A 47,247-nucleotide genomic window follows, 5' to 3' on the forward strand; every position below is an offset into this window, starting at 1 on the left:
TATGTTGACCATACATCATGAAGTACGGCTTTGTGCCGGAATTCTCTGCCGTCACCTTCTTTATATATTTTTATCGGGTTATGCTTGCTTGATCAGTTATGAATTAATGTTATTGCAGCTTATTGGTAGGTGATTTTTATATGGAACCGATTGTACGATGGCTCATGGTCACCGGGATCGTCTTGCTTGTTATCGGAGCAGTGTTACATCTGGCACCTTGGTTATTTAATTGGTTCGGAAAGCTGCCAGGAGATATCCATATTGAAACCCGGCACAGTAAAGTATTCATACCCATTACTTCCATGCTGATTGTCAGCATCGTTCTGAGTGTAATTATCAATCTGTTCAAGAAATGAGTATTTCTGTAAATCTGCCATCTGCCAGGGTTTGGCTGATCTTATCGGTGCTGTATATTTAGATAAATCAGGGTTATTCATGAATATTACCTTTATTGGTGGGGGAAATATGGCTGGCGCCATGATCGGTGGCCTGATCCGGCATGGACATGCACCTTCACAGATCAGTGTTGTAGAGATTGATGCGCAGCAGCAACAACGACTTGCCGAGAAATATGGCATTACAGTAACTACATTGATAACTGATGGAATTCGGGACAGCGAGATCGTTGTTCTGGCTGTAAAGCCACAACAATTACATGCCGCAGTAAGCGAAGCAGCACAATTTTTTCAAGGTAAGCTTGTTATTTCAATTGCAGCAGGTGTCCGTGCAGATGATCTGAGCCAATGGCTGAACTGGCATGAGTTTATTATTCGTGCCATGCCTAACACACCCGCTTTAATCGGAAAGGGGGTAACAGGCTTATACGCTCTGCCTCGTGTTGATGTCCGGCAGAAGGAGCAGGCAACGAGGATTCTGGAGGGAATCGGAACTATTGTCTGGGTAGATGAAGAAGCTCAGTTGGATGCTGTGACAGCTTTGTCAGGATGTGGCCCGGCATATGTCTTCTATTTTCTGGAGGCGATGCAGCAGGCTGGGGCAGAGCTGGGCTTGACAGCTGATACCGCGAAACAGCTGGCAATGCAAACATTCCTGGGGGCGGCATACCTTGCTGTACAAAGTGATGACACGCTTGCAACCCTGAGAACACGTGTAACTTCGAAGGGGGGGGCGACTGAACAAGCGTTACTCAGTATGGAACAGTCCGATATCAGGGGTGCGTTTATTCGCGCCATGCATATTGCCAATGATCGTTCCCGGGAAATGGGTGAAATATTTAGACGCACGTAATACTCGAGGTGCTCTTCAGTCTGTATCCGGATAACGGGGCAGAAACAATCATAACTTTCAACGGAAAAACTATGCCCAATCAAATAATAATATTTTTGCTGGACACTGTTCTTGGTTTGTTTTCTCTGGCGTTATTACTGCGGTTTTATGTGCAGTGGTCACGTATTCCTTATTATCATCCGGTTTCAAGATTTCTGGTCACCGTGACAGATTTTATTGTACGACCGGCACGCCGAGTGATTCCCAGCTGGCGGGGGCTTGATCTCTCCACCTTTGTATTGGCCTGGTTAGCCCAATTTATTATTTTGATCAGTATCAATCTGTTGGCAGGCTCTGGCGCGAGTATCAGCATATTTGTATTTATCTTACTGGCATTCGTCAAGCTGGCCAGCATGACGCTTAATATTCTGTTTGTTATGATCATTGTGCAGGCTCTATTGTCCTGGATTAATCCGCACAGCCCACTGGCACCTGTGCTGGAAAGTTTTACCGGGCCTATTCTGGAACCGTTGCGCCGGTTTATTCCTCCCATAGCCAATTTTGATCTTTCTCCATTATTTGCCTTGATTCTGCTGCAGGTGCTGATGATGGTTGTGGAGAACTTGCAGCGTCAGATTGTGCACGTGTTTTGATGGGCTGGTATTACCTTGATCGCGATCACAATCTGATACTAAAACTTTATATCCAGCCGGGTGCCAGGCAGACTGAAGCAATTGGTGTGCATGGCGAGGAGCTAAAAATAAAACTGGCAGCTCCCCCGGTAGACGGCAAAGCTAATTGTGCTTTAGCAGAATTTTTGGCAAAACGCTTCAATGTTCCCTTGAAACGCATCACCCTGAAACGGGGTGCGCAATCCCGGCATAAAACTGTTGAGATCTACCAGCCGATTAATGGCCCCGAAGTATTGCTTAGCGAAATAAGAACTAAATAATCCGTAGTTGCAACCCAATGTTTGTTTTGTCAGGCGTAATATAGTGTTTTCGAGTATGTCTGATCTGAGTTTTGGGTTTGTAGAATTTATTTCTTCAGGGTATGCAGCGGGAGGTTTTATGTCAGATAAAAATATGCAGGATCGTGCTGCCGGAGCCATTATGGGTGCATTCATCGGGGATGCACTGGGGTTAGGGCCACATTGGTATTATGATCTCACCGAGCTTCGCCATGATTATGGTGACTGGATTACAGACTATACTGATCCTAAACCAGCCCGCTACCATGCCGGTTTAAAGGCAGGACAATTATCGCAGGCAGGTTTCATCCTGAAGCTGATGGTTCAGTCACTGGTTGAGCGGGGAGGTTACGAGACGGAAGACTTCTGCCGCCGTATGGATGAAATACTTTTTCCACTGCTTGACGGTACACCTGTCAATGGTCCGGGCAGTTACACCAGCCAGTCAATCCGTGAAACCTGGCGGCGGCGCGTACAACAAAAGCTGCGTTGGGGGCAGACCGGCGGTCATGCTGATACCACTGAGGCAGCAGAGCGTACACTGGCCATTGCTGTTCGTTATGCGTGCCGCCCAGACAAACTCGCAGCAGCTATCACGGACAATACGATACTGACCCAGTCTGATGAGATGGTAGTGGCGATGACTGTAGCTTACGGTGCTGTGCTGGGGTTGCTGATTCAGGGGCATGTGCTGGATACCGACTTATCTGGAAAACTTATGAATCTCGTGAAGAGTGGTGCGTTGCCATTTCACGCCGTGACAGGTGACAATCTGCAACCGCCACGCCCCGGTGATCCGGATCCACCACGTGCCGGGCATTTTGCTTCTCCAGATGCATTACTTACGCCTTCTTATATGGCTGCGGCGGCAGTGGATCCTGATATCCGGATTGAACCAGCCTGGAAGGTATCCGTTGTGTACGGCATGCCCTGTGCAATTTATCACTTACTACCTGCTGCTTATTATCTGGCTGCTCGGTTTCATGATGATTTTGAATCGGCTGTTTTACATGCAATTAATGGTGGTGGGCAGAATTTGTCGCGGGCCATATTGACTGGAGCACTCGTCGGCGCGCAAACCGGCTTATCCGGTATCCCGCAACGTTTGCTGGATGGGCTCGACGATTCAGCAACACTTGGTAAATTAGCAACGGAACTGGCAGCCATGGCGAATTCAGCCTGAGACTGGTGTTCTTGATCCTGTATCTGATTGATCAGTATTCCTGATTGTGTCTGCTTAAAGGAGAAAAAATGGAATTCGGTATGGTGGGTTTAGGACGAATGGGCAGCAACATGGCACGCCGTCTCGCTCGGAAGGGAAAAAAAATTGCGATAACGAATCGCAGCTTTAATGTAACCGAGGCATTGGCTAGGGAAACGGGACACACAGCGTGCAAAAGTTATACTGACCTCGTCGCTTCACTTGAAAAACCCCGCATCATCTGGCTAATGCTGCCAGCGGGTGAAGTAACTGAAACAGCACTTTCTACATTATTGCCGTTGTTGTCACCGGGTGATCTGATCGTGGATGGTGCCAATGCGCATTATCAGGACGATGCACCTCGTGCGGCGCGCTGCGCAGAGCAGGGTGTTGAATTTGCCGATGCCGGAGTTTCCGGGGGAATATGGGGGTTGGAAAACGGCTACTGCATCATGTTTGGCGGATCAAATGCTGCTGCAGCGCGCCTGAAACTCTATATGGAAGCATTGGCACCAACCCCGGAGACTGGATGGCTGCATACCGGGCCGGTTGGATCGGGGCATTACGTGAAAATGGTACATAACGGAATTGAATACGGCATGATGCAGGCCTTTGCCGAAGGATTTGCGCTGATGAAAGACAAGCCTGGGTTTGATCTTGACCTTGCTGCAATTGCCGAATTGTGGCGACATGGCAGTGTGGTGCGTTCATGGCTGCTTGATTTATCGGCCGACTTTCTGATGGAAGATCAAGCGCTTGATGATATTGCTCCTTTCGTAGCGGATTCCGGTGAAGGACGCTGGACGGCACTTGCTTCCCTGGAGCAGGGAATTCCTGCTCCTGTGATTACCCTTGCACTGATGATGCGTTTTGCCTCGCAGGGAAAAAATGATTATGCCGCTAAAATGCTTGCGAAAATGCGTCATGGCTTTGGTGGCCATGCTATCAAGAAGGATTGAATGATGGATGGTGTGAACATGAGCCAATCTGAAAACCTGCCTTGTTCGTTTGTCATTTTTGGTGCGACAGGTGATCTCGCCACGCACAAGCTGTTGCCGGCACTATTTGACCTGGAAAATGCTGGTCGCCTCGCAGATAACCTTTCTCTCATTGCTTTCTCGCGCCGTGACTGGACGACTGACGATTGGCTTGGGCACACGCGCGCAATATTGCAAGACAAGGTTAGCCAACCATCCCATCAAATGGTGCTAGACCGGTTTCTCGCACGCTTCCATTATTTGCGGGGGGATCTCAATGATGCGGAGTCCTATCGTACACTGGCTGCTGATCTGGCACCTGGATCGACCTGCTCTCGCACGGTGTTTTATCTGGCTATCCGGCCGGCTGATTTTGTTGCGGTGATCAAGAATCTTAAGGAAATTGGTTTGAACGAGCCGCGTGGCATGAACCGGGTTGTCATTGAAAAACCATTTGGTGAGGATCTTGAATCAGCACAAGTACTGAATCGCGTGTTGCATCAGCATTTTGATGAAGAGCAGATTTATCGTATTGATCATTTCCTGGGTAAGGAAACAGTACAGAACCTGCTCGTTTTTCGGTTTGCCAATACACTGATCGAGCCACTATGGAATCGCAATTTTATTGATCATGTACAAATTACGGTGGCTGAATCAATCGGCATTGAAAAACGAGCTGGCTATTATGATCGTGCTGGTGCATTGCGCGACATGTTGCAAAACCACTTGATGCAATTGCTGACTGTGGTAGCAATGGAGCCTCCACCTGCACTCGAAGCTGATGCGCTGCGCGATGAAAAGGTTAAGGTGTTGCGTTCTATTCGCCCAATCGCCAAGCGTGCGGTGCATGCGCATGCTGTGCGCGCACAATATACGCATGGCAATATCAGTGGACAGACGGTGGCAAGCTATCAGCAGGAAGAAAACGTTGAACCGGATTCAATTACTGAAACTTTTGTCGCAGCCAAGTTCTATATTGATAACTGGCGCTGGCGTGGTGTCCCATTTTATCTTCGAACGGGAAAACGTATGCCCAAACAGAATTCGATGATCGCGATTCGCTTCAGACATCCTCCACAACAACTTTTTCGTGAAACACCGCTGGAATCGATTACTCCTAATTGGGTGCTGCTGTCGATTCAACCGGAAGAATCAATGCGGATGGAAATTCATGTCAAGCAACCTGGCCTTGATATGAATACCCGGGTGATGCAGATGAATGCAAGTTTCCTTAGAACAGACGAGCAGACACTTGATGCTTATGAAGCGTTGCTGCTGGATGTTATTGAAGGTGACCGTTCATTGTTCATCCGCTTTGACGAGGCCGAATGGGCGTGGCGAGTCATTGATCCGATCCTGAAGTTCTGGACAGTCGAGCGCGAATATATTCCAACCTATCCTGCGGGTAGCTGGGGCCCGGCTGAAGCCAATCGTCTGTTTGACAGCGACGACCAGATCTGGCGAAATGAACTTTAGGTTTACAATTTTTCCCGAAACTGCGTGTATGGATAAAGATGTCCTGCTGAAGCTGATCCTCTGCTGTTGTTTGAGCTGGCGAGCGAACTTGCTGAAAGATGCAGCGCTAGAGCATTTTTGTTTCAGGTGTTTACACCTTGTTTTTGAGGAAATCTCCCGCCCTGTTTGTAGAAGCGGAGATCTGTTTATATTTGCACCAAAACCGCTTTAGCTGACTGGAGCGTTTTGTGACGGATAGGTAATGGTGCAGGAAGATTGAATCTGTGCCCCTTCGGTTAAATGTGCAGCCTCTGCCCGGCTGTGCCCCATCAGATGAAAAACAGTTTCGCTGCGTGCCAGCAAATAATCAGAAACGATACGCCGATGACAACGCCACCAGACAGCCTCGGCACACATCATTACACAACGGCGTGTACGTCCCAGCTCAATCAGCTTGTTCAAACCTTCCTGGAAAGTATCCGAGAGCGCGTAATCGGCATAATTGTGAAAACTCTGGTTCTCCCAGAAGCCGTTTACATCTGGCAGTACAGTCTTGGATTTACCGCGCAATCCTCCCAGTTGCGTGATGTATTCATAGTCGATCCCAAATGCTGCCAGCCTGCCGGGTAATGTATCCTGGTTGTATTGCGGATTGGTTCGTGACCGTGGAACGGTGCGTATATCTGCAACCAGTTCTACTTGTACCGTACGCAGCAAATTAACGAACTCTTCCAATGTACGGGTTGAATGCCCGATGGTGTAAAAGGGGAGATTCATTTTCCTGTCCTGTTTGTACTGCTTCGCAGTAAGGAGACATTCCCATAGTGCCTGATATGAGGAAGGTGAACAACCTGATGAATATTACACTCTAGACACCACCATCAAAACCAGTTTTTCGCCAGGCTTCGTAAATAATAACCGCTGCTGAGTTGGAGAGATTCAGACTGCGGGAGGAAGGAACCATGGGAATACGGATACGGCGATCCTGAGAGAAATCTTCCAGTACTTCAACAGGCAATCCACGAGTTTCAGAGCCAAACAAAAAGACATCATCCGCTACATAATCCACTTTATCGTAGTGCTTTGTTGCCTTGGTGGTGACAGCAAAAATTCGGCATCCATCCATGAGGCTCAGGCAGGATGCCAGATCTTCATGCACGGTGAGGCGTGCCCATTCGTGATAATCCAGCCCGGCACGCTTCAGTTGCCGGTCACTCAAGTTGAATCCCAGTGGTTTGATCAGGTGCAGTTGTGCGCCGGTGTTGGCACAGAGGCGGATGATATTGCCGGTATTTGGCGGGATTTCCGGCTGATGGAGGATTACCTGCAGCATGTTGATCAGTTTGTCAGGTTAAATGATTGTCGGCCCGTATTATTTTCAGATGATTAACTCGGAAATGCCCGGGCGACAACCCAGGCGCGAACACTGCCTGCCCCTTGGCGAAGGATAACTTTGGCCAGTTCATTCAGGGTGGCGCCGCTGGTCATGACATCATCCACGATAGCGACCTGTTTTCCAGCAAAATTCTGCGTACAGATAAAAGCATTACGAATATTCTGTTTCCGTTTTTTCCATGGAATCTCAGTCTGTGAAGGAGTGCTGCGTATGCGTACACAGGCAGCAGGCAGTAATTTACATCCTGTTTTTCTACATAGATAGCGACTGATTTCGTGTGCCTGATTGAATCCTCTATCCCGCAGCCTGTCCGGATGAAGTGGTACCGGAATGACATAGTCAGGTAAAGAATCTTCCTGGAGTTCTGTCAGCAGCAAATCCGCCAGTATTGGTGCCAGCGGCAGATCGGAGCGGTATTTCAGTGCCTGTATCAGTGCATCAACCGGATAAGTGTAACGCAAGGCTGCTCTGATCTGGTTCCAGGCGGGCGGCTTGCGCAGACAAGTGCCACAAATCTGTGAGGAGGGTACTGGTAGCAGGCAAGAAGGGCAATGTGCTTGCGATAGTCTGGGAAGATCATGCAGGCAGGCTGCACAGATATCTCGATGATCAGATGCTTGACATAACACGCAATGCTTGTGCTGGAATAATTGCACAAAATTTAATCGCCTGTTCAAAATTTCAGAAGAAAAAATTGACAACTTAAAAGGTATCCGTGATGATCGCCTGCTATTCATTATAACTTGGAGCAGGCTACCGCCGAAAATGATCATGGAATCCCAAACTGGTTTAATTTCTGAAGAACAGAGCGGATGCACACATTCCAGCCTTGATTCGGCAGCACAGCAGGAATCATCGTCACGCTGGTTAGTGGCAGATATCGAATCACTGTTGAGTTTGCCGTTTAATGATCTTATTTTTCAGGCGCAAACGGTGCACCGCCAATATCACGATGCTAATGGTGTGCAATTGTCCACGCTACTGTCAGTAAAAACTGGTGGATGTTCTGAAGACTGCGCCTATTGCCCACAGGCGGCTCGTTATCATACCGGGGTGGAAAATCAAGCAATTTTGTCGCGTGAGGAAGTGGTAATGGCTGCCACCAAAGCCAAGGAAAGTGGTGCAACGCGCTTCTGCATGGGAGCCGCCTGGCGGGGACCCAAACAACGTGATATTGAACACATGACCGAGCTCATCAGTGCGGTTAAGGATTTAGGGCTGGAAACCTGTGCCACATTGGGTATCCTGAAACCCGGGCAGGCCGTTCAACTCAAGCAGGCCGGGTTGGATTACTACAATCACAATCTTGACACTTCTCCTGAGTTTTATGGCGAGGTCATTACCACACGTGAATATCAGAATCGTCTGGATACATTGGACGAAGTGCGCGGTGCCAATATCAATGTTTGCTGTGGCGGCATCGTTGGCATGGGGGAATCGCGTACAGCGCGAGCCGGCCTGATTGCACAACTGGCCAACCTTGATCCTTATCCTGAATCAGTACCGATCAATTACCTGGTGCAGGTCGAAGGCACACCTTTGTACGGTACACCCGAGCTCGACCCGTTTGAATTTGTCCGCTCTATCGCAGCAGCCCGTATCACCATGCCTAAGGCAAAGGTCAGACTTTCTGCTGGCCGCCGGCAGATGTCGGAAGCTATCCAGGCACTGTGTTTTCTGGCCGGTGCTAACTCTATCTTTTATGGTGACAAACTGCTCACGACCGGCAATCCGGATACGGAACAGGACGCGGCTTTGCTCGAAAAACTGGGATTGCACGCACTTTAACCACCATGCTGCCGGATTTAGCTGAAGCGCTGCAACAGCGCAGGCAGGAAGGGTTGTATCGTTTTCGCCCAGTGCTAGAAGGGCCACAATCCCCGCATGTGGCCATTGATGGCCGGGATTTTCTGGCTTTTTGCAGTAATGATTATCTGGGATTGGCCAATCATCCAGCCCTGATCGAAGCAGTGGCAGAAGGTGCGCGACGTTACGGTGTGGGTTCGGGCGCTTCTCATCTGATCAGCGGTCATTCTCGCGCACATCATGAGCTGGAAGAGGCACTGGCGGAGTTCGTTGGCCTTCCGCGTGCCCTGCTGTTTTCCACTGGCTACATGGCCAATATGGCGGTGGTGACTGCGCTCGTGGGGCGGGAGGATGCGATTTTTGCAGATCGTCTCAATCATGCTTCACTCAATGACGCAGCTTTGCTGTCGCGTGCCCGCTTCATTCGTTATCCCCATCTTGATCTTGCTACCCTGGAGAAGCAGCTGAAAACGACACAGGCCCGGCGGCGGCTGATCATCACCGATGCAGTGTTCAGCATGGATGGTGACAGAGCATCGGTTGCTGAGCTGCTTGCGTTGTGTCAGCGCTTTGGTGCCTGGTTGTTGCTGGATGATGCGCACGGATTTGGTGTGCTGGGCGAACAGGGTAAAGGCAGCTTGTATAATCTGCAGGAGGTGGAGCGAAATATACCGCATCTAATTTATATGGCAACGCTGGGCAAAGCAGCAGGAGTATCCGGCGCGTTTGTAGCAGCGCAAGCACCAATGATTGAAACACTCATTCAATATAGCCGTACCTATGGCTATACCACAGCGGCTGCTCCGCTGCTGGCACATACCTTGCTGACCAGTTTGCAATTAATCAGTCAGGATATCTGGCGACGGAAACGGCTTGTTCAATTGATAGAACAGTTGCGACAAAAGCTGCAATCTCTTCCCTGGCAACTATTACTATCGGATACACCGATACAGCCATTGCTGGTGGGCGAAAGCCGGGAGGCCGTTCGGCTGGATCAGGCATTGCGTGAGCGTGGTATCTGGGTGCCGGCTATTCGCCCCCCGACAGTACCACAAGGCATGGCACGGTTGCGCATCAGTTTGTCTGCAGCTCATACTGGGAAAGATGTCGATCAACTGAGTGCAGTCTTGCATGATCTGGTCGGGTGCTGATATGACCCGGTTGCATATTGAGACGAGCGGAAACGGGCCTGATCTGGTGCTGTTGCATGGCTGGGCCATGCATAGTGGTGTATGGGAATGTGTGGCAGAGACGCTGTCCCGGCGCTTCCGTCTACACTGTATTGATTTGCCGGGGCACGGTGCCAGCCGTGATTGTGCACTGGATTCGCTGGAGCAGATGACCGAAGTGATCGCAGATCATTTGCCTGATAACAGCATTGTGTGCGGCTGGTCGCTCGGCGGACAGGTGGCGATCAGGCTGGCGTTACAGATGCCGGAACGGGTGCAACAATTAGTGCTGGTTGCCAGTACCCCTTGTTTCGTCAAACGTGCCGACTGGCCGTGGGGGATGGAACCATTAACCCTGACCCTGTTTATGGAAAATCTGGCGCGTGACTATGTGCAAACCCTCAATCGTTTTTTGACGCTGCAAGTCAGCGGCAGCGAGGATCAGGTCCGGGTACTGGCGCGGCTGCGCAAAAGTGTGTTGAATGGTTTGTCACCGGGATCTGCAACGTTGCAGGCAGGATTGAGGATTCTGCAAACCAGTGATCTGCGGGCTGAATTGGATCAAATCAGGCAGCCTGTGCTGCTGATTCATGGCCAGAATGATGTTATCGCGCCTGTCGGTGCTGCTGAATGGATACAGCAACATTTGCCCCAGGCGCAATTGAAGCTGTTTCCTCATTGCGGCCATGCGCCGTTTCTTTCTTTTCCTGAGCAATTCGTGGGTTGTTTTGATGCTTTATGATCATGTACTTGACAAGCGCATGCTGCGCCGGTCGTTTGAACAGGCGGCGGCCAGTTATGACCAGTCTGCCGTGCTGCAGCGGGAAATATGCGACCGTATGCTGTCACGTCTGGAATATATCAAATATGTTCCAGGTAAAATTATCGATGCAGGCAGCGGAACTGGTTACGGTACGCGCAAGTTGATCGAACGCTATCCTGCGGCAGAAATCATGTCGATGGATATTGCGCTGACGATGCATGATCGTGCGCGTGCAGCCATGCTGGAGAAAATACCTGGTTGGCAGCGTTGGTTGCCATTCAAGCATCATCAACCCAGAGGCTATATCTGTGCAGACATAGAACAGTTGCCCCTGCGTGGAGCCAGCGTTGGCATGATCTGGTCCAACCTTGCCATCCAGTGGTGTAATGATCTCAGGCAGACATTTGCAGAAGCGCATCGCGTGCTGGAGGATGGTGGCCTGTTGATGTTCAGCACGTTTGGGCCGGATACACTGAAGGAATTGCGGCAGGCTTTCAAGTCAGTGGATCCATTTAGCCATGTCAATCGTTTTACGGATATGCATGATGTGGGTGATATGCTGGTGGGTTGTGGCTTTTCGTTGCCGGTGATGGATATGGAATACATTACACTGACCTACGATGATGTCAGAAGTGCTATGCAGGATCTCAAGGCAATTGGTGCCCGCAATGTGACACAAGGGCGCAGGCGCGGCCTGATGGGCAAGACGACATGGCAGCAAGTGATCAATCAATATGAAACCTTGCGCAAGGATGGCAGGCTGCCAGCAACCTATGAAGTGGTTTATGGTCACGCCTGGAAACCGGAGATGCATAAAGTTCAGCTAAAGCCGGAGACGCGGCGCAAGCTGGGGTTGGATCCGTAATTAATGGCAACAGGATTTTTTGTAACCGGTACGGATACCGGTATTGGTAAAACCACGGTGAGTTGTGCGCTGTTGCATGCGTTTTCAACGAATGGCTATACCGTTGTCGGAATGAAGCCAGTGGTGTCAGGTCGTGAAGATGGGCTATGGCAGGATGTGGAAAATCTGCAGGCAGCTAGCACGGTCAGTATGCCACATGAGCTGATTAATCCTTATGCTTTTATCGAGCCGATAGCACCGCATATCGCTGCACAGCAGGCGAATGTCCGTATCGATCTGGAAGTAATCCGGCAGGCTTGCGAGAAGCTGCAAACAGCAGCAGAGATAACGATTGTCGAGGGTGTCGGTGGTTTCATGGTGCCACTGTCGCTATCAGGTTTGCCAGGTGATCGATACGATACACATGATCTGGCCAGTGTGCTAGATCTACCGGTAATCCTGGTTGTGGGAATGCAGCTAGGTTGCCTTAACCATGCATTACTGACAGCTCGCGCAGTTGAATCAGCTGGTTTGAAATTGGCCGGTTGGGTAGCAAACAGAATTGATCCGGATATGTTGCAGCCGGGAGCAAACCTGCAGACACTGGTTGAATGGCTGGATTGCCCATTACTAGGTATCTTGCCGTATCAAGCGCTACCTGACGCGCAGCAACTTGCGCAGTATCTTGATCTTTCCAGATTACGGTAATCGGGTGATCCCGGTTTGACTACAGAATTTGCCTGAACTTTTCAGTAGCCTTGATGAGTTCAGCCTGAATTCCCAGTTCCCAGGCGGAATGGCCGGCGTCATTGACGACGATATACTCAGCCTGTGGCCAGGCGAGGTGCAGATCGTATGCGCTGACAATCGGACAAACCGCATCATAACGCCCTTGAACAATGACACCAGGCAAGTGACGAATCTTGTGCACGTTGTCCAACAGGCTATTTTCCGGCAGGAAAACATTATTCTTGAAATAGTGTGCTTCAATCTTTGCCAACCCCAGCGCAACAGTATTACTGGAGAAATAATTAACTATCTCCGGGTTGGGTAACAGGGTTGAACAGCTTCCTTCATAGCGGCTCCATGCTTTTGCAGCTGGCAGATGGACATCAGGATCGGGATGAGTCAGTAGACGATAGTAGGAAGTGAGAATGTCGCGCTGTTCGTCTGCCGAGAGGCGGGATGCAAATTCGCGCCAGACTTCCGGAAAAATATTTTGCAATCCATACAAGAACCAGTTGATTTCACTGGGGCGACAAAGAAAAATACCACGTAGTACAAATCCCAGGCAGCGTTCAGGATGCGCCTCACCGTAGGCAAGTGCCAATGTGCTGCCCCAAGATCCGCCAAAGATCAGCCATTGTTTAATACCAAGATGGTGCCGCAGCTTTTCGATGTCCTGGATGAGCAGATGAGTGGTATTGTCCTTTATTTCGCCCAGAGGAGTGGAACGTCCGGCACCACGCTGGTCGAAAATAACAATCCGGTAATGTGCCGGATCAAAAAAGCGGCGATGACCGGGCGTGGCACCAGCACCGGGCCCTCCATGGAGGAACAGAACAGGAGTACCTTCCGGGTTACCTGATTGTTCCCAGTACATGGTGTGAATGCCATCCAGTGGCAATGTGCCGTGATCATAAGGTTCAATGGGGGGGAAAAGCTCAGTGTGTGCCATAGTGAGTGATGTGTCAGTTTGTTTTTAGGGAAAATGCTGATTGTGTCTGTGCTAGGGTATTTTAGCACTTTGCCTTGTTGGGGCTGTAACCTGTGATTCGGCCAGGATGTTGTTAACCGGTTTTTGCTGACCAGGATGCATGAGAATATCTCACTGATGTGAGAGTTACTGTATAGTCGCGCGAGTGTGGGCATGGTAATGAAAGGTAAGCAGGAACGAGAATAATGATGTTGGCAGGAATCAGAGTAAAGAATGTCCTAAAGTGAGTTGTTCGTGAGTGAAATACCCCGAAATGATTCACAGCAGCCAAGGTTGGGCCTGGTTCTGACCGGCGGCGGTGCGCGGGCGGCTTATCAGGTAGGCGCATTACGAGCCATTGCCGAAATGCTGCCATCGCATGCACGCAGCCCTTTTCCGGTGATTTGTGGTACTTCAGCTGGGGCGATCAACGCTGCGGGCCTTGCCATGGCGGCAACCCATTTTTCAACGGGAATCAGGCGGTTGGAGGCTGTCTGGGGCAATCTTCATACTGGCCAGATTTATCGCTCTGATCTGATCGGCGTGTTACATACGATGTTGCGTTATTTTGGCTCGATCGTATCGAGCAGAATGGCGGGGAAACCGGTTTCACTGCTGGACAACACTCCGCTCAGACAATTGCTGGCCTGTCATTTGCCCTTCAGAGGCATACGCAGGAGTATTCACGCCGGGGCGCTGCATGCGCTCGGCATAACAGCCTGGGGTTATGCTTCCGAGCAATCGGTCACTTTTTATCAGGCTAATCCCAGCATCATTCCCTGGAAGCGTGCACAACGTATCGGTGTTCCATCACGTATCGGTATCCAGCACCTGGTGGCGTCTGCTTCGATTCCATTGATTTTTCCGGCAATCCGGGTTAATCGCGAATATTTTGGTGATGGTTCCATGCGGCAGTTTGCGCCGCTGAGCCCGGCATTGCATCTGGGGGCAGATCGCTTGCTGGTGATTGGTGTCAATGAAAAGAAAGAGGCCGATTGCGAACGTATCAAGGTGACTGGCTATCCGCCACCAGCGCAGATTGCCGGACATGTGATGAACAGCATTTTTGTTGATGGCCTGGATACCGATCTTGAGCGCTTGCGGCGTATTAACCAGACGCTGAGCCTGATTCCAGAAACACAAACAGGAAATATGCCTTTGTTGCGGACGATAGACTGCATGGTAATTACGCCAAGTGAAAGAATTGATGAACTGGCACAGGCGTATGCCAGCAGTTTACCGCGTACAATCCGTTATTTTTTTCATGCTGCCGGCGCGATGGGACCCAAAGGCTCAGCCATGCTCAGCTATGTATTGTTTGAGGCACCTTTCTGCCAGGCACTGATTGATCTGGGTTATCAGGACACGCTGCGGCAGCGGGATGAAGTGCTTGCATTTATTTTCGGACAACAGGAGTAAAAATGATGGGAATGGCCGATCCCCAATTCTGGGTTGCCGTTTTTCAGATTATCGCTATTGATATTGCACTGGGCGCTGACAACGCCGTGGTCATTGCACTGGCCTGTCGGAATTTGCCTGAGAACAAGCGTAATCAGGGAGTATTCTGGGGGATGGTGGGGGCGATCGGGATACGTGTCCTGCTGGTTTTTTTCGCTCTCCAGTTATTGGCGCTACCTTATCTAAAAATAATTGGTGCTTTTTTGCTGCTGTGGATCAGCGTTAAACTGTTGTTACCGGAACCGGCCACCCGCGAAAGCGGATCGATTGTGAAGGGAGGGGCGGCCACCCTGCCCAGTGTGATCAAAACAATCATTGTTGCTGATACAGTAATGAGTCTGGACAATGTTATGGGTATAGCCGGCGCGGCCAGGGACAGTCTCGCTCTGGTGATATTTGGCTTGTTGTTCAGCGTGCCGATTATCGTCTGGGGCAGTAAACTGGTGATGAAATGGATTGAGCGTTTTCCCGTTATCGTTGTTGTTGGTGCCGGTCTGCTCGGCTGGATTGCCGGTGGATTGCTGACGACTGATACGATTAGCCAGGAGTGGGTGGATACACAGGCTGCTTATCTGCATTGGCTTGCTCCGGTAAGCTGTTCCCTGTTGGTGATCGGTATTGGAAAGTGGCTGGCAGCCCGGATACATAAAAGTATGGGTGTTTCAGTCGATTTGCTGGGGAAAGATTGAATCCAGGTAATCAGGCTGCATATGTTGCAGAACGATCAAGCAGTAAATTTTCAGTATCAGCTGATTATCCAAGTGTTGTTTGTGATGAGTTACACGTGAAAAGGGGGTCTTATGCTAAAAATGTTACTGCCAGTAGATGGTTCCGAGGCTTCCGAACGGGCAGTTGAGGAATTTGTAAAACGACTCGACTGGTACCGTGAAAAACCGGAGATTCATTTATTGAATGTGCGAATTCCACTGACTGGTAATGTTTCCATGTTTGTCAGCAAGGAAGAGATTGGGGATTATTACCGGGAGGAAGGGCTTAAAGGCCTGAAGCAGGCTCGTGACTACCTGGAAGAAAGAGGAATCGCTTACCGGCACCATATTGTTGTGGGTGAGGTGGAGACCATGATCCTGCAATTTGCTGAAGAAATAAAATGTGACCAGATCGTTATTGGTCCGCGCGGGCTGGGCGCTGTCAAGGGCTTGCTGCTTGGCTCTGTTGCCAGCAAGCTAATCCAGCTTTCAACTGTTCCGGTATTATTACTTAAATAATAGCGGAAATCAGCCGTAATCCTCCATTTGTTGCAGTAAATGATTTGCTGCAATTTTCCGTTAAATCCGGAATGGAGGATTGGTAGTCTTGAGATTAAAAGTATTGGGTTGTGGCGGTGGAATAGGGAGTGATTCCCATACTACCGCGATGTTGCTGGATGAAGATATTCTGATCGATGCTGGTACCGGAGTTGGCACGCTTGCTCTGGATGACCTGTTGAGAATTGATCATATATTCGTTACGCACGCCCACCTGGATCACATTGCTTTCATTCCTTTCCTGGTAGATACAGCTGGCAGTCTGCGCGACCGACCGCTGGTTGTGCATGCTCTGCCATCCACGCTGGCGTGTCTGCAGGCACATATTTTCAACTGGCATATCTGGCCGGATTTTTCCTGTATTCCCGATGCAGCTCACCCTTATATGCGCTATGAGCCAATTACTGTAGATGAAGCTGTGGTGCTGGGTTCACGTAGGATCACGCCTTTACCGGCGTGTCATATCGTTCCAGCAGTAGGTTTTCAGCTTGATTCCGGGCAATCCAGCCTGGTATTCACCGGTGATACTGCTGCTGATGATACGTTATGGGAAGCTATTAACCAGATTTCAAACCTGCGCTATCTGATTATCGAATCTGCTTTCAGTGATGCTGGTCAGGATATCGCAGCACGCTCCGGACATTTTCATCCGACCATGCTGGTAAATGAACTGAATAAACTGCAACATGATGCCGAAATATATATTACTCACCTGCGGCAGGGAGAAGCGGAAGTCACCATGCGCGAAATTCTTGCTGGCGTTACGCGTTTCAGCCCCCGCAGGTTGATGAGTAATCAGATATTTGAATTTTAGGATAGCGTAAACATGAGTACATCTCAGGCTTTTCAAACTGGTTCGGACATTGTCTCCACAGCGGGAATTTCACTTGATTCCATCGATCGTCTGCGTTCCGTAATTGACAGAATTCACGCAGCGGGGAATATCGACGAAATTATGTTTGAGGTGAGCCGGGATATCTGCGAGGTATTTAATGCAGATCGCCTGACGATTTATACCGTAAGCGGTGATAGAGCCAGTCTTGTTTCGCGGATTAAAACCGGGCTGGATTCCTGCCAGGATCTGAAATTACCGATTAATGAACAGAGTGTTGCTGGTTTCGTGGCTTTACACAGAAAAATTGTCAATTTTAGAGATGTCTATGATCGGAATGAACTCAGGAGACAGGGGGAATACCTGCGGTTTTTACAGGAAGTGGATAAACGAACAGGATACCGGACCAAACAGATGCTTGTGGTGCCGATCCCGAGTAGTGGTGATAATGATTTGCTGGGTGTGGTACAGCTCATTAACAATAAGTCTGACGAGCCTTTTTCACAGAAGACGGTTGATAACCTGGGTGAAATTTGCCAGGTACTGGCGGCTGCCTTTAAACAGCACCGGATGCAGCAGCTGCTGGGCAAGACCCGTTATGATCAGCTGATCGTCAATGCTGTGATCAGCACCAGTGAGTTTGAGCTGGCGACCAGGCGGGCGCGCGAAACGGGTCGTGATCTGGAAGATGTGCTGATTGATGAATTTGGTATCAGCGTTATGCAGATAGGCGAAGCTTTGGCCGGTTTCTTCGGTGTGAAATATGAGGGCTACAGAGCGGATCGAATCAGGCCGCTGGATTTGCTGAAAAATCTCAAACGTGAATTTGTTGAAAGTAATAGCTGGTTGCCGATAGATGACGGGAATGATGGATTAGTGGTGCTGACGCTGGATCCCGAGCGTATCAAGGCCTTGCGTATCGTCCATCAGATTTTTCCGAAGCGTAAAATCATCTACACGGTTTGTACCCAGCGCGAATTCAAAGCTACGCTGGATGTGTTTTATGGCGGCACAGAGGCTGAAAATCTGGGGGGCAGTATTGACGATATGCTCTCCAATTTGGAAGAGGTCGTGGAAGAGACCAGAGAGGCTGAAGCAGATGAAGCCTCAGCTGCTGCAGACAACGAACTGGTCAAACTGGTGAATCGCATTATCATGGACGCCTATAAAATGGGGGTTTCGGATATCCATATTGAACCCTTGCCCGGTAAGGGAAAAACCAGTGTCCGCTTCCGCAAGGACGGTGCACTGATGCCTTACATCGAAATTCCCGCTAGTTACCGCAATCCGCTGGTGACACGTCTCAAGATCATGTGTGATCTGGATATTTCAGAAAAACGCAAACCACAGGATGGCAAGATTAAATTCCGGAAATTTGCGCCACTTGATATTGAGCTGCGGGTTGCAACCATTCCTTCAGCCGGTGGCGTGGAAGATGTCGTGATGCGTATTTTGGCGGCGGGCGAGCCAATTCCACTGGAAAAAATGGGATTTACTCCTGCCAATCTGGAGCAATTGAAATCAATTATCAGTAAGCCCTATGGATTATTTTTTGTTTGCGGGCCGACTGGTTCCGGTAAAACAACAACACTGCATTCCATTCTCAAATATCTGAACCGGCCGGAAACCAAAATCTGGACGGCGGAAGACCCGGTTGAAATCACGCAGAAAGGATTGCGTCAGGTACAAATCAACACCAAAGCCGGTCTGACCTTTGCCACCATCATGAAATCTTTTCTGCGAGCAGATCCAGATATCATCATGGTAGGCGAGATGCGTGATAAGGAAACGACCGGGATCGGTATCGAAGCCTCACTTACCGGGCATCTGGTATTTGCTACGTTACATACTAACAGTGCGCCGGAATCCATCACCCGTTTGCTGGATATGGGTATGGATCCATTCAATTTTTCGGATGCATTGCTGGGGATTCTGGCGCAACGTCTGGCCAGACGGTTGTGTAAATGCAAAAAGGCACACGCGGCCAGTCGGGAGGAAATTCGTGCGTTACTGACAGAGTATTGTGAAGAACTGAAAAACATCGAGCACTTCAAGGTTGATCCTGATGCAGCCTATCGCGAAATTGAAGCCCGTTGGGTTCAGCAATATGGGGATGAAAATGGGCAAATTACGCTGTATCAGTCGGTCGGCTGTGAGCATTGCACAGGAACCGGTTATGCGGGACGGGCCGGTTTGCACGAACTGCTGACAGCTACTGATGCACTCAAAAAAAATATACAGGAACACGCTCGTGTTGCTGAAATGTTGACTACTGCGCTGGGTGACGGCATGCGTACCCTAAAACAGGATGGGATAGAGAAAGTGCTGCAGGGAATTACCGATATTCATCAGGTGCGCGCGGTATGTATCAAATAAAGGATATCTCTAATATCCTGCCAGTTTTTATAAAAATATCTGACCATCTGTATGGTTGAATACCGGCATGGTTTTCCTTTAATTCCTTCTTTTGCTCCAAACAGCTTCTGTTAGCCTTTCAGTTACGGAATGAATATTTCGGAATGAGGTTTTTCCAAAGCCTGGCCAGTATTCTTCTCAAACAACTTTCCGGATTTCTCCGGGTGATTACAACGATTGCGGTACAGTTTCAGGAGGATAATCGTGCAGATTTCGGATGAAAAAAAGGTATTGCAGCTAGTTAAATCTTCGACCACAGGCAAAAAAAGAACCAAGGCTGAAGGAAAGAGCCAGAAACTTGTAACCGGTGCAGATGAGTATAGTCAACAGGTTGAACAATACGCTCGTCGAATCCGGGAAACCAGTGATGTAAACGAGATCATCGATATTCTGGATACAGTGTTGGGTGAAACCAAGAGTCTGCGTTACAGCAACGAAATATACAGCGCACAAGAACAGGTGCGGCTTGCTGAGAATCAGATCGAATCGCTCAAGCTGGAGCTTGAACAGCTGCGGGAGCTCATACATTACGATCCAATGACGGGTGCATTCAACCGGCGCGGTTTGGATGCTGTTTATTTACGGGAGGCAGCGCGTGCCGACCGCAATGAAAATACACTGTGTGCAGTCATGATTGATCTGGATGATTTCAAGCGGATCAATGATGCCTATGGCCATCAGTTCGGCGATGATGCCCTCATCCACCTGGTGAAGCTGGCGAAAAAATCGCTACGACCAAGTGATGTGGTCGCCCGCTACGGCGGTGAAGAGTTTGTCATATTGTTGCCGGATACCACCCTGGAATCAGCGGTTTGGGTGATGCAGCGCCTGCAGAACAGTTTCTCCAAGAAAGCGCTTCCAGACATGGATGGCAATCCTGTTCCAATTGCTTTCAGTGGCGGTATTGCTTTTCGACAGCTTCGTGAAAGTCAGAAATCCTTGCTGAAACGAGCAGATGAAGCACTGTATCAGGCCAAGAAATCTGGTAAAAGTCGCATCATGATTGCTCCTTGATAGCGGGTATTCAGTGGAAAATGCTTTCTTGGGCAAGCAACCAATTCTGGATCGTAATCAGAATCTGATTGCCTATGAGCTTTTGTTCCGGGCAGCACGGGACAATAATCAGGCAGAAGTTTCAGATGGTTTTCATGCTTCAGCCAACGTGGTGGTGAATGCATACGGTTACCTGGGAATCCAGCAGGTTCTTGGTAATCTGCGCGGATTTATCAATATCAATCATGAATTACTTCTGGATGATGCAGTTTTGTTGTTGCCTGGCAAACATGTGGTTCTGGAGCTGTTGGAGACTATCCCGGCGACCTCTGAGGTGGTACAGCGTTGCGCTGAATTGAGAGAGATGGGGTACCACCTTGCGCTGGATGACGTGACTTGTATTGATGATAGAACTGAATTATTGCTTCCGTTCGTCAATGTCATCAAGGTCGATGTGTTGGCATTAACGGATGCAGAAATCAGCCAGCTGGTTCAAAAACTGAAAGCATGGCCGGTTATTCTGCTGGCAGAGAAGGTGGATAGTCCGGAGCGCGCCAGGATATGTATGGATTTGGGATTTGAGATGTTCCAGGGCTACTTCTTTGCCAAGCCAGTTGTTATTTCGGGCAGTAAGATTGAGTCCAGTAGCTTATCTCTATTGCGCTTGTTGTCGTTAGTGATGCGCGATGCCGAGATCGATGAGATTGAGCGGTTATTCAAGCATGAGCCAGACCTGAGCTATAGTCTTTTGCGTGTGGTTAACTCTGTGGCAGTTGCATTGCCGCAGAAAATTGGCTCCATACGACAGGCCGTGATAGCGATGGGCTATCGTCCTTTACGGAGGTGGATTCAGCTGCTGCTCTATGCTGCGGACCCTGCCGGGAAATTAACCAATACCAATGCATTGATGCAAACAGCTGCCATTCGCGGAAGGTTGATGGAATTGATTGCTGCCATTGATCGTCCACATGATAAAAATTACCAGGATCGGGCTTTCATGACCGGAATAATGTCTTTGCTGGATACTTTGTTCAATATGGATATTCAACAGATAGTGAATAAATTGGAAATGCCGGATGAAGTGATTCGTGCACTGTTGCATCGTGAAGGACGACTTGGCTGCAAATTGAAACTGATTGAAGCCAGAGAAAATAAGGATATAGAACAAGTAGAGAGCGCTATGGCGGGGCTAGAATTCCTGGATCAGACCAGCCTGGCAAAAGTAGAACTCGATGCCCTGGACTGGGCCAATCATATACATTAGTCAGCCTCGCCTGAAAAACTTGAGGCAGTCATTAGTATTAGGCGCTTTATTTTTTGTACGCATTCATGATTACTCTTTTACAGAGTCTCCACTTTTACTTCCATTGTCAAAAAAACTGGGTTAGAATCTTTTTCAGCTTTATGGATTTACAGAGGTAATGGTAGGCACATAAGGTGAGCAGTGCCGGGTGTCTGGACTAATAAAGTCATCGTCAGTTTCCCGAGCGAATGGGAGTTTATCTGAGAAGAGATAAAAGTATTTAATTTAATTAGGAGGATAAGGCCATGGGATACAGCGATGTAGCAACAACCCAGAGAGAAGCAGAAAAAAATCAACAAGCATGGAAAGTAATTTTAATCGCTTTGGTTGCTTTTTGTGCGATTGGCGCAACGATCTGGTTTGGTGGATTTGGCGGTAAATACTAATTTTATAGCGCTTAGTGCACCATATTTGGCGGCCTGAATTCTTGAAGTTCAGGCCGCCTTATTTTTTTCAGCTATTGAGCCGGGTTATTATCTGATCGGCAGAGTAGGTGGTACTTCCTCCGTTTCATAGATTTTCTTTTATTTCCCCACCATTTTTTGTGGATCAACCCACGCATCGAATTGTTCTGCGGTGACATAACCGAGTCTGATTGCAGCTTCTTTCAACGTTAGTGCCTCATGATGGGCTTTTTTGGCAATTTCGGATGCCTTGTCGTAGCCAATGTAAGGATTAAGCGCAGTAACCAGCATCAGTGAATTCTGTAAATGTTGCTGGATACGTGTTGTATTGGCGGTAATGCCCGTTGCACAATGGGTGTTGAAACTTTCTATTCCATCTGCGAGCAAACGTGCACTTTGCAGAAAATTATGGATGATCAGGGGTTTCATGGCGTTGAGTTCAAAATTTCCCATGGCGCCACCGAGGTTGATTGCAACATCATTGCCCATGACCTGGCACGCCAGCATGACCATAGCCTCTGCCTGAGTGGGATTAACTTTGCCGGGCATGATCGAGCTACCAGGTTCATTCTCTGGGATAAAAATCTCGCCGATGCCGCAACGCGGGCCGGACGCCAGCCAGCGGACATCATTGGCGATCTTGATTAGCGCAGCGGCTAGCGTTTTTAGCACGCCATGCGCATGAACCAATGCATCATGTGCGGCCAGCGCTTCGAATTTATTGGGAGCAGTGATAAAAGGATAGCCGGTGAGGTGTGCAATCTCTACTGCGACACGCTGCGCAAATTCCGGATGGGTATTAAGACCAGTTCCCACGGCAGTTCCGCCCAGAGCCAGTTCAAGTAAGTGTGGCAGGGCGGATTCAAGATGAGCAAGACCATGGTCGAGCTGTGATACATAACCTGAAAACTCCTGCCCCAGTGTCAATGGGGTAGCGTCCTGTAAATGAGTGCGGCCAATCTTGACAATATCTGAGAACTCGGTTGCCTTGGATGCTAATGTATTATGCAATGCTTCCAGTGCAGGAATCAGTCGGCTGCGGATGGCTCCCACTGCGGCAACGTGCATAGCGGTAGGAAATACATCATTGGAGGATTGTCCTCGATTGACATGATCATTGGGGTGCACCTTGCGATCTTTGCCGCGCGTACCACCTAGAATTTCCGAGGCACGGTTGGCCAGCACCTCGTTCATGTTCATGTTGGTTTGCGTACCGGAACCGGTTTGCCAAATGACCAGCGGAAACTCGTTGGCATGCTTGTCTGCCAGCACTTCATCCGCAGCGGCGATGATTGCTCGAGCGATGTTTTCCTCCAGCAATTCCAGCTCCTGATTGACGCTGGCAGCTGCGCGTTTGACCACTGCTAGCGCATGAATCAGTGCTGGTGGCATGCGCTCTACGGAAATGGTGAAATTGGTGAGTGATCGCTGGGTCTGTGCGCCCCAAAGTGCGCTGGCAGGTACTTGCACCGTACCCATTGCATCCTGTTCTTCGCGATACGAATCCATCATGGTTGTTTTCCGGGAGAGATTGACAAGTTGTATGACAGGAAGCGATCAGCCACGGGTATTGAACTGTTCATCGAGGGCTTCTAGAAATACTGGGGGCTGGGGGTGCCAGCCTTTCTTGCGATGTTCTGCAACGACATTGGTAAAAATTCCGCCACGGACATAATATTTTGAGGTCAGCCGAATAAAGCGGGGTTTCATGGCGGCCACCAGATCATCCAGAATCTGGTTGGTGACTGCTTCATGAAAAGTACCTTCGTTGCGATATGACCAAATATAGAGCTTGAGACTCTTGAGTTCGATACATTTTTTATCCGGAATGTAATCCAACGCCAGTCGCGCAAAATCCGGTTGCCCGGTTTTAGGGCATAAGCAGGTAAATTCCGGTATTTCCATGTGAATCCGGTAATCGCGTGTCTGAATGGGGTTTTCAAAGGTTTCCAGTTGCTTTGAAGGCTGTGTGGTCATAGTTTCCTCAGTTCTCCCGGTTTCCGGTTCTTTATGACGGACAAATCATTTAAAATAATTAGACAACCTGAAATTATAACCTTTTACCTCCCAAATTGCGCCTGACCGAAATAAAACTGGCTGGTTTCAAAACATTTGTTGATCCTGCAGTCATACCTGTGCCGGGAAACCTGGTCGGGATCGTCGGGCCGAATGGCTGCGGCAAATCCAATGTCATTGATGCGGTACGCTGGGTATTGGGCGAGTCGCGTGCTTCGGCATTACGGGGCGAATCATTGCAAGATGTGATTTTCAGCGGATCGGCTACGCGCAAACCGGTTGGACGCGCCAGTGTGGAGCTGATCTTCGATAATAGCGCGGGCAAGGCAGCAGGTCAGTGGCAAGCCTACAACGAGATCGCTATCCGGCGTGTGCTCCAGCGCGATGGTGAATCCTCTTATTATATCAATAATATCCGTGTGCGCCGGCGAGATGTTACCGATATGTTTCTGGGGACGGGTGTTAGCGGGCGGGGCTACGCCATTATCGAGCAGGGGATGATCTCCCGTATTATCGAGGCCAGGCCGCTGGAGTTGCGCGCATTTCTTGAAGAGGCAGCCGGCATCACTCGTTACCACGAAAAGCGCCATGAAACCGGATTGCGTCTGACAGATGCACGCGGCAACCTGCAGCGCGTGGACGATGTGCTGCAGGAACTGGACAAGCAACAGCAGCATCTTGAGACACAAGCTGAACATGCGACACGTTACCAGGATTTACATAAGCAATTAACTGCTGCACAACATACATTCTGGACGCTGCGCAAGCAGCAGGCAGCAGAGTTCCGGCATACAGCGCAGGAAGAGATTGAGCGCCTGACGCAGGAAATAGAAATTATCCGCTCCAGTTTGCAGGAAACAGCTGAGAAACAGGATGAGTTGCGCATGCATCACCGGATCGTGAATGATCGCCAGCACCAAGTCCAGGGAGCGCTGTACGCTGCTGAAGGCGAAGTTGCACGCATCGAACAAAATATCCGGCATATTCGTGCCAACAGAGAGCAACTCGATCGTCAAGTTGCTGAGGCAGAGCCGCAATTGCAAAACCATGAGCAGCAACTGGATGAAGCGAATGAAAGCCTGATGTCCTGGCAGAACAAGCTGACACAGGTTGAGGATGATCATCTTTCCTGCAGAGAAGAACATGCACGGGCGGCCGGAGAGCTGCCACAAATAAAGTCGGCTGCGCAATCAGATCAGGTACAACTGACCGGATTGCGGGAAAAACTGGCATTGGCCAGACAGAATGAAAAGTTGCAGCAGAACCAGCAGGCGTATGCCGAAAAAACATTGCAGCAGTTGATAATGCGCCATGAGCGTTTGCTGGAAGAGCAGTTGAGCCAACCGGAGATTGATCCGGTGCAACTGGATGAATTGCAGATGGAATCTGCAGAGCTGGCTGCCCTGTTGGAGCAGCGCCAGTGTTTGCTCGGTGAGCAGGAAGCGCAGATACATAGCATGCAGCAGGAACGTGACGCTATTCAGCAAGTTATCCAATCGCTACAACGTGACCTTGCCCAAGCCAATGCCCGTCGTGATGTTTTGCAGCGTCTGCAAGACCAGATCGAAGATAACCGGGAATTGAATGCGTGGATGACCAGGAACCAGCTGGATGTGTTGCCAAGACTGTGGCCGCATATTTCGGTTGAATCCGATTGGGAAACGGCACTGGAAGCGGTGCTGCGCGAGCGTATTCAGGCAGTGGCTGTAGATCGGCTGGAGCAGGTACTGGATTGGGAAGTCGGCCAGGGGAAACGGCCATCAGCAAAATGGTCGGTATGTGAACTGATAGAACCGGACCAGTCAGCCGGTAGTCACAATCCAGTCGGGCTAGATCGGCCAACCTGGAAACCACTCAGTGTATTGCTGAATTGTCACAGTCCGGCTGTACAAGCTGTGCTGGAGAACTGGCTGCATGGCGTATTTGTAATTAATGATCTGGAATCTGGCTTGGTGATCAGGAAACAGCTGGCAGCTGGTGAGATGCTGGTAACAGCGGAAGGGCACAGCATTACCAGGCACGGAGTGAGTTATTTCGCACCGGATTCAGCAGTACATGGCATCTTGCAACGCCAGCGTGAAATTGCGCAGATCAGCAAGGAATGTGAGCAAATCGAACACTCTATTTTATCCAAACAGCAGACGCTGGCTGAGCTGGAGCAGAATTATCAGCGTATTGCGGCCGAGATCGTGCAAACCCGCCAGGTGATTGAAGAAACCAGAACACAACAACACAGCCGGCAGATACAGATTGTGCGATTGATGCAGCAAATTGAGCGCGTGGCGCAACAGCAGGCTCAACTTGAAACCGAGTTAGCTGACTTGACAGTACAGATTGAGGAAGAATTATCCCAGAAGCATCAGGCAGAAATGGAGCTGACTGCCTGTGAAGCAGAAAGAGTGGCGCTGGAAGCGCAAGTAAGTCAGGTGGAATCCACCAGCCAACTATCCGGGCAGGCGCTGGCATTGCAGTGTTCACTGGTGCAACGTTTATTGGACAAATTGCGTGAAGCTGCTTTCAGTGAGCAGAATTGCCAGAGCAGGGTGGTCGATTGCGAGCAGCGTATTGACATGATTATCCGGAATAAGGTTGTGCTGACTGAGAACATGCAAAAATTGCAGCATACTCGCGCTGATCTGGATGAATCGTCGTTGGCAGCAGATGCGGCGCATTGGCAGATACAGCGCAATCAGCACGAACAGGCGCTGATGGCAGTTCGATATGAGCTGGAAAATACAAACAATACATTACGGGAAACGGAACAGGCCAGAATGCAGGCTGAGCAACGGCTGCATGAGTGCAGCGAGGCGGTGGGGCAAGCGCGACTGCGTGAGCAGGAAGCGGGGATGACTGAAGCCCAATTTGCAGATAAGCTGGCAGAGTCCAGTGACATTACGTCGGAAATGCTGCAGCAATCCATAAACGAATCGCCGGCCAAGCTGCAAACACGCATTAATGGGCTTGGTGGGGAAATCGCCGCCCTCGGGCTGGTCAATCTAGCCGCGCTGCAGGAGCTGGACGCATTGAAATCGCGCCGGACGCATCTCGAAGAACAATCATTGGATTTACGGGAGGCCATTGACACACTGGAGCAGGCGATTCGGCAGATAGACCGTGAAACTCGGCAGCGTTTGCAGGAGACCTTTAATCAGGTCAACCACAATCTTGGTGAATTGTTTGCTTCCATTTTCGGGGGGGGGACTGCGGAACTGGTGCTGAGCGGCGGAGATATTCTGGATGCGGGTGTGCAGCTGAATGCGCATCCACCGGGCAAACGTAACAGTTCCATTCAATTGCTTTCTGGTGGTGAAAAAGCCTTGACGGCGCTGGCGTTAGTGTTTTCGCTGTTCAAATTGAATCCCGCACCATTTTGCCTGCTGGATGAAGTGGATGCCCCGCTGGATGACAGCAACGCGGGACGTTTTTGCGAGCTGGTCAAGCGTATGTCCGATGAAACCCAATTCCTCTTCATCAGCCATAACAAGATCGCTATGCAGATGGCGCAGCAGCTGATCGGCGTCACCATGCGCGAGCAGGGCGTTTCGCGAGTGGTGACAGTGGATGTCGGCAAGGTGATGGCAGATGCGGTGGACTCTGGATCAGAAGAGCCTGCATAAATCGCGTGCTGCTTGCTGCGAAGGAAACCTAATCAGGCTTGGCTCTATATCTGCAAGGAAGTACGCAGATTATGAATTTTCTTTATTGAGCTGATTGTTGGTAGAATTTTGTTCGGCGATTGAGTCCTGATCATATATGGCTTCGAATATCAATAATTTCTGATTGTCTTTTCGCCGATCCGTCGTACGTCGATTTCCTGAATAATCGCTTTGCTCCTGTTTCCTTCTGTCATTTTGTGGATTACGTTTCACGAAAGGGCGCAACTGAACACCACAGTGCTTATTGATACGTTCTTGTGCTGAAGCGACGAAGTTTTCGATCTCTCCCTTTGTCATGCTGATATTCGCATCCAGTAACCGCATATTGACCACTACGGCATATTGATTTTTTTCATCGTGAGCGGATGTTTTGTTTTTAACCACGTGTATCAGTGAATCCAGGCTGGGGCGCAGCTCTTTTGAAATCATGCGAACCAGATTTTCTGCTTCTTCCGGAGTATAGCTGCCCAGGAAGAAACCGTGATTTTGTGTTGGAACGAGCCCCAAAAATGTATGAAGATGGCGTAAAGCCGTGATCAGAGACCAGGGATGGAGAGACAGATAGAAATAGCCGAAAAAGAACAGTAAAAACCCTGCGAGCATTACAAGTTCGGGCATTCCCAGATACAGGCCGGTAAGTCCCACTATACCAAATAGTAAATGTACGGAGATAATCGCAAATACCACGTCATTAATACGGTAACCAGCATTGAGCAGGATATGGTGTAAGTGGTTATGGTCTGGTTCAAATGGCGATTTATGCTGCCAGATTCGGCGCAGCATGATGCTGATGGCATCCATCAGGGGAATGGAGAACAGCCAGAGTGCAGTAACCGGTGTCATGGCACGGTTGCTACCTTGAGAAAGATCGATCAGAAGCCAAGCGATCAGAAATCCCAACAGTGTGCTGCCGTTGTCACCAAGAAACACCTTTGCACGGGGTTGCAGAGGATAGCGGAGGTTGAAAAACAGGAAACTCGTAGTACCGCCAGCAAGTGCAGTTATGATCATGAGGTTGGGCTGATTGTCGGCAACAAGTGCCACTGTACCAAGCAATATCAGGCTCATTAATGACAGGGATCCGGATAGCCCATCGATTCCATCGATCATGTTGAGTGCATTAATGCCGCCGACAGTGGCAAAGAGTGTAAAAGGGATAGCAAAAGCCGCCAGTGCGAGTGTTTCATCAGGTAATAAATTGCCAAGATCGGCCAGAACAACCTTGCTTACCAGTGTCATGATCAGTACGACGATGGCTTGTACGACCAGGCGTATTTTGTAATGAAGCTGAAGAATGTCATCAGCAAAGCCCATGACAAAAATGATAGTGGAACTGATCCCCAGCCCCAGCCACTTCTCAGATTGTTCCGGATGGTAGCCGGCTAGAAAACAGAGCGCTGTGAGCAGTGCAACGAAGATTCCGGTGCCTCCTGTAAAAGGCGTAAGGTATCTGTGCTGTTTGTGCTGTCCAGGGCGATCCAGAATGCCGCAAGCATGTGCAAGGGGAATCGCCAGTCGGATGGTAAGTCCGGCCAGTATCATGCTGACGACAAATAGTGTAGGCAGTTCGGAAAGATCAAGCTTCATTGGCTTACCTCATATCTGTGAAAAATTGTGGAAAACTATCAAGAAACTGTCATGGCCGGTTTGCATGGAAAAATTTTCGGGGTACAGAAAGAAGAGGGAGGCAGCCTCGTTCATCGTTTTTTGCTCCGGTAGGCATACTGGTATACATACTGGCCATATCCATGACGTGATGAGGTTTCGGGGATGCCATTAAATATGGTGCCTTTCAGATTTACGCCTGCCTGCACCAGTTTCTTCACGCTTTGTTCAAGTTCACGTATCGGGTGAACTCCAGCCTTGACGACCATCAGTGTCACGCTCGCTAGACGACCGATGATGGCGGCATCAGTGGCAGCCAGGATCGGCGGTGAATCGATGATGATCAGATCGTACTGTTTGCTGACGGTCTCCAGCAGTTGCTCGAACCGTTCATGCAGTAATAATTCTGATGGGTTGGGCGGGATCTCACCGGTTGAAATGAAATCGATATTCGCTTGTGAGATCGGTTTGATTGTATTGGTCAGATCAGATGATTGACTGATTAATTCAGAGAGACCGTTTTCTCTTGCCAGGCGGAAGGATTTGTTGATAGCACCCCTGCGCAGATCCCCATCAATCAGCAGTATTTTTTTACCTGCATCTGCCATAACAATAGCAAGATTTGTTGAAACAAATGTTTTTCCGACCCCGGGGCTTGGTCCGGTGATCATGATGATGTTATTGCGTGCTTCCAGGAATGCAAAGTGTAGGGTCGTGCGCAAACTGCGCAGACTTTCCACCGCGAGATCTTCCTTATTCTCCAATGCCAGAAGAACCGGAGGATGGTTGCCCGGTACTGGCTCATTCTTCAGTTGTTTTTCAATCAGTTTCTGATATTTGCTGTGCTGGATCGTGGCATAGACAGGTACGTTCAGGGATTTTTCAATCATGTCCGGATCTTTTACGCCACAGCTGAGTGATCTGCGGGCAAAGGCCGTTACAGTTCCCAGCATCAACCCTGCCATCAATGCAATACCCATGATCATTGTTTTTTTAGGTTTGATTGGTTGATCGGGCAACATGGCGTAATCGACTATTCGTACATTGCCTACTGCACCTGCTTTTGCTACGCGGATGGTTTGAGCATGATTCAGCAATGTGGTGTAGAGCCCGGCGTTGACATCGACATCTCTGGATAATCGCAGAATGATTTGCTGGGTTTCCGGCAATATGCCGATTTTCCTGTCGAAAGCATTGATCTGGGCTTGCAATCTACTGATCTGTTTGTCGATCGCGATAATACTGGGATGGGATTCCGTGAATTTCTGGCGCAACTCGTCCCGTTTTTGTTGCAGGAGCGTAATCTGGGTATTCAGCTCGACTGTGCCCGTCAGGATGTTTTGGGTTTCAAGGTCGAGGTTGATTGAACCTTTACGGATTCTGTAATCGTTGAGTGCACTGGTTGCGGTTTCCAGCTGCTCCTTGAGTGTGGGCAGTTGTTTTTCCAGGAACTCAAGTGTCTTCTGGGATTCTGTCGATTTCTGTTCAACGTTCTGCTGGAGATAGGTGTTGGCAATCTCATTGACGATTCGAACAGCCCCTGTCCGATCGTTCGACTCGATTGTCAATTCAAGAATGCCGGTTCCTTTGCCGATTTCTGCAATGAAGAGAGCTTTCTTTAATATCCGGAGCGCTTCACTCTCGGAACGGCGAATCAGGGTAAAGGAAGTATTTGGGCGAGATCGCAACTCAGTGACAAATATCCTGACCGGTTGCAGATAACCTTCCGGTTGCCTGACGGCCAGTTTGCCAACTTCCCCTTCAAGGACGACCTCATCCCGATAGACAAGCCTGAACCGGTTCTCGCCGGTAGCCTGCAAATTTATTTCTTCATTTTTCCAGTTGTCGGGCACTTCAAAGGTATCCACCTGGATAATCTCACCCCCCCAGGCATATTGCGACAGTCCGAATAATGGGTCTGACAGGGTCTCGCCTCCACTGAACCGTTGAAGCCATCTGGCTGCTGCATTTCCTATCAGGGGGAAAAATCTGGGAGTGGCAATGATGTCGAGATGAAGATTACTGATCGTTTTTCCCAGAATCATCCTGGATTTAATCAGCTCTATTTCAGCTTGTACCGGTGTCTTTGTTTCAAAGAAATTTGACAGCGAATCCAGCTGATCTGCCATGGATTGACCGTTTTCCTTAATCTGCAGCAGGCTGTCTGCTTTATAGATCGGCCTGCCCAGGAATGCTATGGTGGCGCCGATGACACAAGTGATAAACGTGATGATTATGATCAGTTTTTTGTTATCAATCAGCACGCCCAGCAGTTGACTCAGGTCAATTTCGTCATTTTTCTGGTCAGATAAATGATCTATTCGGTTTCTTGATAAATCGGATGGCATATTAGATAGCAGATAGGTTATAAGATCCGGATAGCTGGTTTCTGTTGCAGTGATGATATGGTTGCAGCTGTGTTTCTGTTTTGTATGTCTTTGCACTGCCGCCACGCAACAGTGTCGTGATGTGGGTATGCAGAGGATTAATGTCCCAGAAAGGGCTGAACCCTCAGCGCACCATCGAATGAATTCAGCAGGTTGATCGTCGGTTGGATCTGTCCGATGATCTGGTTCCAGCGTATTCCTTCAGCCCGATCGACATAAATGACATCCCGCGGCTGCAGTGGGAAGCGATCAGCCAGGAGCAGGGCATCAGGCGATTTTGCGTCCAGATGGTATATCTCTGGTTTGCCCAGGCCACCACGGAAAACAAAAATTCTTGCAGGATCCGAGGTTTCCTGATTAAAACCACCGGCTTCACTCAGTGCCTCAGTCAAAGTCATGCGAGCCTTGTTCATTACCAGGCTGCGTGACCGACCTGTGGCCCCACCCGCGACAAAATGATTGGTTTCTCCCAGGACGAAAACCTTATTCAGTGAGCTGTCCGGTACATTCAACACATCCCCGTGCCGGAGCAATACATTTTGTGTAATATCTCCTCCTTCATAGAGGCTGAGCAGATTGATGCTGTAGGTTTTGTCATTCCGGGTCAGGATAATATTGCGCAAATCTGCGTCAGAACTTACCCCTCCTGCATTGTTGATAGCCTCCAGTACGGTGAGGGGAATATCACGGACTAGCTGAACGCCAGGATTGGCCACTTCTCCCACTATATAAACCCGCTGGCTGCGGTAGGCTGCTACCCGCACATCGAGCTGAACAAACTCGATGTATTTCGACAGTTTCCGGGTCAGTTCTTCGCGGATTTCCTCTACTGTTCTTCCAGCCGCCTGTACGACGCCCACGTAGGGATAAAAGAATGTGCCATCTTCACCAACGACATTTCCTGCAGCCTCGGCAGAGCGGAATTCACCAGCCGGGATAGTGAGTTCAGGATGATCCCAGACAGTAATATTGAGGATATCCCTCGGACCCACTCGGTATTGCATGTAGGGCTCATTTTTCATGGGGACACCTTTGATGGTGTTGGAGCCGATGCGGTAATCGAAGTAATGATTGGCAACGTTATCGGGAGCGAGGCTGAAGTTTTTGTAATTTTTCTCGAGTTCGACAATCAGTTCGGCATTGATCATTTGAATATTGAGCTTTTTCAGGGTGGCTTCATCATTCTCCCGGGTTGGCATTTCTGTACTGGATTGCCGGGAAAACGGACTCATGTGCTGTCCGGGAATAATGGAGCAGGCAGCAAGTTGATACAGAGCCAAAAGAGTGATGCACCGTTTTGTGAATGGTGTGTTCATGCCTGGATGGGTTTACTGGCCTTTGTCAAGAACACATTGATCCTGGAAATCAAAACATTTACGGGATTAGGTATGGATCGTCGGATAAATGACACGTTATTCATAATTTCATTACCCACCGAGCTGTGCATTGTTCGATGAGCGATAGCGACCGTATGAACTCCGATAAGTCTTTCTGGTAAGGATCACTGATATCGACTTTCTCCCATTCGCCAAGGCGGAAGACTTTGCCTTTTGCGCTGGGAGAGCGCTCTTCAATCGCAGCTTTTTGCCATGTTTCCATAACCAGTATGATGTCTGCTTCCCGGATCATGTCACTTGTTAACTGGCGGGCGCGGTGAGTGGAAATATCAATGCCTTTATCTGCCATTAATTGACAGGCTGCAGGATCGGCTTCATGACCTATTAATGCGCTCAGGCCGGCAGAACTGACAGAACGCTCTATTTTCCCTGCTTTGGTCAGAGCATCTTGCAGAATTCTCTCCGCCATGGGACTTCTGCATATATTACCTACGCAAACAATCAATATATTGCTGAACAACCCTGTTTTCCTGTGTTAAATCGAGATTATCAATTCTTGCTAAACCTTTATTTTTACTGTGTCGGGCGTGTATCGCGGTGCCAGAAGTACAGGGAAAATATGCTGGAGTAGTTCTGCATCAGTGCAAAACGTAATACTGTGTTTTACCACTGCTCGGTGGGTATTCATAAGCCTGAAAAGAACCTGGTTTGTTACTTTGACTTCTGGCTTAACAGAACAGGTCTGATAGTAGCCTTGGTTTTATCCCAAGTTTATATTTCTGTGAAGATTTATCCCTGTGATCTGTTTGGGAGTGATTGATTGAAAGTGCTGATCATCGATGCGGCCGGTTTTATTAGATTTATGCTAGCCCTGCGGTTGCCTGAACGCGACGATACCGTCATTGGCTCATGTTAATCAGGCACGTTATTGCCTATCTGTTTGCGCGCGGGCTGCCTGGTATTGTCAATTTTCTGGCGCTGGCAGTTTATACGCGACTGCTTACCAGTGAAGATTTTGGGCGTTATTCCCTGGTAATTGCAGGGGTTGGGCTGGTACATGTTGTGGTTTTCCAGTGGTTACTGTTGGTGTGTGGCCGTTTTTTACCCACACATATCGATCAGCCACAGACCGTGTTACGTCCTGTTCTGGCTATTTTCCTGTTTTTGTCCGTCATTTTTGCACTTGCAGCTTATGTGGTCGCATCTGTTTGGGCTGCACCGGAGTGGCATTCTATTATCCCTGTCGCCATTGTTCTGACAATTACCCAGGCGTGGCACGAACTCAATTTGCGGCTGGCTACTGCCCGGCTTGATCCCGGGCGCTATGGTGTGCTGAGCGCCATAAAGGCTGTGCTGGCCTTGCTGCTGGGGGCTGTGCTGGCGTGGATGTATCGGAGCGCAAACGCGCCACTCGCCGGATTGATTTTTGGTGCTGTCGTGGCCTGGCTGTTTGTAGGGCGCAATGCCTGGACAGGCATATGTCCTCAGTTACCCGCCGGTGGACAACTCAAGGAATTTGGGAGTTACGGATTTCCCCTGGCCATTACTTTTTCACTGGTCTGGATAACTTCCAGCTCCGACCGTCTGATGATTGCCTGGTTTCTGGGTGAGGCACAAACAGGTATTTATGCTGTAGGTTATGACATGGCACAACAAAGTCTTGGTCTGCTGTTGACTATAGTCAACACGGCAGCTACGCCTTTGGCCATCAAGGTACTGGAAAAAGAGGGGGTCGAAGCTGCCAGCCGGCAAATGCGCCAGAATGGCGAATTGATGTTTGCTCTGGCGTTTTCCGGTGCGGCTGGATTGATGGCAATTGAGCCGGTGATGATTGGTTTGTTTGTCGGAGAAGAGTTTAGAGAAGGTGCATCCACGATTTTCTTGTGGATTGCGCTGACTGCGGCAGTTATTGGTATCAAGTCCTTTCACTTTGACATTGCGTTCCATTTGACCAGAAAATCAAAATGGCTGTTGATAACCAGCGGCTTGGCTGCCATTGCAAATTTAGGATTGAATCTGGTGTTTGTACCGTACTTTGGTATCGTTGGTGCTGCCTGGTCTGCATTGCTAGCTTATTCAGTAGCTGCAGTTAGCAGCGCAGTCATCGGGTTTAAGGTTTTTCCAATGCCTAGGATATTACCGTTACTGCGCTGCGGGATTGTGCCTGCCGTGGGTATTTACTGGTCGGCATGGTTTTGTATGCAAACGGATATTTCTCCGGTACTCAAAATGATGTTATCCATAGCAGTTGCCGGAGGGGTGGCAGTAATGATTTTCCTGATACTGAATATTGCTGAGGTACGTCAGCTTGCAAGCCGGCATGGTTATCGTTTGTTTGAAAATATTTTTAAAAGGTGACGGGCATGGTTGATGTGGCATTGTTTGTTCCTTCCCTGCGTGGCGGGGGGGCCGAACGGGCCATGGTCACACTGGCCAATGGCTTTGCTGACCGGGGGTTGAGGGTGGATCTGGTGTTGACTCGCGCTGAGGGTTCTTATCTTTCTGAAGTCTCATCTGCAGTACGTGTAGTGGATCTGGAGTCCAGTCGTGTACTGGCCAGCTTGCCTGCTCTGGTGCGTTATTTGCGTCGGGAGCATCCCGGAGCCATGCTGTCTGCACTTAGCCACGCTAATGTGATCGCCATAATGGCCTGTATGTTGTCCAGAGTCGCTGTCCGTCTGATAGTAAGTGAACACACGAATTTGTCGATATCTCGTAGTAAATCACAAGGCTTGCGTGACCTGGCCGTGTTGCTCTTGATGCGCTGGGCTTATCGTAAAGCAGATGAAGTGGTAGCAGTGTCGGGGGGGGTGGCTGATGATCTAGCAAAAACTATTGGTCTGTCGCGTAACCGGATATCTGTTGTTTATAATCCTGTAGTAACACCGGATCTGATCGAAAGATCCAGAATGCCGCTGGAGCACCCGTGGCTGGGGGAAGGCAAGCCACCGGTAATTCTAGGGGTGGGCAGACTTACCCGGGCGAAAGATTTTGCTACCCTGATCCGTGCCTTTGCCCGGGTGCATGCCGAACGTGATTGTCGCCTCGTGATTCTTGGAGAAGGTGAATTGCGTACAGAGCTGGAACAGCTGGTAACGTCCTTGGGGATACGGGATAGCGTGCAGCTTCCAGGCTTTGTCGATAATCCTTTCGCATGGATGAGTCATGTACAGTTGTTTGTACTGTCTTCGCAATGGGAAGGTCTGCCAACGGTCCTGATTGAGGCAATGGCTTGTGGTACTGCCGTGGTGAGTACAGATTGTCGCAGTGGGCCGGATGAGATTCTGGAGGAAGGCAGGTGGGGGGCACTGGTACCGGTGGGAGATTTGGAAGCATTGGCGACGGTGATAGCCCGAGTGATGGATACGCCGTGCGAGCAATTACCTGATGTGCCCGTGCGCGCACAGAATTTTAAACAGAAACGTGCAGTGAATGCATACTTGCAGTTGTTAGGAGTTGTTTAATGGATAACAAATATTTGATGCTGATAAAAAATAATCCTACAGAATTTAAATTATTTCGGTCATAAACTGATCTGGAGTATTTTGGCAGCAAAATGATCACAGCAACCAGTATCGTAGGTGTTTTTATCTTTTTTGTTTCACTGACATTGATCGTCATGTGTACACAAAAGAAAGGATATCCTCCTCTAATATCCTGGACGTTGTTAGCGGTCGGGCTGGTATATGGATTGGGTTGGGTTGCTGTTGTGCATAGCGCTGTATCCAGGGGCAATTTTCTTGGGGCGGAGAATATTGTTTTTAATCAGGATTATTGGTTGCTTTATAACCTGTCTGTAATGTTCGCTGTTTCCGGCATCTTTACTGGATGGAATATCCTGAGACCAGTTACATCTTTTACTAGCAAAATATCTGCAAGTATCTTTTGCCTTAGCTATAGACAGTTGATGTTTGTTGCCTGGTTTATGCTGATAACCGCCTTTGTATTCAGATATCTATATGTCAGTGCTTTTGGAGGATTCTTGCTCTATCTCGAATACTCGAGAGCCATCAGATCGGGAATATTCGAGGTTAATAATCCCTGGAGTTTTTTGCAGCCTTTTGGACATTTGGCTCTTTTTTCATCCTATATTTTCTGGGCAGTCAGAAGGGAGGGGTGTAAAACATTTTTCAATTTTGCTGGTTTTTGGTTGGCATTTCTGTTTTCAGTTTATGTGTTGTATTCATGGTCCGGAAGAGTAGGTTTCATTGTTTATCTATGCGTTTTTTTATTGGCATTTATTTATCTCAAACGCTTTCCAGCGAGAGTAATTGTAATAGGTGGGATGGTTGGTGGTTTAGCTGCTTTGTATCTGGCATATATCATCAGCAATGTTTTTGAAATCAAGGGTGCCGATAATTTTTCATTTTATGTAGTGAGAGAAATCTCTTTTCCCTTTGTGAGTTTCTTTGCTCAACTGGAGCACGGAGAGTATTTATATCGTGGGTTTATGGATTTGTTGTTTTCTCCTTTATATCTGCTTCCTTCTTCCTGGACTACTGGTTTTTTGGAAGGTGTAGAGCAGGTGAATACTCTGGTTATATCAGGAGCAAAGAAAGGAGATTATGGTGTAACCGGAGGAATCCCTGTTGATCTGATAACACTAGGTCTAATGCAGATGCATATTCCAGGAATCTTTTTTACAAGCGTAGTGTTTGGTGTATTTATAAAATTGCTGCAAGTTTTTTTTGGTACAGTCAAATCGGATTCGTTACGCTGTATTCTTCTAGCTTATGCTGCCATAAAAATCAGTTTTATTTCTGTTTTCTATGCAGATCCATCCAATTTTATCGCTGCTATTTTTCCAATTTTATTGTTGATATTGTCGGTATTGTTTTGCAAGAGTCTGGTGCTGATATTAAGATAAGGTGTTAATACATGAATGTTATGCATATCATCACCGATCTCAATGATGGTGGTGCCGAGGCTGTTTTATATCGTTTGTGCGACAGTGACAAGATTGTAAAACATCATGTCGTTTCATTGATGAATGAAGGCAAATACGGTGCTTTGCTGCGAGATGCTGGAGTGCAGGTATTCTGCTTGAACATGCCGCGTGGCCGGATTACTCCCGGCGGGTTGTGGCGGTTGTGGCAACTGCTGCGCCAGATTCACCCGCAAGTGGTGCAGACCTGGATGTATCACGCTGATCTGATTGGTGGCGTTATTGCCCGTTTGGCTGGTGTTAAGCAGGTGTTTTGGGGTATTCGTCATTCCACACTGGACACGGAGAAATCCAGGCGATCTACCATTTGGGTAGCCAGATTATGTGCCCGTATCAGCTCCAGAATACCTTCGACTATTATCTGTTGCGCGCAAAAAGCCTTGGAAGTGCATCGTGACTTGGGTTACGCCGTAGATAAGTTGCGAGTAATTCCCAATGGTTATGATCTGGTTCGTTTTCGTGTCGATGGAGATGCACGTGCCCAGTTGCGTGCGGAGTGGGGCGTGGGCAATCGCTGGCTATTGGGCATGGTGGGGCGGTTTGATCCACTTAAGGATCACAAGAATTTGCTGAATGCATTGGCGGTTATCAAAAACCAGGGTGTGGATTTCGGCTGTGTGTTGGCTGGCCGTGATCTCGATCGAAACAATGCGCAATTAATGACCTGGCTGGCGGAACACAATCTGACCAGTGAGGTAAGATTGCTGGGGCAGCGTACGGATATACCCGATGTGATGAACGCGCTGGATGTGCATGTGCTTTCCAGTTCCAGTGAAGCATTTCCAAATGTAGTGGCGGAGGCCATGGCTTGCGGTACGCCGGCAGTGGTGACGGATGTGGGGGATGCGGCGGTAATCGTTGGTGAGGTCGGCTGGGTCGTGCCGCCAAAAGATCCAGAAGCACTGGCTGATGCCTTGTTGCGGGCACATGCAGCCATGCAGAGTGGGGTGGCTTGGCAAGCGCGCTGTATTGCTGCTCGAGGGCGCGTGCAAGATCATTTCAGTCTGGAGCGTATGATTGAGAGTTATCACCTTGTCTGGCAACAGGAGCAATCACATTGAGCAGGAAAGTTATTATTGCGCTCAATACCGCGTGGAATCTGGTGAATTTTCGTACTGGTCTGATTCAAGCCACGGTTGCTGCGGGGTATGAGGTGGTCGCGGTTGCGCCGCAGGACGATTATGCTATCCGTCTAACGGCACTGGGTTGTCGTTACGTTCCGCTGCCGATGGATAACAAAGGTACTCATCCTGGGCGCGATCTACTGCTATTGTGGCGATTTTTCCGGTTGATGCGGTGTGAAAAACCAGATATCTACTTGGGGTATACGGTCAAGCCGAATATCTATGGCTCACTGGCTGCACATTTGTTGGCTGTTCCGGTTATCAACAATATTGCCGGTCTGGGTTCAGTATTCATCAAGGGGGGGTGGCTCAATTGGCTGGTACGCAGTTTGTATCGAGTGGCTTTGTCACATTCGGCAAAAGTATTTTTTCAAAACAGGGATGATCGTACGTTGTTTGTGTCTGGTAACCTGGTTGCAGATGCAATGACTGATCTTTTGCCAGGCTCCGGTATTGATCTTACTCGTTTTATGCCTTTACCCTTGCCCAATAAAAACCCCTTACGTTTTCTGTTAATTGCACGTATGTTGTGGGACAAGGGTGTGGGTGAATTTGTCGAGGCAGCGCGTATCCTGAGGAAACAGGGGCTGGATGCAGAGTTCTGCCTGCTGGGGTTCCTGGATGTACAGAATCCGGCTGCGATTTCCCGTTTGCAGATGAATGAATGGGTGGAAGAAGGCGTCATTCGCTACCTAGGGGTGAGTGATAACGTGGCGGAAGAAATTGCGCTGGCTGACTGCGTTGTTCTGCCTTCCTATCGGGAAGGTATTCCCCGTACCTTGCTGGAAGCGGCTGCAATGGCGCGCCCGCTTGTAACAACAGATTCTGTTGGTTGCCGTAATGTCGTAGATGATGGCATCAATGGCTATTTATGCCAGCCGCGAGATGCAACGGATCTTGCTGATAAGATCTCTGAAATAATTGCTTTATCTCACGCTGAGCGTACAGCCATGGGATTGCGTGGCAGAAAAAAAATGGAACAGGAATTTGATGAGCAGATTGTGATCAACAAGTATCTGAGAGTAATTGAGGAGATATTGCGCTAACTGGCTATCTTGGGAAACTTTTGCAGCTAATTTCCTGAGATAGCTAATTTTTTAACTTGGAATTCAAACAGTAAGCTGTGTGCGGATTTTTCTCCTTTGCGCTGTTCCTATTCCCAGAATACCTAGACCAATGAGTGCAATCATAGTGGGTTCCGGGACGGATACTGCATTTAGTGCAACGCTTAGTGTGTAATTAACTGGGATAGTTGGAAGATCTTGGTTAAACAGAAGCTGTGAGACTGGATTTAAGTTATTGGTAGACCAAGCTTCAAATGAGCCTGTAATGTCTGTTTCGGTTGATCCAGAATCAACTGCATAACTCCAGGATGTTGTGTAGGGCCCCATTGGAGGTGTTGTCGGGATTGGTGCTGTAAATGAATCGGTTGGGCTGGCAAGGACTGCATTTATGAAGCCAGTAACCACAGTGGATCAGATGTTAAATCTGCAAAAGAATCGAATAATCTGGAGAGGGTGTCGTTGAAAGAGCTAACTGAATTATTGGAATCTTCTGTGTGCAGAGAGATGGAGGCTTGGTAAGCATATATCGATGGGTTACTGATTCCGGAAAGAGAATTATGAAATTTAAATGATCCGGTCGCGTATTCCAGTTTGCTCATGTCAGCGTTGCCGCAGCCTGTTGCACTGTTGACTCCATAGGAAAAACAGCCATTGGTTATGCCCAGCGTCATTGAGCCGATTACTCCTGCCTAGGCGGGCGTCATGGATAATCCGAGAATAGTCCCAACAATAACTGTTATTGTTTTGATTCCAGCTTTCAGATTCACCCCTGCCTCTTTTATGACAATAATAATTTGCAGGAAAATTTATTTCCTGATGTGACGATATTTGTAATAAGTTTTATATCCATATCGCATAACAGACTCGGTTTATTTATATCACAGGATGAGCAAGGCTGTTATGTTCTTAGCGTTCGGCCCTTATGTGGCTAGAGCAGTTTTGGTGCAAATATAAACAGATCTCTGCTTCTGCAAATAGGATGGGAGATTTCCTCAAGAAATAAGATGTAAACACCTGAAACAAAAATGCTCTAGCCACAATCCCGCGTATGGATGTCAGTCAAAACATATTTTAATTACATTAAACCGGCTATTTGTAAATTGGTGTGATTTATCTGGAGAGCCGATCTTTAGAAGTGCCCTTGTGCGTGAGCAGAACGATTATAATCGTACCAATTGTGCCAAAGGGGGATAACAGTTTATGAGTGATTTGCAAATCAGCTTGGTTATTATTGGTGTTGTGATTATCGCCGGGGTTGTCATATTCAACAGAATTCAGTTGGCTCGTCATCATCGTCGGGTTCAGGATGCATTCAGACATGAGCATGATGATGTTTTATTGAGTGATGAGTACAAACCGATATCTGCAGATGAACGGATTGAGCCACAATTTGGTGATGAAGTGCCGTCAATTCCGAATGAAGCGCCGGATTTAGCCAGTGTTCCAGCGAGTACTTTGTCTGAACGGCATGTAGCGAGCGATCAACCGGCACAAAAAGAGCCCGGTGTACAGAAGAAAGCTGCTACTAGCGTTGATAGCATGATCAATTATATTGCTGATATTCGCTCAAACTCACCTATCCCGCATGAGAGACTCATAGATCTGCTGCAACAGAAGTTCGATTACGGTAAGCCAGTGCGCTGGTACGGCCTCCAGTCAGAAGGACAGCTGTGGGAGGAAATTTCACTGGATACACTTAGTCCCAGAAATACGTATATCGAATTGAAGGGATGCTTGCAGCTTGTGGATCGTTCCGGGTTGGTAACTGAAATCAATTTATCGAGATTTCGTGACATGGCCGAAGATTTCTCTGTGCAGATTCACGCGGAAGTTGATTGCCCTGATATTGCGGATGCGTATGCCAGGGCGGTTGATCTGGATAGATTTTGTGCTGATGTTGATGTGATTATGGGTGTCAATATTATCAGTAAAGATGGTGGTGCTTTTGTTGGAACTAAAATCCGTGCGCTGGCGGAGGCATCTGGTTTCAGGCTGGAATCCGAGGGAGTTTTCAGATACCGGGATAGTGAAACGAATGAGGTGATGTTTTCCCTTGGTAATTTCGAGTCTGCCCTGTTTTTGCCAGCAAACATGCGGACGTTAACTACCCGTGGCATTACTTTCCTGCTAGATGTGCCCAGGGTTGCAAGTGGAGAGAAAGTATTTGATCAGATGGTTCATATCGCTCGGCTTTTTTCATCAACATTGAACGGTCTTCTGGTGGATGACAACAGAGTGCCATTGAGTGAAAACGGAGTAAAAAGAAGCAAGCAGCGGCTGGCTGATATTCAGGCTGCAATGGCAGCACATAATATTACCGCCGGTAGTGAAACAGCACTGAAACTGTTTGATTAGCAGTATTTCGTGGGAGTAAGTCATGGGTGAATCCGGAGCCGCGCAGAATCATCCGTTTCAGGTTCAGCTGGAAATTGGAAAGCGGTATTACTGGTGTCAGTGCAGTCTCAGTCAGTCACAACCGTTCTGCGACGGATCTCATAGAGGCACTGGGATAAGCCCTGTGGCATTTACGATCAGGGAAGTCAGCTCGGTTTGGCTTTGTGTCTGCAAAAAGACAGGTAATGCTCCTTTTTGTGACTGTCCTGGTAGTAGGCTATGATTTTTTATGCATTATGATTGGATCTGGAATGTGAGCGCATGTAATTCCAATTACAGATAGAAACAGAAGTTATAAAATCGTATAACGTGCTGTAAAATAATTATATTATGAATATTATTATTTTCACTTCTATCGAGAATTGGAATAAGTCATGAGCTATTATGATATTGAAGCAAAAATAGTAGGGGTGTTGTTCGGAGCGGGTTATTAATTTTTGACAGATGTAGTTTGACAATGCGCTGGGTTCAAACCGGATTATTTTTATTGTTGGCATTTCCACTTCCAGGCCGTGCGACTCAGGACGTGTGGATTCTGATAGATACTTCAGAGCACCGGCTTAGCGTCATGCGTAAGGATAAAGCCTTGCTGATTTTTGATAATATCGCTATTGGTCGATATGGGGCTAGCCACTCAAGGATGCAAGGAGATAATCAAACACCGTTAGGATCGTTCCAAATCAGTTGGGTTAAACAGCATAACCGCTTCTATCGTTTTTATGGTATCAATTACCCTAATCGAGAGGTTGCAGACTTGGCTCTTTCAGAGGGGAGAATTTCACGACAAATCTGGGGAAATATAATAAATGCCATTGAATCCACGGGATTGTCACCACAGGATACATCGCTTGGTGGTTACATAGGTATTCATGGCATAGGTAAGGGCGATCAGGCAGTGCACTCTCGTTTTAATTGGACGAATGGATGTGTGGCCATTACCAACGCCCAGATCGATCAGCTGAATCCCTGGATAAAATTGGGTACACGTGTGGTAATACAATGATAGTTATTTTGTGTAGAAAGATATCGATATGCCTGATTTATTAGGATAGTTAGCTGATTTAACTGCTGCAACAGAATACTTTAACCTTGACTTGAAAATAATAACGCCGTAAAATTCGCAGTCTTTTTTAGCCGCTATATAAGGCGTGAGGGTTTTGCATAAAAACAAGGCTGTGGGAAAGTGAAAGAAAAAACATAGGTTGAAAGCGTAAAAGGAATCTGCGCTATTTTAATAAAAACAACCTGCTTAATAGAATTAAAACTTGATGTATGAAAAGCTGGGAGCAAAATGCCGACAATTAGTCAATTGGTGCGCAAGCCACGTAAAGCAAAGCAAGTAAAAAGTAAGGTTCCTGCTCTTGAGAGCTGTCCTCAAAAAAGAGGGGTATGCACTCGTGTTTATACGACAACACCTAAAAAGCCGAACTCCGCACTTAGGAAAGTGGCTAGGGTGCGATTAACCAATGGTTATGAAGTGAGTAGCTACATTGGGGGCGAAGGGCATAATCTGCAGGAGCACTCGGTTGTATTGATACGTGGTGGAAGAGTTAAGGATTTGCCGGGTGTTCGGTATCACACTGTGCGTGGAAGTTTGGATACAGCTGGTGTGAAGGATAGAAAGAAAGCGCGTTCAAAATATGGTTCAAAAAGACCAAAAAGTGCATAAGAAATATAGTTCGGTGTGCTTATAGCTGTGCGAGATTGATAATCAAAATATTGAGATAGTACAAAATGCCTAGACGCAGAGAAGTGCCCAAAAGAGAAATTTTGCCGGACCCAAAATACCATAACGTGGAATTGGCTAAGTTTGTAAATGTATTGATGACGCGTGGAAAAAAATCAATTGCTGAGCAGATCATATATGGTGCTTTAAACCATGTAGAGAAAAAATCGGGAAAGGATCCAGTAGAGGTATTTACACAGGCATTGTCAAACATCAGACCGGTTGTAGAGGTTAAAAGCAGGCGGGTAGGTGGTGCGAATTATCAGGTTCCGGTTGAGGTTAGATCGGTGAGAAGGAGTGCTTTGGCTATGCGGTGGCTGCGAGACGCGGCTCGTAAGCGTAGTGAAAAGTCAATGGATTTAAGATTGGCCGGTGAATTGATGGAGGCTTCTGAGAATCGTGGAACAGCAATCAAGAAGCGTGAGGAAGTGCATAGGATGGCGGAATCAAACAAGGCATTTTCTCATTTTAGATTTTAAAGAGTTGGCTGTTTATATAAAGTACAGCTGTGGCTATTTATCAGGAAAAACAATCTTAGGGTGTGGCAGTGTCGAAGAGAAATCCGTTAGAGCGATACCGTAACATAGGCATCATGGCCCATATTGATGCAGGAAAAACGACAACAAGTGAGCGTATATTATTTTATACAGGAGTTTCTCATAAGTTGGGGGAGGTGCATGACGGTGCTGCTACTATGGATTGGATGGAGCAAGAGCAGGAAAGGGGTATTACAATTACTTCTGCCGCCACAACATGTTTCTGGAAGGGGATGGCGGGCAATTATCCTGAACACAGAATTAATGTAATTGATACACCGGGACACGTAGATTTTACGATTGAGGTGGAGCGTTCATTGCGGGTTTTGGATGGAGCTTGTACGGTATTTTGTGCTGTTGGTGGTGTGCAGCCACAAACAGAGACAGTTTGGCGGCAGGCAAATAAATATGGCGTTCCAAGGCTCGCTTTTGTAAATAAAATGGATAGGTCTGGTGCAAACTTTATGCGTGTCCGTGAGCAAATGATAAGTAGACTTAAAGCAAATCCTGTGCCAATTCAATTGCCTATCGGAGCGGAAGATAAATTTGCTGGAATCATTGATCTTGTGAAGATGAAAGCAGTTTATTGGGATGATGCAAATCAAGGCACAAAATTTGAAGAGCGTGAAATACCAGCTTCTCAGCAAGCTGATGCGGCCGCTTGGCGCGAGAAGATGATAGAGTCTGCGGCCGAAGCAAGCGAAGAGTTAATGAATAAGTATTTGGAATCAGGTGACTTGGCAGTGGAGGATATAAAGCAAGGGCTGCGCGCAAGAACAATAAATAATGAAATCGTGCCAATGCTTTGTGGGACAGCATTCAAAAATAAAGGTGTGCAGGCTATGCTGGATGCTGTTTTAGATTATCTGCCTTCGCCATTAGATGTGCCAGCAATTAAAGGTATAGATGAAAATGGTTTGGAGGATGAGCGTGGACCAAGTGAAGATAGTCCATTTGCGGCTCTGGCATTTAAGATTGCGACAGATCCCTATGTTGGGCAGTTGATATTTTTCCGGGTATATTCTGGAACTGTTAAATCAGGTGACACTGTATTTAATCCTGTTAAAGGAAAGAGGGAAAGGATTGGTAGATTGTTACAGATGCATGCCAATCAGCGTGAAGAAATTAAAGAGGTTGGAACTGGTGATATTGCTGCTGCAGTAGGTCTGAAAGAGGTTACGACGGGAGATACATTATGTGATCCTAATCATGTGATTACTTTGGAGCGTATGGATTTTCCTGAGCCAGTTATTCATGTGGCGGTCGAGCCAAAAACTAAGATTGATCAGGAAAAGATGGGGATTGCACTTAACCGGTTAGCTCAAGAAGATCCATCTTTTAGAGTTAGAACAGATGAGGAATCTGGTCAGACAATTATTTCTGGTATGGGTGAGCTCCACTTAGAAATTATTGTTGATCGGATGAAGAGGGAATTTGGAGTGGAGGCAAACGTAGGTGCTCCACAGGTTGCATACCGAGAAGCGATAAGAAAGCAAGTTGAGATTGAGGGTAAATTCGTTAAGCAAAGTGGCGGTCGTGGTCAGTATGGTCATGTATGGTTGCGAATGGAGCCTAATGAGGCAGGTAAGGGGTTTGAATTTGTTGATGAAATCAAAGGTGGTGCTGTTCCGAGAGAATATATTCCTGCTGTTGAGAAAGGATTAAGGGATTCATTATCAAATGGTGTTCTCGCCGGGTATCCAGTTGTTGATGTGAAAATCGCATTATTTGATGGCTCATACCACGATGTTGATTCCAATGAAAATGCTTTCAAGATGGCTGCGTCAATAGCATTTAAAGATGGTATGAAAAAAGCTAGCCCAGTTCTTCTGGAGCCAATGATGGCAGTGGAGGTAGAAACACCATCTGAGTTTATGGGTAATGTAGTCGGTGATTTATCTTCGCGTCGTGGAATTATTCAGGGAATGGAAGATATTCCAGGGTTTAAGGTGATACGATCAGAGGTGCCATTGGCGGAGATGTTTGGGTATTCCACGATACTTCGATCTGCTACTCAAGGTAGGGCAACATATTCTATGGAGTTTAAGCATTATTCTGAAGCTCCAAAAAATGTGGCCGAGGCAATCATCAATAAGAAATAAAGCTATTCAAATAGAAAGAGGTTGACACAATGGCAAAAAGCAAATTCGAACGGGTGAAACCGCATATAAATGTAGGGACGATAGGTCATGTGGATCATGGTAAAACGACGCTAACGGCAGCGATCACAACAATACTGACCAAGCAATTTGGCGGAGAAGCCAAGTCATATGCTCAGATAGA

45 protein-coding genes (1 of these 45 cut by a window edge) are annotated in these 47,247 nt (G+C 48.2%); 34 read left to right on the top strand and 11 right to left on the bottom strand.

Features of this window, described 5'->3' with window-relative positions; translation table 11 throughout:
- From BM331_RS06450 to zwf, 8 genes are all read left to right on the top strand, one after another.
- Positions 1–133, top strand: the 3' end of a protein-coding gene (locus BM331_RS06450) for a DUF5658 family protein (RefSeq protein ID WP_074928095.1). It extends 332 nt beyond the left edge of the window; the window shows 133 of its 465 coding nt (coding positions 333–465); the start codon falls outside the window, past its left edge; the stop codon is at positions 131–133.
- Between the two features lie 31 nt (positions 134–164).
- Positions 165–356 (top strand): DUF2905 domain-containing protein, encoded by a 192-nt coding sequence (locus tag BM331_RS06455; protein WP_256214843.1) that lies wholly within the window; start codon positions 165–167, stop codon positions 354–356.
- 79 nt (positions 357–435) lie between these two features.
- Positions 436–1,248: a pyrroline-5-carboxylate reductase gene (gene proC, locus BM331_RS06460; RefSeq protein ID WP_074928097.1), complete on the top strand. Its 813-nt coding sequence runs from the start codon at positions 436–438 to the stop codon at positions 1,246–1,248.
- A 71-nt stretch (positions 1,249–1,319) separates the two neighbouring features.
- The gene (locus tag BM331_RS06465) at positions 1,320–1,880 is read left to right on the top strand and encodes a YggT family protein (RefSeq protein ID WP_074928099.1); all 561 of its coding nucleotides are present in this window, start codon (positions 1,320–1,322) and stop codon (positions 1,878–1,880) included.
- Positions 1,880–2,179: a DUF167 domain-containing protein gene (locus BM331_RS06470; protein ID WP_074928101.1), complete on the top strand. Its 300-nt coding sequence runs from the start codon at positions 1,880–1,882 to the stop codon at positions 2,177–2,179. The genes BM331_RS06465 and BM331_RS06470 overlap by 1 nt, the downstream gene beginning before the upstream one ends.
- A gap of 118 nt (positions 2,180–2,297) precedes the next feature.
- Positions 2,298–3,380 carry an ADP-ribosylglycohydrolase family protein gene (locus BM331_RS06475; RefSeq protein WP_074928195.1) on the top strand — a complete coding sequence of 361 codons (1,083 nt, stop codon included), beginning with the start codon at positions 2,298–2,300 and terminating at the stop codon, positions 3,378–3,380.
- A gap of 68 nt (positions 3,381–3,448) precedes the next feature.
- Complete coding sequence (gene gnd / locus BM331_RS06480; RefSeq protein WP_074928103.1) at positions 3,449–4,357, top strand: phosphogluconate dehydrogenase (NAD(+)-dependent, decarboxylating); 909 nt, start codon at positions 3,449–3,451, stop codon at positions 4,355–4,357.
- A gap of 18 nt (positions 4,358–4,375) precedes the next feature.
- The gene (gene zwf / locus BM331_RS06485) at positions 4,376–5,851 is read left to right on the top strand and encodes a glucose-6-phosphate dehydrogenase (RefSeq protein WP_074928198.1); all 1,476 of its coding nucleotides are present in this window, start codon (positions 4,376–4,378) and stop codon (positions 5,849–5,851) included.
- Positions 5,852–6,058: 207 nt separating this feature from the next.
- Here the strand turns inward: zwf and BM331_RS06490 are convergent, their stop codons facing one another.
- From BM331_RS06490 to BM331_RS06500, 3 genes are all read right to left on the bottom strand, one after another.
- Entirely contained in the window at positions 6,059–6,607 is a 549-nt protein-coding gene (locus BM331_RS06490; protein ID WP_074928104.1) for a DUF488 domain-containing protein, read from the bottom strand.
- 91 nt (positions 6,608–6,698) lie between these two features.
- Positions 6,699–7,163: a tRNA (cytidine(34)-2'-O)-methyltransferase gene (locus tag BM331_RS06495; RefSeq protein ID WP_074928106.1), complete on the bottom strand. Its 465-nt coding sequence runs from the start codon at positions 7,161–7,163 to the stop codon at positions 6,699–6,701.
- 53 nt (positions 7,164–7,216) lie between these two features.
- The gene (locus BM331_RS06500) at positions 7,217–7,882 is read right to left on the bottom strand and encodes a ComF family protein (protein ID WP_256214839.1); all 666 of its coding nucleotides are present in this window, start codon (positions 7,880–7,882) and stop codon (positions 7,217–7,219) included.
- A 115-nt stretch (positions 7,883–7,997) separates the two neighbouring features.
- On the opposite strand from BM331_RS06500, the gene bioB reads away from it, so the two are divergent.
- The 5 genes from bioB to bioD are packed head-to-tail and all read left to right on the top strand — an operon-like array spanning position 7,998 to position 12,516.
- Entirely contained in the window at positions 7,998–9,014 is a 1,017-nt protein-coding gene (gene bioB / locus BM331_RS06505; protein ID WP_074928204.1) for a biotin synthase BioB, read from the top strand.
- A 5-nt stretch (positions 9,015–9,019) separates the two neighbouring features.
- Positions 9,020–10,183, top strand: coding sequence for an 8-amino-7-oxononanoate synthase (gene bioF, locus BM331_RS06510; RefSeq protein ID WP_074928108.1), 1,164 nt, complete (start codon positions 9,020–9,022; stop codon positions 10,181–10,183).
- Positions 10,164–10,943: a pimeloyl-ACP methyl ester esterase BioH gene (bioH, locus tag BM331_RS06515; RefSeq protein ID WP_083414699.1), complete on the top strand. Its 780-nt coding sequence runs from the start codon at positions 10,164–10,166 to the stop codon at positions 10,941–10,943. Before bioF ends, bioH begins: the two co-directional genes overlap by 20 nt.
- Complete coding sequence (gene bioC / locus BM331_RS06520) at positions 10,933–11,829, top strand: malonyl-ACP O-methyltransferase BioC (protein WP_074928110.1); 897 nt, start codon at positions 10,933–10,935, stop codon at positions 11,827–11,829. Before bioH ends, bioC begins: the two co-directional genes overlap by 11 nt.
- A 3-nt stretch (positions 11,830–11,832) precedes the next feature.
- Entirely contained in the window at positions 11,833–12,516 is a 684-nt protein-coding gene (gene bioD / locus BM331_RS06525; protein ID WP_074928112.1) for a dethiobiotin synthase, read from the top strand.
- 19 nt (positions 12,517–12,535) lie between these two features.
- Here bioD and pip read toward each other — a convergent pair whose 3' ends face one another.
- Positions 12,536–13,486: a prolyl aminopeptidase gene (pip, locus tag BM331_RS06530; protein WP_074928114.1), complete on the bottom strand. Its 951-nt coding sequence runs from the start codon at positions 13,484–13,486 to the stop codon at positions 12,536–12,538.
- A gap of 273 nt (positions 13,487–13,759) precedes the next feature.
- Here pip and BM331_RS06535 point away from each other — a divergent pair, with 273 nt between their 5' ends.
- The 8 genes from BM331_RS06535 to BM331_RS11855 all read left to right on the top strand — a co-directional run bounded on the left by BM331_RS06535 (position 13,760) and on the right by BM331_RS11855 (position 22,156).
- Positions 13,760–14,923 (top strand): patatin-like phospholipase family protein, encoded by a 1,164-nt coding sequence (locus BM331_RS06535; RefSeq protein ID WP_074928116.1) that lies wholly within the window; start codon positions 13,760–13,762, stop codon positions 14,921–14,923.
- A 5-nt stretch (positions 14,924–14,928) separates the two neighbouring features.
- Complete coding sequence (locus BM331_RS06540; RefSeq protein WP_074928209.1) at positions 14,929–15,651, top strand: TerC family protein; 723 nt, start codon at positions 14,929–14,931, stop codon at positions 15,649–15,651.
- 111 nt (positions 15,652–15,762) lie between these two features.
- Positions 15,763–16,188, top strand: coding sequence for a universal stress protein (locus BM331_RS06545; RefSeq protein WP_011635149.1), 426 nt, complete (start codon positions 15,763–15,765; stop codon positions 16,186–16,188).
- Positions 16,189–16,276: 88 nt separating this feature from the next.
- On the top strand, positions 16,277–17,041 hold the full coding sequence (locus BM331_RS06550) for a 3',5'-cyclic-nucleotide phosphodiesterase (RefSeq protein WP_074928118.1): 765 nt from the start codon (positions 16,277–16,279) through the stop codon (positions 17,039–17,041).
- A gap of 12 nt (positions 17,042–17,053) precedes the next feature.
- A complete protein-coding gene (locus BM331_RS06555) occupies positions 17,054–19,435 on the top strand; it encodes a GspE/PulE family protein (protein WP_074928120.1) in 2,382 nt (793 codons plus the stop codon).
- A 243-nt stretch (positions 19,436–19,678) separates the two neighbouring features.
- Complete coding sequence (locus tag BM331_RS06560) at positions 19,679–20,488, top strand: GGDEF domain-containing protein (RefSeq protein ID WP_074928122.1); 810 nt, start codon at positions 19,679–19,681, stop codon at positions 20,486–20,488.
- A gap of 13 nt (positions 20,489–20,501) precedes the next feature.
- On the top strand, positions 20,502–21,731 hold the full coding sequence (locus BM331_RS06565; RefSeq protein WP_074928210.1) for an EAL and HDOD domain-containing protein: 1,230 nt from the start codon (positions 20,502–20,504) through the stop codon (positions 21,729–21,731).
- A gap of 284 nt (positions 21,732–22,015) precedes the next feature.
- Complete coding sequence (locus tag BM331_RS11855) at positions 22,016–22,156, top strand: hypothetical protein (RefSeq protein ID WP_177217843.1); 141 nt, start codon at positions 22,016–22,018, stop codon at positions 22,154–22,156.
- A 138-nt stretch (positions 22,157–22,294) separates the two neighbouring features.
- Here BM331_RS11855 and fumC read toward each other — a convergent pair whose 3' ends face one another.
- Both fumC and queF read right to left on the bottom strand, forming a co-directional pair.
- A complete protein-coding gene (fumC, locus tag BM331_RS06570) occupies positions 22,295–23,683 on the bottom strand; it encodes a class II fumarate hydratase (protein WP_074928213.1) in 1,389 nt (462 codons plus the stop codon).
- Positions 23,684–23,731: 48 nt separating this feature from the next.
- Complete coding sequence (gene queF, locus BM331_RS06575) at positions 23,732–24,151, bottom strand: preQ(1) synthase (protein WP_074928124.1); 420 nt, start codon at positions 24,149–24,151, stop codon at positions 23,732–23,734.
- Positions 24,152–24,246: 95 nt separating this feature from the next.
- Between queF and smc the strand changes: the two genes are divergently transcribed.
- Complete coding sequence (gene smc, locus BM331_RS06580; protein ID WP_074928126.1) at positions 24,247–27,807, top strand: chromosome segregation protein SMC; 3,561 nt, start codon at positions 24,247–24,249, stop codon at positions 27,805–27,807.
- Between the two features lie 69 nt (positions 27,808–27,876).
- On the opposite strand, the gene BM331_RS06585 is transcribed toward smc, so the two are convergent.
- The 4 genes from BM331_RS06585 to BM331_RS06600 form a co-directional block, all read right to left on the bottom strand.
- Positions 27,877–29,433: an MraY family glycosyltransferase gene (locus BM331_RS06585; protein ID WP_074928127.1), complete on the bottom strand. Its 1,557-nt coding sequence runs from the start codon at positions 29,431–29,433 to the stop codon at positions 27,877–27,879.
- Positions 29,434–29,543: 110 nt separating this feature from the next.
- Positions 29,544–31,895 (bottom strand): polysaccharide biosynthesis tyrosine autokinase, encoded by a 2,352-nt coding sequence (locus tag BM331_RS06590; RefSeq protein WP_256214840.1) that lies wholly within the window; start codon positions 31,893–31,895, stop codon positions 29,544–29,546.
- A gap of 41 nt (positions 31,896–31,936) precedes the next feature.
- The gene (locus BM331_RS06595) at positions 31,937–33,154 is read right to left on the bottom strand and encodes a polysaccharide export protein (protein ID WP_074928129.1); all 1,218 of its coding nucleotides are present in this window, start codon (positions 33,152–33,154) and stop codon (positions 31,937–31,939) included.
- Positions 33,155–33,254: 100 nt separating this feature from the next.
- On the bottom strand, positions 33,255–33,695 hold the full coding sequence (locus tag BM331_RS06600; protein WP_074928131.1) for a low molecular weight protein-tyrosine-phosphatase: 441 nt from the start codon (positions 33,693–33,695) through the stop codon (positions 33,255–33,257).
- 389 nt (positions 33,696–34,084) lie between these two features.
- Between BM331_RS06600 and BM331_RS06605 the strand changes: the two genes are divergently transcribed.
- From BM331_RS06605 to BM331_RS06625, 5 genes are all read left to right on the top strand, one after another.
- Positions 34,085–35,533 carry an oligosaccharide flippase family protein gene (locus BM331_RS06605; protein WP_074928133.1) on the top strand — a complete coding sequence of 483 codons (1,449 nt, stop codon included), beginning with the start codon at positions 34,085–34,087 and terminating at the stop codon, positions 35,531–35,533.
- Positions 35,534–35,538: 5 nt separating this feature from the next.
- Positions 35,539–36,639, top strand: coding sequence for a glycosyltransferase (locus BM331_RS06610; RefSeq protein WP_074928135.1), 1,101 nt, complete (start codon positions 35,539–35,541; stop codon positions 36,637–36,639).
- Positions 36,640–36,866: 227 nt separating this feature from the next.
- The gene (locus BM331_RS06615) at positions 36,867–38,042 is read left to right on the top strand and encodes a hypothetical protein (protein WP_218154562.1); all 1,176 of its coding nucleotides are present in this window, start codon (positions 36,867–36,869) and stop codon (positions 38,040–38,042) included.
- 11 nt (positions 38,043–38,053) lie between these two features.
- Positions 38,054–39,181, top strand: coding sequence for a glycosyltransferase family 4 protein (locus BM331_RS06620; RefSeq protein WP_074928140.1), 1,128 nt, complete (start codon positions 38,054–38,056; stop codon positions 39,179–39,181).
- A complete protein-coding gene (locus tag BM331_RS06625) occupies positions 39,178–40,290 on the top strand; it encodes a glycosyltransferase family 4 protein (protein WP_074928142.1) in 1,113 nt (370 codons plus the stop codon). The genes BM331_RS06620 and BM331_RS06625 overlap by 4 nt, the downstream gene beginning before the upstream one ends.
- A 63-nt stretch (positions 40,291–40,353) precedes the next feature.
- Here BM331_RS06625 and BM331_RS12385 read toward each other — a convergent pair whose 3' ends face one another.
- Positions 40,354–40,635, bottom strand: a complete 282-nt coding sequence (locus BM331_RS12385) for a PEP-CTERM sorting domain-containing protein (RefSeq protein WP_083414702.1) — start codon at positions 40,633–40,635, stop codon at positions 40,354–40,356.
- Positions 40,636–41,508: 873 nt separating this feature from the next.
- On the opposite strand from BM331_RS12385, the gene BM331_RS06640 reads away from it, so the two are divergent.
- The 7 genes from BM331_RS06640 to BM331_RS06670 form a co-directional block, all read left to right on the top strand.
- The gene (locus BM331_RS06640) at positions 41,509–42,663 is read left to right on the top strand and encodes a cell division protein ZipA (RefSeq protein ID WP_074928148.1); all 1,155 of its coding nucleotides are present in this window, start codon (positions 41,509–41,511) and stop codon (positions 42,661–42,663) included.
- Positions 42,664–42,685: 22 nt separating this feature from the next.
- Positions 42,686–42,925: a CDGSH iron-sulfur domain-containing protein gene (locus BM331_RS06645; protein WP_074928150.1), complete on the top strand. Its 240-nt coding sequence runs from the start codon at positions 42,686–42,688 to the stop codon at positions 42,923–42,925.
- 234 nt (positions 42,926–43,159) lie between these two features.
- Complete coding sequence (locus BM331_RS06650) at positions 43,160–43,705, top strand: L,D-transpeptidase family protein (protein ID WP_074928152.1); 546 nt, start codon at positions 43,160–43,162, stop codon at positions 43,703–43,705.
- Between the two features lie 288 nt (positions 43,706–43,993).
- Positions 43,994–44,371 carry a 30S ribosomal protein S12 gene (gene rpsL, locus BM331_RS06655; protein WP_074455433.1) on the top strand — a complete coding sequence of 126 codons (378 nt, stop codon included), beginning with the start codon at positions 43,994–43,996 and terminating at the stop codon, positions 44,369–44,371.
- A gap of 65 nt (positions 44,372–44,436) precedes the next feature.
- The gene (rpsG, locus tag BM331_RS06660) at positions 44,437–44,907 is read left to right on the top strand and encodes a 30S ribosomal protein S7 (protein WP_074928154.1); all 471 of its coding nucleotides are present in this window, start codon (positions 44,437–44,439) and stop codon (positions 44,905–44,907) included.
- A 68-nt stretch (positions 44,908–44,975) separates the two neighbouring features.
- On the top strand, positions 44,976–47,066 hold the full coding sequence (gene fusA, locus BM331_RS06665; RefSeq protein ID WP_074928218.1) for an elongation factor G: 2,091 nt from the start codon (positions 44,976–44,978) through the stop codon (positions 47,064–47,066).
- A 29-nt stretch (positions 47,067–47,095) separates the two neighbouring features.
- The coding region (locus BM331_RS06670) for a GTP-binding protein (protein WP_256214828.1) at positions 47,096–47,247 on the top strand (152 nt) is incomplete at its 3' end.

The sequence above is a fragment of the Nitrosomonas eutropha genome, assembly GCF_900116685.1.
GTDB lineage: Bacteria > Pseudomonadota > Gammaproteobacteria > Burkholderiales > Nitrosomonadaceae > Nitrosomonas > Nitrosomonas eutropha_A.

What these genes read in the sequence shown, in the direction of transcription:
- BM331_RS06455 (WP_256214843.1), top strand. Translation starts at nt 165, where the DNA reads ATGGTCACCGGGATCGTCTTGCTTGTTATCGGAGCAGTGTTACATCTG.
- proC (WP_074928097.1), top strand. Translation starts at nt 436, where the DNA reads ATGAATATTACCTTTATTGGTGGGGGAAATATGGCTGGCGCCATGATC.
- BM331_RS06465 (WP_074928099.1), top strand. Translation starts at nt 1,320, where the DNA reads ATGCCCAATCAAATAATAATATTTTTGCTGGACACTGTTCTTGGTTTG.
- BM331_RS06470 (WP_074928101.1), top strand. Translation starts at nt 1,880, where the DNA reads ATGGGCTGGTATTACCTTGATCGCGATCACAATCTGATACTAAAACTT.
- BM331_RS06475 (WP_074928195.1), top strand. Translation starts at nt 2,298, where the DNA reads ATGTCAGATAAAAATATGCAGGATCGTGCTGCCGGAGCCATTATGGGT.
- gnd (WP_074928103.1), top strand. Translation starts at nt 3,449, where the DNA reads ATGGAATTCGGTATGGTGGGTTTAGGACGAATGGGCAGCAACATGGCA.
- zwf (WP_074928198.1), top strand. Translation starts at nt 4,376, where the DNA reads ATGAGCCAATCTGAAAACCTGCCTTGTTCGTTTGTCATTTTTGGTGCG.
- BM331_RS06490 (WP_074928104.1), bottom strand. Translation starts at nt 6,607, where the DNA reads ATGAATCTCCCCTTTTACACCATCGGGCATTCAACCCGTACATTGGAA.
- BM331_RS06495 (WP_074928106.1), bottom strand. Translation starts at nt 7,163, where the DNA reads ATGCTGCAGGTAATCCTCCATCAGCCGGAAATCCCGCCAAATACCGGC.
- bioB (WP_074928204.1), top strand. Translation starts at nt 7,998, where the DNA reads ATGGAATCCCAAACTGGTTTAATTTCTGAAGAACAGAGCGGATGCACA.
- bioF (WP_074928108.1), top strand. Translation starts at nt 9,020, where the DNA reads ATGCTGCCGGATTTAGCTGAAGCGCTGCAACAGCGCAGGCAGGAAGGG.
- bioH (WP_083414699.1), top strand. Translation starts at nt 10,164, where the DNA reads ATGATCTGGTCGGGTGCTGATATGACCCGGTTGCATATTGAGACGAGC.
- bioC (WP_074928110.1), top strand. Translation starts at nt 10,933, where the DNA reads ATGCTTTATGATCATGTACTTGACAAGCGCATGCTGCGCCGGTCGTTT.
- bioD (WP_074928112.1), top strand. Translation starts at nt 11,833, where the DNA reads ATGGCAACAGGATTTTTTGTAACCGGTACGGATACCGGTATTGGTAAA.
- pip (WP_074928114.1), bottom strand. Translation starts at nt 13,486, where the DNA reads ATGGCACACACTGAGCTTTTCCCCCCCATTGAACCTTATGATCACGGC.
- BM331_RS06540 (WP_074928209.1), top strand. Translation starts at nt 14,929, where the DNA reads ATGGGAATGGCCGATCCCCAATTCTGGGTTGCCGTTTTTCAGATTATC.
- BM331_RS06545 (WP_011635149.1), top strand. Translation starts at nt 15,763, where the DNA reads ATGCTAAAAATGTTACTGCCAGTAGATGGTTCCGAGGCTTCCGAACGG.
- BM331_RS06555 (WP_074928120.1), top strand. Translation starts at nt 17,054, where the DNA reads ATGAGTACATCTCAGGCTTTTCAAACTGGTTCGGACATTGTCTCCACA.
- BM331_RS11855 (WP_177217843.1), top strand. Translation starts at nt 22,016, where the DNA reads ATGGGATACAGCGATGTAGCAACAACCCAGAGAGAAGCAGAAAAAAAT.
- fumC (WP_074928213.1), bottom strand. Translation starts at nt 23,683, where the DNA reads ATGGATTCGTATCGCGAAGAACAGGATGCAATGGGTACGGTGCAAGTA.
- queF (WP_074928124.1), bottom strand. Translation starts at nt 24,151, where the DNA reads ATGACCACACAGCCTTCAAAGCAACTGGAAACCTTTGAAAACCCCATT.
- BM331_RS06585 (WP_074928127.1), bottom strand. Translation starts at nt 29,433, where the DNA reads ATGAAGCTTGATCTTTCCGAACTGCCTACACTATTTGTCGTCAGCATG.
- BM331_RS06595 (WP_074928129.1), bottom strand. Translation starts at nt 33,154, where the DNA reads ATGAACACACCATTCACAAAACGGTGCATCACTCTTTTGGCTCTGTAT.
- BM331_RS06605 (WP_074928133.1), top strand. Translation starts at nt 34,085, where the DNA reads ATGTTAATCAGGCACGTTATTGCCTATCTGTTTGCGCGCGGGCTGCCT.
- BM331_RS06610 (WP_074928135.1), top strand. Translation starts at nt 35,539, where the DNA reads ATGGTTGATGTGGCATTGTTTGTTCCTTCCCTGCGTGGCGGGGGGGCC.
- BM331_RS06620 (WP_074928140.1), top strand. Translation starts at nt 38,054, where the DNA reads ATGAATGTTATGCATATCATCACCGATCTCAATGATGGTGGTGCCGAG.
- BM331_RS12385 (WP_083414702.1), bottom strand. Translation starts at nt 40,635, where the DNA reads ATGGGGCCCTACACAACATCCTGGAGTTATGCAGTTGATTCTGGATCA.
- BM331_RS06640 (WP_074928148.1), top strand. Translation starts at nt 41,509, where the DNA reads ATGAGTGATTTGCAAATCAGCTTGGTTATTATTGGTGTTGTGATTATC.
- BM331_RS06645 (WP_074928150.1), top strand. Translation starts at nt 42,686, where the DNA reads ATGGGTGAATCCGGAGCCGCGCAGAATCATCCGTTTCAGGTTCAGCTG.
- BM331_RS06650 (WP_074928152.1), top strand. Translation starts at nt 43,160, where the DNA reads ATGCGCTGGGTTCAAACCGGATTATTTTTATTGTTGGCATTTCCACTT.
- rpsL (WP_074455433.1), top strand. Translation starts at nt 43,994, where the DNA reads ATGCCGACAATTAGTCAATTGGTGCGCAAGCCACGTAAAGCAAAGCAA.
- rpsG (WP_074928154.1), top strand. Translation starts at nt 44,437, where the DNA reads ATGCCTAGACGCAGAGAAGTGCCCAAAAGAGAAATTTTGCCGGACCCA.